General features: G+C 71.5%; 60 protein-coding genes and 1 tRNA gene (1 of these 61 cut by a window edge). 32 read left to right on the forward strand and 29 right to left on the reverse strand.

The genetic code is table 11. The features are described 5' to 3' along the window. Window positions 1-47: 47 nt before the first annotated feature. Window positions 48-344, forward strand: a complete 297-nt coding sequence (locus HF999_RS17745; RefSeq protein WP_246208027.1) for a DUF2516 family protein — start codon at window positions 48-50, stop codon at window positions 342-344. A 24-nt stretch (window positions 345-368) separates the two neighbouring features. Then, window positions 369-1,418 (forward strand): alpha/beta fold hydrolase, encoded by a 1,050-nt coding sequence (locus HF999_RS17750; protein ID WP_168547178.1) that lies wholly within the window; start codon window positions 369-371, stop codon window positions 1,416-1,418. Between the two features lie 30 nt (window positions 1,419-1,448). On the opposite strand, the gene purU is transcribed toward HF999_RS17750, so the two are convergent. Then, a complete protein-coding gene (gene purU, locus HF999_RS17755; protein WP_312854188.1) occupies window positions 1,449-2,324 on the reverse strand; it encodes a formyltetrahydrofolate deformylase in 876 nt (291 codons plus the stop codon). Window positions 2,325-2,331: 7 nt separating this feature from the next. On the opposite strand from purU, the gene deoC reads away from it, so the two are divergent. Beyond that, window positions 2,332-3,048 (forward strand): deoxyribose-phosphate aldolase, encoded by a 717-nt coding sequence (deoC, locus tag HF999_RS17760; RefSeq protein WP_168547232.1) that lies wholly within the window; start codon window positions 2,332-2,334, stop codon window positions 3,046-3,048. A gap of 16 nt (window positions 3,049-3,064) precedes the next feature. Here deoC and HF999_RS17765 read toward each other — a convergent pair whose 3' ends face one another. From HF999_RS17765 to HF999_RS17790, 6 genes are all read right to left on the reverse strand, one after another. Beyond that, window positions 3,065-4,372 (reverse strand): cytochrome P450, encoded by a 1,308-nt coding sequence (locus HF999_RS17765; RefSeq protein WP_312854189.1) that lies wholly within the window; start codon window positions 4,370-4,372, stop codon window positions 3,065-3,067. After that, window positions 4,369-5,340, reverse strand: a complete 972-nt coding sequence (locus HF999_RS17770; RefSeq protein ID WP_168547179.1) for an LmeA family phospholipid-binding protein — start codon at window positions 5,338-5,340, stop codon at window positions 4,369-4,371. The genes HF999_RS17765 and HF999_RS17770 overlap by 4 nt, the downstream gene beginning before the upstream one ends. Window positions 5,341-5,356: 16 nt before the next feature. Next, window positions 5,357-6,172, reverse strand: a complete 816-nt coding sequence (locus HF999_RS17775) for a carbon-nitrogen hydrolase family protein (protein WP_168547180.1) — start codon at window positions 6,170-6,172, stop codon at window positions 5,357-5,359. Window positions 6,173-6,275: 103 nt separating this feature from the next. Beyond that, window positions 6,276-7,094 carry a class I SAM-dependent methyltransferase gene (locus HF999_RS17780; protein ID WP_168547181.1) on the reverse strand — a complete coding sequence of 273 codons (819 nt, stop codon included), beginning with the start codon at window positions 7,092-7,094 and terminating at the stop codon, window positions 6,276-6,278. Window positions 7,095-7,097: 3 nt separating this feature from the next. Then, the gene (locus HF999_RS17785) at window positions 7,098-7,604 is read right to left on the reverse strand and encodes a DUF2505 domain-containing protein (RefSeq protein WP_168547182.1); all 507 of its coding nucleotides are present in this window, start codon (window positions 7,602-7,604) and stop codon (window positions 7,098-7,100) included. A 22-nt stretch (window positions 7,605-7,626) separates the two neighbouring features. Then, complete coding sequence (locus HF999_RS17790; protein ID WP_168547183.1) at window positions 7,627-8,148, reverse strand: DUF2505 domain-containing protein; 522 nt, start codon at window positions 8,146-8,148, stop codon at window positions 7,627-7,629. Between the two features lie 24 nt (window positions 8,149-8,172). Between HF999_RS17790 and HF999_RS17795 the strand changes: the two genes are divergently transcribed. Genes HF999_RS17795 through HF999_RS17805 form a run of 3 tightly spaced genes read left to right on the forward strand, consistent with a single transcriptional unit; the run spans window position 8,173 to window position 11,229 of the window. Then, window positions 8,173-9,225, forward strand: a complete 1,053-nt coding sequence (locus HF999_RS17795; RefSeq protein WP_168547184.1) for a UDP-N-acetylmuramate dehydrogenase — start codon at window positions 8,173-8,175, stop codon at window positions 9,223-9,225. Between the two features lie 19 nt (window positions 9,226-9,244). Beyond that, a complete protein-coding gene (locus HF999_RS17800) occupies window positions 9,245-10,420 on the forward strand; it encodes a L,D-transpeptidase (RefSeq protein ID WP_168547236.1) in 1,176 nt (391 codons plus the stop codon). After that, on the forward strand, window positions 10,387-11,229 hold the full coding sequence (locus HF999_RS17805; RefSeq protein ID WP_312854191.1) for a transglutaminase-like domain-containing protein: 843 nt from the start codon (window positions 10,387-10,389) through the stop codon (window positions 11,227-11,229). Before HF999_RS17800 ends, HF999_RS17805 begins: the two co-directional genes overlap by 34 nt. Before the next feature lies 1 nt (window position 11,230). Here HF999_RS17805 and otsB read toward each other — a convergent pair whose 3' ends face one another. From otsB to HF999_RS17835, 6 genes are all read right to left on the reverse strand, one after another. Further along, complete coding sequence (gene otsB / locus HF999_RS17810; protein WP_168547185.1) at window positions 11,231-12,010, reverse strand: trehalose-phosphatase; 780 nt, start codon at window positions 12,008-12,010, stop codon at window positions 11,231-11,233. Next, window positions 12,007-13,452 carry an alpha,alpha-trehalose-phosphate synthase (UDP-forming) gene (locus tag HF999_RS17815; protein WP_168547186.1) on the reverse strand — a complete coding sequence of 482 codons (1,446 nt, stop codon included), beginning with the start codon at window positions 13,450-13,452 and terminating at the stop codon, window positions 12,007-12,009. Before HF999_RS17815 ends, otsB begins: the two co-directional genes overlap by 4 nt. Before the next feature lie 6 nt (window positions 13,453-13,458). After that, window positions 13,459-13,620, reverse strand: a complete 162-nt coding sequence (locus tag HF999_RS17820; RefSeq protein WP_168547187.1) for a hypothetical protein — start codon at window positions 13,618-13,620, stop codon at window positions 13,459-13,461. A 64-nt stretch (window positions 13,621-13,684) separates the two neighbouring features. Further along, window positions 13,685-15,097, reverse strand: a complete 1,413-nt coding sequence (locus tag HF999_RS17825; protein WP_168547188.1) for a threonine/serine exporter family protein — start codon at window positions 15,095-15,097, stop codon at window positions 13,685-13,687. A 22-nt stretch (window positions 15,098-15,119) separates the two neighbouring features. Further along, window positions 15,120-16,496 carry a flavin monoamine oxidase family protein gene (locus HF999_RS17830; protein ID WP_082777959.1) on the reverse strand — a complete coding sequence of 459 codons (1,377 nt, stop codon included), beginning with the start codon at window positions 16,494-16,496 and terminating at the stop codon, window positions 15,120-15,122. Window positions 16,497-16,616: 120 nt separating this feature from the next. Next, window positions 16,617-17,804: a PucR family transcriptional regulator gene (locus HF999_RS17835; RefSeq protein WP_168547189.1), complete on the reverse strand. Its 1,188-nt coding sequence runs from the start codon at window positions 17,802-17,804 to the stop codon at window positions 16,617-16,619. 165 nt (window positions 17,805-17,969) lie between these two features. Here HF999_RS17835 and HF999_RS17840 point away from each other — a divergent pair, with 165 nt between their 5' ends. Then, on the forward strand, window positions 17,970-19,676 hold the full coding sequence (locus HF999_RS17840) for an aldehyde dehydrogenase family protein (RefSeq protein WP_168547190.1): 1,707 nt from the start codon (window positions 17,970-17,972) through the stop codon (window positions 19,674-19,676). Between the two features lie 10 nt (window positions 19,677-19,686). Here the strand turns inward: HF999_RS17840 and HF999_RS17845 are convergent, their stop codons facing one another. Beyond that, complete coding sequence (locus HF999_RS17845; RefSeq protein ID WP_168547191.1) at window positions 19,687-21,258, reverse strand: DUF4132 domain-containing protein; 1,572 nt, start codon at window positions 21,256-21,258, stop codon at window positions 19,687-19,689. Window positions 21,259-21,327: 69 nt separating this feature from the next. On the opposite strand from HF999_RS17845, the gene HF999_RS17850 reads away from it, so the two are divergent. After that, complete coding sequence (locus HF999_RS17850) at window positions 21,328-21,834, forward strand: SMI1/KNR4 family protein (RefSeq protein ID WP_168547192.1); 507 nt, start codon at window positions 21,328-21,330, stop codon at window positions 21,832-21,834. Window positions 21,835-21,837: 3 nt separating this feature from the next. On the opposite strand, the gene HF999_RS17855 is transcribed toward HF999_RS17850, so the two are convergent. Next, window positions 21,838-22,005 carry a hypothetical protein gene (locus tag HF999_RS17855; protein ID WP_168547193.1) on the reverse strand — a complete coding sequence of 56 codons (168 nt, stop codon included), beginning with the start codon at window positions 22,003-22,005 and terminating at the stop codon, window positions 21,838-21,840. Between the two features lie 13 nt (window positions 22,006-22,018). Further along, window positions 22,019-22,093, reverse strand: a tRNA-Thr gene (locus tag HF999_RS17860). A gap of 41 nt (window positions 22,094-22,134) precedes the next feature. Here HF999_RS17860 and HF999_RS17865 point away from each other — a divergent pair. Further along, a complete protein-coding gene (locus HF999_RS17865; protein ID WP_168547194.1) occupies window positions 22,135-23,019 on the forward strand; it encodes a crotonase/enoyl-CoA hydratase family protein in 885 nt (294 codons plus the stop codon). A 9-nt stretch (window positions 23,020-23,028) separates the two neighbouring features. Continuing rightward, the gene (locus tag HF999_RS17870; protein ID WP_168547195.1) at window positions 23,029-23,517 is read left to right on the forward strand and encodes a GNAT family N-acetyltransferase; all 489 of its coding nucleotides are present in this window, start codon (window positions 23,029-23,031) and stop codon (window positions 23,515-23,517) included. Here the strand turns inward: HF999_RS17870 and HF999_RS17875 are convergent. From HF999_RS17875 to HF999_RS17895, 5 genes are read right to left on the reverse strand one after another with little or no spacing between them, the layout of a single operon-like run. Then, window positions 23,498-23,971 carry a hypothetical protein gene (locus HF999_RS17875; protein WP_168547196.1) on the reverse strand — a complete coding sequence of 158 codons (474 nt, stop codon included), beginning with the start codon at window positions 23,969-23,971 and terminating at the stop codon, window positions 23,498-23,500. The genes HF999_RS17870 and HF999_RS17875 overlap by 20 nt on opposite strands. Continuing rightward, window positions 23,968-25,071, reverse strand: coding sequence for a molybdopterin-dependent oxidoreductase (locus HF999_RS17880; protein WP_168547197.1), 1,104 nt, complete (start codon window positions 25,069-25,071; stop codon window positions 23,968-23,970). Before HF999_RS17880 ends, HF999_RS17875 begins: the two co-directional genes overlap by 4 nt. Further along, the gene (locus tag HF999_RS17885) at window positions 25,068-25,694 is read right to left on the reverse strand and encodes a methyltransferase domain-containing protein (protein WP_168547198.1); all 627 of its coding nucleotides are present in this window, start codon (window positions 25,692-25,694) and stop codon (window positions 25,068-25,070) included. Before HF999_RS17885 ends, HF999_RS17880 begins: the two co-directional genes overlap by 4 nt. Then, entirely contained in the window at window positions 25,691-26,368 is a 678-nt protein-coding gene (locus tag HF999_RS17890; RefSeq protein WP_168547199.1) for a TIGR04282 family arsenosugar biosynthesis glycosyltransferase, read from the reverse strand. Before HF999_RS17890 ends, HF999_RS17885 begins: the two co-directional genes overlap by 4 nt. Next, window positions 26,365-27,030, reverse strand: a complete 666-nt coding sequence (locus tag HF999_RS17895; protein WP_168547200.1) for a glycosyltransferase family 2 protein — start codon at window positions 27,028-27,030, stop codon at window positions 26,365-26,367. The genes HF999_RS17890 and HF999_RS17895 overlap by 4 nt, the downstream gene beginning before the upstream one ends. A gap of 124 nt (window positions 27,031-27,154) precedes the next feature. On the opposite strand from HF999_RS17895, the gene HF999_RS17900 reads away from it, so the two are divergent. From HF999_RS17900 to HF999_RS17910, 3 genes are read left to right on the forward strand one after another with little or no spacing between them, the layout of a single operon-like run. Continuing rightward, the gene (locus tag HF999_RS17900; RefSeq protein WP_246208028.1) at window positions 27,155-28,549 is read left to right on the forward strand and encodes a hypothetical protein; all 1,395 of its coding nucleotides are present in this window, start codon (window positions 27,155-27,157) and stop codon (window positions 28,547-28,549) included. Window positions 28,550-28,568: 19 nt separating this feature from the next. Continuing rightward, window positions 28,569-29,270: a response regulator transcription factor gene (locus HF999_RS17905; RefSeq protein WP_312854192.1), complete on the forward strand. Its 702-nt coding sequence runs from the start codon at window positions 28,569-28,571 to the stop codon at window positions 29,268-29,270. Continuing rightward, on the forward strand, window positions 29,263-30,294 hold the full coding sequence (locus HF999_RS17910) for a sensor histidine kinase (RefSeq protein WP_168547201.1): 1,032 nt from the start codon (window positions 29,263-29,265) through the stop codon (window positions 30,292-30,294). Before HF999_RS17905 ends, HF999_RS17910 begins: the two co-directional genes overlap by 8 nt. Here the strand turns inward: HF999_RS17910 and HF999_RS17915 are convergent. Both HF999_RS17915 and HF999_RS17920 read right to left on the reverse strand, forming a co-directional pair. Further along, window positions 30,275-31,306, reverse strand: coding sequence for an NAD-dependent epimerase/dehydratase family protein (locus HF999_RS17915; RefSeq protein ID WP_168547202.1), 1,032 nt, complete (start codon window positions 31,304-31,306; stop codon window positions 30,275-30,277). The genes HF999_RS17910 and HF999_RS17915 overlap by 20 nt on opposite strands. Before the next feature lie 63 nt (window positions 31,307-31,369). Beyond that, window positions 31,370-32,209: an alpha/beta fold hydrolase gene (locus tag HF999_RS17920; RefSeq protein WP_168547203.1), complete on the reverse strand. Its 840-nt coding sequence runs from the start codon at window positions 32,207-32,209 to the stop codon at window positions 31,370-31,372. Window positions 32,210-32,664: 455 nt separating this feature from the next. On the opposite strand from HF999_RS17920, the gene HF999_RS17925 reads away from it, so the two are divergent. Next, complete coding sequence (locus tag HF999_RS17925) at window positions 32,665-32,838, forward strand: hypothetical protein (RefSeq protein WP_168547204.1); 174 nt, start codon at window positions 32,665-32,667, stop codon at window positions 32,836-32,838. Between the two features lie 168 nt (window positions 32,839-33,006). Beyond that, entirely contained in the window at window positions 33,007-33,366 is a 360-nt protein-coding gene (locus HF999_RS17930) for a hypothetical protein (protein WP_168547205.1), read from the forward strand. A 62-nt stretch (window positions 33,367-33,428) separates the two neighbouring features. Here the strand turns inward: HF999_RS17930 and HF999_RS17935 are convergent, their stop codons facing one another. Next, window positions 33,429-33,893: a carboxymuconolactone decarboxylase family protein gene (locus HF999_RS17935; protein WP_168547206.1), complete on the reverse strand. Its 465-nt coding sequence runs from the start codon at window positions 33,891-33,893 to the stop codon at window positions 33,429-33,431. An 18-nt stretch (window positions 33,894-33,911) separates the two neighbouring features. Between HF999_RS17935 and HF999_RS17940 the strand changes: the two genes are divergently transcribed. From HF999_RS17940 to HF999_RS17955, 4 genes are all read left to right on the forward strand, one after another. Continuing rightward, window positions 33,912-34,904 carry a pirin family protein gene (locus tag HF999_RS17940; RefSeq protein ID WP_168547207.1) on the forward strand — a complete coding sequence of 331 codons (993 nt, stop codon included), beginning with the start codon at window positions 33,912-33,914 and terminating at the stop codon, window positions 34,902-34,904. Then, complete coding sequence (locus HF999_RS17945; RefSeq protein WP_168547208.1) at window positions 34,901-35,239, forward strand: GNAT family N-acetyltransferase; 339 nt, start codon at window positions 34,901-34,903, stop codon at window positions 35,237-35,239. The genes HF999_RS17940 and HF999_RS17945 overlap by 4 nt, the downstream gene beginning before the upstream one ends. Before the next feature lie 106 nt (window positions 35,240-35,345). Next, entirely contained in the window at window positions 35,346-36,029 is a 684-nt protein-coding gene (locus tag HF999_RS17950; RefSeq protein ID WP_168547239.1) for a response regulator transcription factor, read from the forward strand. A gap of 7 nt (window positions 36,030-36,036) precedes the next feature. Then, the gene (locus tag HF999_RS17955) at window positions 36,037-37,476 is read left to right on the forward strand and encodes a sensor histidine kinase (RefSeq protein ID WP_312854193.1); all 1,440 of its coding nucleotides are present in this window, start codon (window positions 36,037-36,039) and stop codon (window positions 37,474-37,476) included. A gap of 3 nt (window positions 37,477-37,479) precedes the next feature. Here HF999_RS17955 and HF999_RS17960 read toward each other — a convergent pair whose 3' ends face one another. Next, window positions 37,480-37,881: an HIT family protein gene (locus HF999_RS17960; RefSeq protein ID WP_168547209.1), complete on the reverse strand. Its 402-nt coding sequence runs from the start codon at window positions 37,879-37,881 to the stop codon at window positions 37,480-37,482. Window positions 37,882-37,999: 118 nt separating this feature from the next. On the opposite strand from HF999_RS17960, the gene purD reads away from it, so the two are divergent. From purD to HF999_RS17990, 6 genes are all read left to right on the forward strand, one after another. Next, entirely contained in the window at window positions 38,000-39,238 is a 1,239-nt protein-coding gene (purD, locus tag HF999_RS17965; protein ID WP_312854194.1) for a phosphoribosylamine--glycine ligase, read from the forward strand. Window positions 39,239-39,325: 87 nt separating this feature from the next. Beyond that, window positions 39,326-39,928: a TetR/AcrR family transcriptional regulator gene (locus tag HF999_RS17970; RefSeq protein WP_246208032.1), complete on the forward strand. Its 603-nt coding sequence runs from the start codon at window positions 39,326-39,328 to the stop codon at window positions 39,926-39,928. A 49-nt stretch (window positions 39,929-39,977) separates the two neighbouring features. Next, window positions 39,978-41,405 (forward strand): adenylosuccinate lyase, encoded by a 1,428-nt coding sequence (gene purB, locus HF999_RS17975; protein ID WP_168547211.1) that lies wholly within the window; start codon window positions 39,978-39,980, stop codon window positions 41,403-41,405. A 15-nt stretch (window positions 41,406-41,420) separates the two neighbouring features. Next, complete coding sequence (locus tag HF999_RS17980; RefSeq protein WP_168547212.1) at window positions 41,421-42,311, forward strand: phosphoribosylaminoimidazolesuccinocarboxamide synthase; 891 nt, start codon at window positions 41,421-41,423, stop codon at window positions 42,309-42,311. Beyond that, on the forward strand, window positions 42,308-44,413 hold the full coding sequence (locus tag HF999_RS17985) for a S9 family peptidase (RefSeq protein WP_168547213.1): 2,106 nt from the start codon (window positions 42,308-42,310) through the stop codon (window positions 44,411-44,413). The genes HF999_RS17980 and HF999_RS17985 overlap by 4 nt, the downstream gene beginning before the upstream one ends. 9 nt (window positions 44,414-44,422) lie before the next feature. Next, window positions 44,423-44,917, forward strand: a complete 495-nt coding sequence (locus HF999_RS17990; RefSeq protein WP_168547214.1) for a hypothetical protein — start codon at window positions 44,423-44,425, stop codon at window positions 44,915-44,917. A 72-nt stretch (window positions 44,918-44,989) separates the two neighbouring features. Here the strand turns inward: HF999_RS17990 and HF999_RS17995 are convergent, their stop codons facing one another. Next, on the reverse strand, window positions 44,990-46,603 hold the full coding sequence (locus tag HF999_RS17995) for a DHA2 family efflux MFS transporter permease subunit (protein ID WP_168547215.1): 1,614 nt from the start codon (window positions 46,601-46,603) through the stop codon (window positions 44,990-44,992). Next, window positions 46,600-47,094: a MarR family winged helix-turn-helix transcriptional regulator gene (locus HF999_RS18000; RefSeq protein ID WP_168547216.1), complete on the reverse strand. Its 495-nt coding sequence runs from the start codon at window positions 47,092-47,094 to the stop codon at window positions 46,600-46,602. Before HF999_RS18000 ends, HF999_RS17995 begins: the two co-directional genes overlap by 4 nt. A gap of 81 nt (window positions 47,095-47,175) precedes the next feature. Between HF999_RS18000 and HF999_RS18005 the strand changes: the two genes are divergently transcribed. Continuing rightward, window positions 47,176-47,664: a glutathione peroxidase gene (locus tag HF999_RS18005; RefSeq protein ID WP_168547217.1), complete on the forward strand. Its 489-nt coding sequence runs from the start codon at window positions 47,176-47,178 to the stop codon at window positions 47,662-47,664. Window positions 47,665-47,753: 89 nt separating this feature from the next. Continuing rightward, window positions 47,754-48,452, forward strand: a complete 699-nt coding sequence (locus HF999_RS18010) for a DUF2334 domain-containing protein (RefSeq protein ID WP_168547218.1) — start codon at window positions 47,754-47,756, stop codon at window positions 48,450-48,452. A gap of 11 nt (window positions 48,453-48,463) precedes the next feature. On the opposite strand, the gene HF999_RS18015 is transcribed toward HF999_RS18010, so the two are convergent. Then, complete coding sequence (locus tag HF999_RS18015) at window positions 48,464-49,108, reverse strand: MBL fold metallo-hydrolase (protein ID WP_168547219.1); 645 nt, start codon at window positions 49,106-49,108, stop codon at window positions 48,464-48,466. Between the two features lie 82 nt (window positions 49,109-49,190). On the opposite strand from HF999_RS18015, the gene purS reads away from it, so the two are divergent. The 5 genes from purS (at window position 49,191) to HF999_RS18040 (ending at window position 53,870) form a co-directional block, all read left to right on the forward strand. Then, window positions 49,191-49,430 carry a phosphoribosylformylglycinamidine synthase subunit PurS gene (gene purS, locus HF999_RS18020; protein ID WP_168547220.1) on the forward strand — a complete coding sequence of 80 codons (240 nt, stop codon included), beginning with the start codon at window positions 49,191-49,193 and terminating at the stop codon, window positions 49,428-49,430. Next, complete coding sequence (purQ, locus tag HF999_RS18025) at window positions 49,427-50,101, forward strand: phosphoribosylformylglycinamidine synthase subunit PurQ (protein ID WP_168547221.1); 675 nt, start codon at window positions 49,427-49,429, stop codon at window positions 50,099-50,101. Before purS ends, purQ begins: the two co-directional genes overlap by 4 nt. Further along, window positions 50,101-51,381: a M18 family aminopeptidase gene (locus HF999_RS18030; protein WP_168547222.1), complete on the forward strand. Its 1,281-nt coding sequence runs from the start codon at window positions 50,101-50,103 to the stop codon at window positions 51,379-51,381. Before purQ ends, HF999_RS18030 begins: the two co-directional genes overlap by 1 nt. A gap of 77 nt (window positions 51,382-51,458) precedes the next feature. Next, window positions 51,459-52,361, forward strand: coding sequence for an NAD(P)-dependent oxidoreductase (locus tag HF999_RS18035; protein WP_168547223.1), 903 nt, complete (start codon window positions 51,459-51,461; stop codon window positions 52,359-52,361). Between the two features lie 36 nt (window positions 52,362-52,397). After that, the gene (locus HF999_RS18040) at window positions 52,398-53,870 is read left to right on the forward strand and encodes an amino acid permease (RefSeq protein WP_168547224.1); all 1,473 of its coding nucleotides are present in this window, start codon (window positions 52,398-52,400) and stop codon (window positions 53,868-53,870) included. On the opposite strand, the gene dinB is transcribed toward HF999_RS18040, so the two are convergent. Next, a protein-coding gene (gene dinB, locus HF999_RS18045; protein ID WP_168547225.1) for a DNA polymerase IV crosses the window boundary here: on the reverse strand, window positions 53,871-54,808 show its 3' portion. Its footprint extends 280 nt past the window's final position; only the last 938 of its 1,218 coding nucleotides appear in the window; the start codon falls outside the window, past its right edge; the stop codon is at window positions 53,871-53,873. It lies immediately after the preceding gene.

Raw genomic sequence — 54,808 nt, forward strand, 5'->3', positions numbered from 1 at the left:
CCCCCCCCCCCCCCCCCCCCCCCCCCCCCGACCTCTAGGCTGGTGGCATGGAACTCCTCCTCATGGGCTACGGCACCGTCACGTTCTTCGCGACCCTCGCCCTCACGCTGGCCTTGCTGGGAGCGGCGATCTTCGCGATCATCCACGCCGCCCGCACCCCGGAAGACGCATTCCGGGCCACGGGGAAGTGGCAGAAGAACTACTGGCTCATCACCCTCGTGGTCTGCGCGCTCGTGATCTTCCTGCCCGGGTACTTCGGCATGGTGATCGCCGCGGTGGGCGTTCTCGTCTACCTGCTGGACGTCAAGCCGAAGCTCGACGAGGTCCGCCGCCCGCGCTATTGAGTACTAGTTAGTAAGGTTGGTCGCATGAAGATCTCCAGCAAGCTCGTCGTCGGTGCGCTCGGCGCCCTCGGAGCCGGTGTGGCGGCCGCCGCCGCCGGTGCCACCGCGTACGCGCTGTCGTCGCCGACGGAGCCGGCCAACGCCAAGCTGATCGAGGACTACGACGGCCCGTCCGAGGACGGCACCGTCGTCTCCGGCGACGGGACCCGGCTGCACACCCGGACCTGGGGCCCCGTCGACGGACCGCTCGCGGTGCTGGTCCACGGCTGGACGTGCAACGTGACCAACTTCCCGCGCCAGGTCGAGCACCTCGTCGCGCGCGGCTACCGCGTGATCGGCTACGACCAGCGCGGCCACGGCGCGTCGGAGGCGGGTGCGTTCGCGTTCTCCACCGGCGTTCTCGCCGACGACCTGCACGCCGTCCTCGATGCCCACGTGCCGGACGGTCGCCAGGCGCTGCTCGTCGGCCACAGCATGGGCGCCATCACCATCATGGCGTGGGCCGGCAAGTACACCGACGAGGTCGCGGCGAAGGCGCACCACGTGGCCCTCATCTCCACCTACGCCCGCGACGCGGTACCCGGCTTCGTCGGCGCCACGCCCCTGGCCGCGCTGTCGCGCATCGCCCCGCGGTTCACCGAGAAGGTGGGCGATGCCGTGCTCGGCGCATCCGTGAAGTTCCGCCGCAACCGGCTGCACACGGCCGCGATCCGCTACACCGCGCTGTGCGGCTACGCCTCGTACGGCGCGGTGACCTACACCGAGGACATGGTCGCCACCTGCCCGCCCGATGTCCGGGGCGAATGGGGCCACGTCCTGGCCGGTCTGGACGTGACCGACGGCCTGCGCAAGCTGAACGTCCCCACCTCCGTGGTCGTCGGCCAGTACGACCACCTGACCCCGCCGTCGGACGCCGATGTCATCGCCGGCGAGCTGCGCGTCTCGGGCCACCTCGACCGGTTCGCGGTGATCCGCGACTCCGGCCACATGCTCCCGCTGGAGCAGCCGGACAAGCTCAACGCCCTCCTCGACTCCATCCTCGACGGCCGGCCCGTCACCTCCGGCGCCCCGTAATAGCGCACCGTCGGACCGCGGAGCGAGGCGTCAGGAGAAGACGACGGTCTTGCGGCCGTGCACGAGCACCCGGTTCTCGAGGTGCCAGCGCAGGCCGCGGGCCAGCACGACCTTCTCGATGTCGCGGCCGCGGAGCACCATGTCCGCGGCGGCGTCGGCGTGGTCCACGCGCGCCACGTCCTGCTCGATGATCGGGCCGGCGTCGAGGTCCGCGGTCACGTAGTGGCAGGTCGCGCCGATCAGCTTCACGCCGCGCGCGAAGGCCTGGTGGTAGGGCCGCGCACCGACGAAGCTCGGCAGGAAGCTGTGGTGGATGTTGATCGCCCGCCCCGCCCACGCCGCGCACAGGTCCGCCGGCAGCACCTGCATGAACCGCGCCAGGACCACCGCGTCGGGGGCCAGCGCATCGGTGAGTTCCGCGACGCGAGCGAAGGCCGCCGACTTGTCCTCGCCCGGGCCGGGGAAGGGCACGTGGTGGAAGGGGATGTCGAGGCGCTCGGTGAAGTCGCGCAGATCCTCGTGATTGCCGATGACGGCGGCGATACGCGCGTTCAGCTCACCCGTCGCGACCCGGCCGACGATGTCGTGCAGGCAGTGCCCCTCCTTGCTGACCAGCAGGACGATGTCCTTCGGCTCGGCGCTCGAGGTCAGCCGCCACTCGGTCTCGGGGCCGAGTTCCGCGGCGACCTCCGCCGCGAATCGCGCGCGCAGCTCGTCGAGTGAGAGGGCGATGCTGTCCGCCCGGACCGCCTGGCGGGTGAAGAACCAGCCGGAGTCCGCGTCGGAGTGGTACGCGGCCTCGACGATCCATCCGCCGACATCGGCGAGGAAGGTCGAGATGCGGGCGACGATGCCGGTGGTGTCGGGGCAGCCCAGGGTCAGGACATAGCGGGTATCGCGGGTCACGGACGGTATCGTCTCAGACGTGCTCACACGCTCCGAAGTCGCCGCCCTCGTCGATCACACCCTGCTGAAGCCGGAGGCGACCGAGGCCGCCGCCGCCGCGGCCTATCAGGAGGGGCTGGACCTGGGGGTCTACGCCGTCTGCCTGTCGCCGTCGATGCTGCCGCTGCGCGTCGCGATCGACGCCCAGGAGGCCGCTGCCGGCGACGGTCGGTGGGCGCCCAGGACCTGCGTCGTCGCCGGATTCCCGTCCGGTAAGCACCACACGCTCATCAAGGCCGCCGAGGCGCGGATGGCGATCGAGGAGGGCGCGCACGAGGTCGACATGGTGATCGACGTCGGGCTCGCCCTCGCCGGCGAGCTGGACCGCGTCTTCGCCGACGTGCTCACCGTCCGCGAGGCGATCGGCGCCGATCCGGTGCTCAAGGTCATCGTCGAGTCCGCCGCGCTGCTCGAGTTCGGCGACGCCGACCTGCTCACCGAGGTCTGCCAGCGCTCCGTCAAGGGCGGCGCGACCTTCGTCAAGACCTCCACCGGCTTCCACCCCAGCGGCGGCGCATCCGCCGAGGCGGTGCGCATCATGCGCGCCGCAGTGGGGCCCGAGGTCGGCGTGAAGGCATCCGGTGGCATCCGCACGGCCGAGGCCGCGCAGGAGATGCTCGACGCGGGTGCGAATCGGCTCGGGCTTTCCGGCTCGCGCGCCGTGCTGGCCGGCTTCCCGGAGTAGGCCCGGCCCCGTCGGGCTAGGCGAGCTTCGCGGGCAGCGAGGCCCAGCCGTACAGCGTCGAGAGCCCGCGGTGCGTGCCGGGCCCGTCGAGCGCGAGGCCGGGATACCGCTCGAACAGCGCGGACAGCGCGACGGCACCCTCCATCCGGGCCAGCGCCGCGCCGATGCAGGCGTGGATGCCGTAGCCGAAGGCGACGTTCTTCTTCGCCTCGGGGCGCGCGATGTCGAACTCGTGCGGCCGATCGAAGACGGCCGGATCGCGGTTCGCGCCCGCCAACAACAGGGAGACGACGGTGCCCTCGGCGAACGCGAAGCCCTCGATCTCGCCCGCCTCCCGGGCGACGCGGGCGGTGCGCTGGACGGGGCTGGAATACCGCAGGATCTCCTCGACCGCGTTCGGCCACAGCCCGGGCTCGGCGCGCAGCCGCTCCAGCTGCGCGGGGTGCTCCAGCAGCGCGACGATGCCGTTGCCGATCAGGTTCACGGTGGTCTCGAAGCCCGCGCCGATGAGCAGCGCCGCGTTCGTGACCAGCTCGTGGTCGGTGAGCTCGCCCGACGCCGCGAGGAGTGCGAAGGGATCGTCCGCGGCGGGATTCGCGCGAACTCGCGCGAAGTGCGCGGTGAGGTACTCGTCGAGGCCGCGCAGCGCGGCCTGTGCGCGCCGGTAGACGGGCCAGTCGAGGCCGGGGTCCAGCAGCGGCGCGGCGGCCTCGCCCCACTCGAGCATGTACTCGTCGTCCGCCTCCGGCAGGCCCAGTAGCCGGCCGATCATCGCGACGGGCAGCTTGGCGGCGTAGCCGGTCACGAGATCGGGGCGGGGCGCGTCGGCCAGCTCGTCGAGGAGCTCCGCGCTGACGGTCCGTGCGCGATCGGTGAGCGTCGCGATCGCCTTCGGCGTGAAGGTCCGGGCGATCGGGTGCCGGTAGGCGGTGTGCGCGGGGGGCTCGGTGACCAGCATCGACGGCGGTTCGACGGGGTTGGGCAGCCGCGGGTCGGTCCGCTCGAGGACGGGGATCAGCGGCCGCGGGAAGCCGAAGTCCCGCGGTTGGATGGTCGCGAACCGGGGGTCGCGCAGCACGGCCCGGCACATCGCGTGGTCGGCCGTCGCCGCGCCCGCCTCGGTGCCGATGATCCGGCCCTGCGCGCGGATGCGGTCGAGCTGCTCGTACTGGCCGCCGGGTGCTCCGCGGTAGCCGAGCAGCAGCTCGGCCATGGTGTCGCCGCGGGCCGCGCGTCGGGGCAGCGCGTACCGCGGCAGCCCGTGCAGCACCGCCCAGCGGACCCGCAGTCGCAGGTCCGCGCGGGCGGCGCGCAGCGGGTTCACAGGATCGAGCAGTCCTTCATCCCGGACTCGGCGCCGGTGCCGAGGTCGTTGAGCGGGACGTTCTGTCCCACGTACTCCAGCGTGATCCCGCTGTCCGTCATCTTCAGGTTCTGCACCGTCATCCCCTTCGGGGTGGGAAGGTCCGCGACCGCGGCGACGAGCTGCTTGACGAGTTCGTCGGGGATCCCGACGCCGAAGATCGTGGTCTTGCTGGCCGTGACCTCGACCTTGTTGTCCTTGATGGACGGACTCAGGTTCACCGTCACGGGCAGGATGACCGCGGTACCGGTCACCTCGATCTTGTTCTCGGAGGGCTTCAGGGTCACCGTCGGATCGGACAGGCCGGGAACCGACAGCACCTGGTTCTTGATGCCGTCGAGGGTGAGGCTGCCCACGATGACGGCGTCGTCCGCCTTGTTGTCCCCGCTCGGGGTGACGCCCTTGAGGACCGCGTGCGCGGACATCCCGGAGACGCCGTTGAACCCGTCGATCTGGATGTCGACCGACGGGATCTTGCCGCGCGCGTTCTGGATGAGCATCGGCGTCTTCTCGAAGCTGACCTTCACATCATTGGCCTTGGTGCCGGTCTTGATGTTGTCGGCGATGCAACTCTGGTAGTGGTTGCGGATGTACAGCTCGGAGCCGACGAGCACGATCACCAGCAGCGCGACGATTCCCGCTGCCACCAGGCCGATCAGCTTGCCGGTGGACCGCTGCTTGGCGGGCTTCGCCGGCTCGGCCGGGCCGCCCCGGCCCGACGGTCCGCCGGGCGGGATCTGCGCCGGGGGCACCGGCGGGATCTGTGCCGGGGGCACCGGCGGCTGCTGGCCGGGCTCAGGACGCGCGTGCGCGCCGGACGGCCGCGCCGCGGACTCGATCGGCCGGGTCAGGCCGTCCTGCGGGCCGACGTTCTGCGGGGCCGGTTGCTGCGGGCCCGGGGTCTGCGGGTGGTTCGGGTTCGTATCCATCGCCTGCGATTGTTCCTCATCCCTGGGGGGAGACGGTGAAGTCCCTACGGTTGGTCAGCACGGGCAGCACGGCCCGCACCTCGTCGACCCGGTCCAGCGACAGGTCGACGACGATCTGCTCCGGGGCGGCGCCCGCGGAGGCGAGCACGGCACCGTCGGGCGCGACGGCGAGCGAGCCGCCCACTCCGCGCGGGGCGCTGCCGGGCTCGGCGTCGGAGGGCCGCGCCTGGTCGACGGCGACGATGAAGGTGGTCGAGTCGAGTGCGCGGGCGCGGGCCAGTGTGGTGAAGGCGTCGAGCTTGCCGGGGCCGTCGCCCCACGACGCGGGCGCGACGATCACCTGCGCGCCGGCATCGGCGAGCGCCTGGTAGAGGGCGGGGAAGCGCAGGTCGTAACAGGTGCTCAGTCCGACGGGGACCTCCCCGACGTGCACGACGACGGCGCGGTCACCCGGCTCGACGGTGCGCGACTCGGCGAAGCCGAAGGCGTCGTAGAGGTGCACCTTGTCGTAGTGCGCGATCGTGCCGTCCGGCGCGGCGGACAGGAGCGTGTTGCGGACGCGGCCGTCGGAGCCGGGAGTGAACATGCCCGCGACGGCGTGCACTCCGGTCTCCCGCGCGGCCGCGGCGATGCGCGCGACCCAGGGGCCGTCGAGGGGCTCGGCGACGGGGCCGAGCGGGACGCCGAACCGGCACATCGTGGCCTCGGGGAACACGGCGAGCGCGGCGCCCGCGTCCGCGGCGTGGTGCAGACCGTCCTCGACCAGCGCGGCGTTGGCGGCAGGATCGGCGGTGGCCTCGATCTGTGCCAGCGCGACGGTGAGCGATGTCATGCGCACCACAGTACTGGCGACCACCGGGCCGCTCCGCGACGAGCGCGGGGGTAGGTAGTGATTCCGGGGAGTTATGCGTCCCGTGCATATCCTCTCGGAGCGACTACCTCCCCTCGGGACTCCGGGGTGATAGGGGCGCGACCAGGTCCCAGTCGACGGTGAGCAGGTTGTCGCGGACCCGGCGACGCGGCGGGCGGGCGGCACCGTCGGTCCGCTGGGCCAGCGATGCCCCGGCGGCGCGCCACCGCACCCGGTTGCCGTACGGCGCGTAGCCGGCGGACTCGTCCCAGCAGCGGTCGGCGAGCGCGAGCAGGTCGTGGATCCGCTCGCCCGGGACGTTGTGGTGGATGAGTGCCTTCGGCAGCCGCTCGGCCAGGTCCGACGGATGATCGGTGAAGCCGGGGTGCCAGGCCAGCGTCAGGGTGCGTGGCCCGGAGGAGTCCAGGGTGAGCCAGCAGCACCGTCGGCCCAATTCGTCGCACGTGCCCTCGATGAAGACCCCGCCCGGTGCCAGGCGCGAGGTGACCATCGCCCAGGCGTCGGCGACCTCGGTCTCGTCGTACTGCCGCAGCACGTTGAAGGCCCGCACCAGATTCGGGCGCAGGCCGGCCAGCTCGAAACCGCCCCGGGCGAACTCCACACCGTCGCGCCCGGGTACCACCCGCGCGGGATCGATCTCCAGGCCGGTCACCTGCACGCCGGGCGCCACGCGGCGCAGCCAGGACGCCCATTCGAGGGTCGTGTCCGGGCGGGCGCCGTAGCCCACGTCGACGGCCAGCGGCGACGGCCCGGCGAGCGCGGCCGTGACCGCGGGCGAGTGCGCCGACCAGCGGTCACTGCGCCGCAGGCGGTTCAGGCCGGTGGTGCCCCGGGTGATGCGCCCTTCGGGCCGGTGCGTGCTGCGGCCCTCGGGACCCGGCACGCGTCAGTGCTTGTCGACCCAGTACTTGAGGTACTCGGCCTCGGCGCGGAACAGGTCCACGAGGTTGATGAGGATCAACTGCTCGAGCTTGGTGCCGACGAAGGGCACGAACACCTTCACCACGCTGGTGTAGCGCATGGTGCAGCCGGTCTCGGTGTTGAACAGGTCGGCCTCGCCCTTCAGCGAGCCGGGACCCGCGGGGATCGACGCCTTGTAGTCGCCGATCGAATGCTCGCCGTCCCACGCGCCGTAGAACTCCTGGCGCGTGATGATCATGTCCTTCTTCACGACGCCCTGGGCGATCGGCGGCAGGTACTCGTGCGGCAGGTTCTGCTTCTGGACGACCGTGATGCCCTCGTCGTCGACGTCGAACTCGGTGAGCTCCGACAGCGGGGTGAGGTTGCGGAAGTCGGTCATCTTCTCGGCCCAGTACTCCTTCGTGGAGTACGCGTCGTAGAAGACCTGCGCGGGGAACGGGAAGCGCGCCGAATAGCTGAGACGTCGTGCCATGAGGGGAGACCTTACTCGGGGATCAGTGCGCGGCGATCCACTGCAGCGTGAAATCGCGTTCGCTCTCCATGAGCTCCTGCAGGTTCTCCACCACCAGCGACTCGACCTTCTTCGCGACGAACGGGATCGACACGCTGGCCTCGCCGTCGGCCGTGATGCGGGCGGTGCCGTCCGCGCCGGGCGCGCCCTCGAGCACCGTCGTGCCCGACAGTTGGGCGGGGACGCCCTGGATCTCGGCGGAGAACCGGCCCTCGCAGCGGGTGCCGTCGAACGGGCCCCACTCCTCGACGCGATGGATCTCCAGGCCACCGGGCCGGATCGCGGTCACGACGGACGGCAGCTTGTCCTCGCCGATCACGTGGACCACGACCACGCGCACGGACGCGCCGGGGCCCTCGCCGGTGACGGTCAGCTCCGCGATCCGCGCGCCCTCGCCGCCGACCTCGGCCACGCGGGCGGGCCAGTACGCGGCGTCGGTGAACGCGGCGTGCAGGGCGGCCGGACCGGTGGCGTAGTCGAGCGAGCGTTCGAGACGGGTAGTCATGGGGGGACACGTTACCGTTGCGGGGTGCCTGAACTGCTATCGGAGTTGACCACGCTGCGCCTGGGCGGCCCTGCACGCGCGTACGTGCGGTGCGAGAGCGCCGTCGAGACGGCGCGGGAGGTCGCGCGGTGCGACGCCGCCGGCGAGCCCGTGCTGCTGGTCGGCGGCGGCTCCAACCTGGTGGTCGCCGACGCGGGCTTCGACGGCACCGTCGTCCACCTGCGCGGCGAGCGGATCGAGATCGAGGGCACGACGCTCACCGCGGAGGCGGGCGCGGTCTGGGACGAGGTCGTCGCGGCGTCCGTCGCCGCGGGCCTCGGGGGCCTCGAGTGCCTCTCCGGCATCCCGGGCTCCGCGGGCGCGACGCCCGTGCAGAACGTGGGGGCCTACGGCGTCGAGGTCGCCTCCTGGCTCGACGCGGTGGAGCTCTACCACCGCGCCACCGGGGAGACGGCGTGGGTCGCGCCCGAGACGCTGGGCCTGGGCTACCGCACGTCCCGGCTCAAGCAGCACGACGCGGCCGCCGGCCCCGCGGACGTCGTCCTCCGCGTCCGGTTCGCCCTGTCCGACGGTGTCTCCGCCCCCGTCCGGTACGGGGAGCTCGCGCGGGCCCTCGGGGCCGAGGCGGGCGGCACCGTCGAGCCCGCCCGGGCGCGCGCCGAGGTGCTGGCGCTGCGCCGGAGCAAGGGCATGGTCCTCGACCCCGCCGACCACGACACGTGGAGCGTCGGGTCCTTCTTCACCAACCCGGTGGTGTCCGACGACGCCGCGGTCGCGCGGGTCGAGGAGGCCGCGGGGGAGAGCACTCCGCGGTATCCCGCCCCGGCGGGGATCAAGCTCTCCGCGGGCTGGCTGATCGAGCGGGCGGGCTTCCACAGGGGCTTCGCGGGGGGCCGGACGGGCGTCTCGCTGTCGACGAAGCACACTCTCGCGCTCACCAATCGGGGGACGGGCACGACCGCGGAGTTGCTCGCCCTGGCGGCCGAGGTCCGAGATGGGGTATTCGCCCGGTTCGGGGTCGAGCTGCACCCCGAGCCCGTCCTCGTGGGTGCGGAACTGCCCTCTTTGCGCCGGTAGAATCCATACGGTGTTCGACATGTTTCGCGCGTCCTTCGGCCGGCGCGCTTTCCTCGGTGGTGCGGCGGCGACGGTGGCCGTCGTCGCGACCGCGTGCAGCAAGGCGGGCGGTACCGCCGAGACCAGGGCCGATGCGCCCACCTTCAGCTACACGCCGTCCGGCGACAAGCAGATCGGTCCCCGCGACCCCGTCTCCGTGCGGGTGCAGGGCGGAACCTTCCGCGCGGGCGTGGCGCTGACCAACACCGCGACGGGGAAACAGGTCAAACTGACCCCCTCGCCCGACGGTGTGACCTACACCTCGGCGGAGCCGCTCGGCTACGGCGCGACCTACGCCTGGTCCGGCGCCGCGGACGGGGTCGGCGGCACGTGGTCGAGCCTGAGCGGCAAGGTCTCCGTCGTCTCGCCGGACGCGACGATGTCCGTCCAGATCAACATCGCCGACAACGCCGAGGTGGGCATCGCGGCGCCGCTGATCCTCAAGTTCGCGGGCACCGTCAAGGACAAGGCCGCGGTCGAGAAGGCGCTCGAGGTGACCACCGTCCCCCAGACGGAGGGCTCGTGGGCGTGGCTGCCCGAGGACAACGGCTCCCGCGCGCACTGGCGGCCCCGCGAGTACTACCGGCCGGGCACCAGGGTGTCGATGACGGGCAAGCTGTACGGCCTCGACCACGGCGGCGGGAAGTACGGCGCCGACGATGTGACCAGCAGCTTCGTGATCGGCCGGTCGCAGATCGTCAAGGCCTCGGCACCGTCGCACCGGATCCGGGTGATGCGGGGCGACCAGGTCTTCCTCGACCTGCCGTGCTCCTACGGCGAGGCGGACCTGCCGCGCAACATCACGCGCTCCGGCGTCCACGTGGTCAGCGAGAAGCACGAGGACTTCTACATGTCGAACCCGGCGGCCGGGTACTTCAACGTGCACGAGCGCTGGGCCGTGCGGATCTCCAACAACGGCGAGTTCATCCACGCCAACCCCGGCACCGTCGGGAACCAGGGCACCTCGAACGTGACCAACGGCTGCATCAACCTGTCCCTGGAGAACGCGCAGACCTACTTCCAGAGCGCGATCTTCGGTGACCCGGTCGAGGTCACGGGCACGTCGATCGAGTTGTCGGAGGCCGACGGGGACATCTACGACTGGACCCTAGACTGGCCGACGTGGCAATCGATGTCGGCGCTCCACCCGAAGTAGTCGTCCCCGGCGCGCGGACGATGTCGGCGAGCCTCGCGTGCACCGTCGTCGCACCCACGGCCCTGGAGTACCAGACCACCGTCGCGCGCGTGCCGGGTCTCGCCCTCCAGGAGTCCCTCGTCGTCACGCTCGACGGTGCGCCGCTCCCGATCCGGGAGATCGTCGGGCCGCACGGCAGCCGGATCCATCGCGTCGAGGCCGGCCCCGGCCGGGTGCTGCTCGAGTACCACGCGCAGGTCGCGGGGTTCGCGCTGCCGGAGCCCGTCGACGAGTACCTGCGCTCGCTGTACCTGCGGCCGTCCCGGTACTGCGAGGTCGACCGGTTCTTCGGATTCGCCGCCAAGCAGTTCGCGGGGGTGACCGGGGACGCGGAGCGTGCCCTGGCGGTGCGGGAGTTCGTGGCGGGGCGGCTCGACTACCTCCCGGTCAGCAGGCCCGTCGACGGTGCCTCCGACACCCTGCTGGCGTCCGCGGGCGTGTGCCGGGACTACGCGCACCTGACCATCGCGTTGCTCCGCGCACTGCGGCTGCCGGCCCGGATGTCCGCCGTCTTCGCGCCGGGGTGCGTCCCGATGGACCTGCACGCGGTCGCCGAGGTGATGGTCGACGGCCGCTGGTGGGTGCTCGACGCGACGGGGCTCGCCCCGCGTGCCGCGATGGTCCGGATCGCCACCGGCCGCGATGCCGCCGACATCGCCTTCCTCGACAACCACGGCGGTTCCATCTGGTTCGAGCGCCTGACGGTGACCGCCGACAGCGTCGCGCCCCTGCCCGCCGACGACCCGTACGCGCTGATCCCGATCGCCTGACTCAGGAGCCCTGGGACCGACCGCGGCGCAGTGCCGCCAGCTCTTCGAACACCGCCCGGGCCGCAGCCGGCCCGTCCACGCGGAACCGGGCGGCGGTGGCACCGTCGCCCACCTTCACGGAGACGTCCTCGGCCCCGGTGAGCACGGCGAAGGCCTTCTCGTCGGTCACGTCGTCGCCGAGGTAGAGGACCGCGTCGGCGTGCACCCGCTCGCGGAGCACCGTCAGGGCGCGGCCCTTCGAGGCGTCGAGGACCGTCAGCTCCAGCACGGCCTTGCCGTCGGTGGCGTGCACGCCGGGGCGGGCGGCGGGTCCCCGTCGAGCCTCCTGCAGGGCCTGCGCGCCGGCGGCCGGGTCGGCCACGTTCCGGACGTGCAGCGCGCCGCCCAGCGGCTTTGGCTCGACGGCCGCGCCAGGGAACCGTTCGGCGATCGCCGCGAGGTCCGCGAGCACCGTCGAGCGCAGTTCGACGAGGTCGGCGGTGAGGGCGCCCTCGAAGCCCCCGTCCCATTCCGCTCCGTGGCTGCCCACGGTGATGAGCGCCGGGGACGCGCCGGACAGCCGCGCCAGCGTCGCGCGGTCACGCCCCGAGACGAGCGCCACCGTCACTCCGGGCGCCGCGGCGAGCGCCTCCAGCGCGTCCACGGTGCCGGGCAGGGGGAACGCCGCGGCGGGGTCGGAGACGATCGGCGCGACCACTCCGTCGTAGTCGGTGGCGACGAGCACCGTCGACAGCCCGGCGAACCGCGTCAGGGCGGAGCGGACCGAGTCGGGCAGGCTCATGCCCGCGTCTCGTCGACGGTGCCGGCGAGGGTCTGCAGGAACGAGCGCGCCCAGCGGTCGACGTCGAACTGCAGGACCTGGCGGCGCATGGCGCGGATGCGGCGCCTGCCGTCCTCGGGATCCTGGTGCACGGCCTCGTCGATGGCGTTCTTGACGCCCTCGAGGTCGTGCGGATTGCACTGGTACGCCTGGCGCAGCTCGGCGGCAGCGCCGGTGAACTCGCTGAGCACGAGCGCACCGGACGAATCCGTGCGGCACGCGATGTACTCCTTGGCCACGAGGTTCATGCCATCGCGCAGCGGCGTCACCAGCATGACATCGGAGGCGGCGAAGAAGGCCAGCAGCTCGCGGCGCGGAACGGGGCGGTGGATGTAGTGGATGGCGGGCCGGCCGATGCGCCCGAAGTTCCCGTTGATCCGGCCGACCTGCAGCTCGATGTCGTCCCGCATCGCCCGGTACGACTCGACGCGCTCGCGCGACGGCGTCGCCAGCTGGACGAAGATGTGCCGCTCGGGGTCGAGTCGGCCCTCCTGATACAGCTCGCCGATGGCGCGCAGGCGTACGTCGATGCCCTTGGTGTAGTCGAGCCGGTCCACGCCGAGCATGATCTTCTCGGGGTCGCCGAGCTCCTTGCGCAGGGTCCGGGCGCGCTTGCGCGTCTCCGGGAGCCGGGCGGTCGCGGCGAGCTCCGCGGAGTCGATGGAGATGGGGAAGGCGCCCACCCGGACGGACCGGAATCCGACGGTGACCACGCCGAACTTCGAGCGCACCCCGATCGAGCTCTTGCTGGTGGAGTACCCGGCGAGCTTGTTGGCCAGGTAGAGGAAGTTCTGTGCACCCCCGGGCAGGTGGAAGCCGACGAGGTCGGCGCCGAGGATGCCCTCGATGATCTCGCGTCGCCACGGCATCTGCATGAACAGCTCGACCGGGGGGAACGGGATGTGCAGGAAGAACCCGATCTTGACGTCGGGCCGGAGCATCCGCAGCATCTTCGGCACCAGCTGCAGCTGGTAGTCCTGGACCCAGACGGTGGCGCCCTCCGCGGCGACGCGAGCCGTCTCCTCCGCGAAGCGGCGATTGACCTCGACGTAGGTGTTCCACCACTCGCGGTGGTACTCGGGCTTGACGATGACGTCGTGGTACAGCGGCCACAGGCTGCCGTTGGAGAAGCCCTCGTAGTGCTCCTCGACCTCCTGGGCGCTGAGCTTGACGGGCACGAGGAGCATGTCCTCGCCGTCGATGGGCCCGTCGCCCACATCGGGTGCGCCCGGCCAGCCCACCCACGCGCCGTTGCGCGCGCTGAGGATGGGCTTGAGGGCGGTGACCAGCCCGCCCGGGGATTCCTTCCAGATCAGCGTGCCGTCGGGCGCCTTCTCGACGTCGACGGGCAGCCGGTTCGCCACGACGATGAAATCAGATGTTCCGAACGCCGCAGCGGACATGGAGGACTACGCCTCCTTGACGCCGATGCCGAGCATCGACAGCAGCATGCGGCACTCGTCCGCGTCCTCCGCGTACGCCGCGACGACCTGCTGAGCCTGGCGCGCGGTCTCGTCCGCAACGGGCTCGAGATCGTCTTCGCTGATGTCCTGCGTGGTCTTCGGGGGCATGAACACACCTTCGTGTCGGTAAGGGACGAGCAGAGTTCAGCTTACCCGGGCGGCGAGGATCGGTTCACTCGCGCACTCGGCGGCGGCGGAGCACCCCGATCGGCGCGATGTGCGGGCGCCGGATCGTGCGGGCCACCCATTCGCCGAGCGTGACCCCCGCGGCCAGTGCGCAGCCGACGGTCAGCGCCGTCGCCATGTTCGTCAGCGCCGACGTGGTCTGCGCCTCCATCAGCTCCGAGAGCCCGCGGTAGACCGCGAGACCCGGCACCAGCGGGGTGATGCCCGCGACGGCGACGATGAGCGGGGGGACCACGGCCCGTCGGGCGAGGAGGCCGCCGGCCAGGCCGACGACGGTCGCGGCCACCACCGAGGAGACGATGGGCCCGAGCCCCAGGTTGAGGATCGATCCGGCGACGAGCGCACCGACGCACCCCGCCAGGAACGACGCGGTGAGCGCCCGGATCTGCGCATAGCCGGCCAGCGCGAACGCGGCCGCGGCCACACCACTGGTCACGACAAGGATCGGCAGTGGCGCGTAGTCGAAGGGCTGTTGCTGCAGCGGGGGCAGGGTGGCGCCCAGCTCGCTGGTGACCCGCAACGCCATGCCGACGCCCGCGACCACGCCGCCCGTGAACACCACCACCTCGAAGAACCGGGCCGCGCCGGTCACGGGCGCGCCGGTGATGGCGTCCTGCACCGAGCCCACGAGCGAGAGCCCCGCCATGAGCACGATGATGCCCGCGACGATCACCCGGTAGGGCTGCACGTCCCAGCCGAACTCGATGGACAGCCGGTAGATCAGCGCCGCCGGCAGAGTCGCCAGGAAACCGCCCACCACCTGCTGGAAGAAGTACGGCAGCCCCCAGTTGCTGAGCCGGACGTTCACGACGTAGATCACCGCGGTGGTCGCGAAGGCGACGGCCGCGAGCGCCGGCTTGCCGCCGAGCAGCAGGGTCAGCGCGCCCGCCATGAGTGCCCAGCCGAAGGTCGCGACGGCGCGCGGGTACGGGTGCCCGGCGGTCATGATCGATTCCAGCGCGGAGAGCGCCTGGTCCGGCCGGATCCGACCGCGCCCGATCCGCCGCACCAGCGTGTCGACCTGGGAGAGCCGGGTGTAGTCCAGCGACCGGTGGCTCACAGTCCGCGTGTAGGTCGACGGTGGCAGTCCCCGCCCGCGCTGCACGCTCACGGTGATCGCGTTGTAGGTGACGGTGACCGTGACATCGTCGATGCCGTAGGTCGCGGCGACGTAGCGGACCTGGGCCTCGGTGTCGACGGCGCCGGTCCCCGAGTCCAGCAGGACCTCGCCGACCTTCATGGCCACTTCGAGGACCTCGCCGACCGTCTCGTTGTCGCGCAGGTCGACCGGTTGCAGCGGCGTCAGCACCGGCATTCCCGCGGTGTCGACGGTCGCTGCGTTCCGGCCGGTCAGGGACTGGACGGCGTGCGCGAGGTGATCGCGGAACGCGGGCTTCATGTCGGGGCACCTCCTCGGTGCATCACCGTAGTGCCGACGCGACCTCCCCGGCCACCCGCTCGCCCGATTCGAGGGCGCCCTCGATGTATCCGGCGTGCTCCGCCGCCGTCTCGGTGCCGGCCCAGTGGACGACGCCCGCCGGGGCGTGCCCGAGTGGGAAGGTCATCGCTCCCGCCTTCGGGTCGGGGACGGCGAGGTAGCCGCCGCCGACGTACTCGTCGCGGTGCCAGGACTTCTCGTGCCAGCTCGCGGGGGTTTCGGCGCCCTCGCCCAGGTGCACGGCGAGCCGAGCGAGCATCGTCTCCCGACGGTCCGCCGGGCTCAGGTCGTCGAGGGAGCGCGCGTCGGCGCCGCCCACGAGCAGGCACAGGTGCCCGGGCCCGGTCCCGTCGGCCGACGGTGGCGTGGTGTCGAACACCCCGACGCCGGGGCCGTCGATGTCGATCATCTCGGCGTGCCCGTTCGCGCGCCAGAAGGGGCTCTCGTACACGGCCAGCGCCTTGTAGACCGAGCCCATGTACATGCCGCGCTCGGCGTGGGACCTCTCGGTGGGCAGGGCCGGACGGTGCTCGATGGCGGTGGCGATGGGCGGGGGCACGGTGACGATCACGCGCTGGGCGCGGACGGTGCCGGCGGTGGTGTGCACGGTGGCGCCGTCGTCGTCGCGGTGGACCGCGAGCACGGCGCGGTCGGTGTGCACGCGGTCGCCGAGGCGCTCCGCCATCCGGACCGCGAGGGTGCCGGCACCGTCGACGACCAGGGAGTCCTGCGCGCCGCCCCGGGTGGACATGGCGGTCAGCAGCCCCTCCTGCACGCGGACGGCGGCGGCGAAGTCGCGCAGCGCGAACCGGTCGGCGTCGGCGGTGGTCGCGATCGCGATGAGCACGTCGAGCAGCCGCCGGGCGCGCCCCGGCACCTTGCGCAGGAGGTCGGCCACCGTCGAACCGCCTCCCGCGAACGGACCGCCGAGCCGGACCACGCCCTCCCAGGCGACGAGCGCGGCGCCGGCGAGCAGGAGAGTGGGGCTCGCCATCCCGATGGTGCGCGCACCATCGACCAGCTTCGGCATCTTCGGCGTCTCCATCTCGAAGACCTGTGCGCCGAACTCGGCGGCGAGTGCCTCGAACCGGTGATGGCCCTTGCCGATCCACTGGCCGCCCAGGTCGACGTGCGTGCCGAGCGCGGTGGTCTCGGTGAGCACCCGACCCCCGACGCGGGGTGCGGCCTCGAGGACCAGCACGTCGACGCCGCGGGCGTGCAGGTCCAGCGCTGCGCGCAGTCCGGCGATCCCCGCACCCACGACGACGACGGTGGCCCGTTCGGTGCTCGGCTGCGCGGTCCCGGGGTCCGACGGTGCGGCCGCCGCGTCCGTGGGGCGGGTCTCGGGCGAGTCGGTCATGAGGGGCTCCTGTCCGCGGCGACACCGCATATACAGTCGGTCGTATGACTGAGTGTAGGGCGATGTGACGCGGGTCGCAATGATTTCTCGGGGATCCGTGACCGCGGACCGCGGACCGGGCTACTCCTCGGGCAGCGGGAAGAGCCGGTCGGCGAGGACCGCGGCGTACAGCTCGGCGGCGGCGCGCGGGTCGGACCGGTCGCGGCCCGTGAGCTGCTCCACGCGGCGCAGGCGGTGGTTGATCGTGTTGCGGTGGTAGTGCAGGCGCTCGGCCGTGGCGGCCAGGGAGCCGCCGCAGTCGAACCAGGCGCGGACCGTCGTGATGAGCGCGTCGCGGTCGGGGTCGGGGAGCGCCAGTACCGGCCCGAGCACGGCGTCGCGCAGTTCGCGGGCCGCGTCCGGGGTGTGTGCCAGCGCCAGTGGCAGTGCTGCCTGGCCGTACGCCGCGGCGGTCGTCTCGCCGGGCTCGATGCCGGTCATCGCGAGCTCGGCCTGCCGCACGGCGGCCCGTGCCCCGAGCGGCGCGGCGAAGCGCGCGCTGACGCCGACCCGCCCGCCCGCCTCGCGGCGCAGCAGGTCCAGCACCTGCGGCAGCACGTGCTCGGTGCTCAGGCTGAGCAGGCCGACGCGGGTGTGCACCTCGGACGTCCAGTACGAGACGACGTTCTTGTCGCGCAGCCGGCGCTCGATCCCCGCGAGGGGCTCGGTGGCGCCGCCGGACTCCGCGCAGACCACGAGGAAGACGCCCGTCGCCGGCAGCTGCAGCGTCTGCGCCGCGGCGTGCAGCCGGCCGGGCTCGAGCACCCCGTCGAGAAGGGCCCGCAGCTCGACGCGACGCAGTTCCGCGTCTCGGCCGGTGCGCTCGGCGACCGCGCGGCCGTACTCCTCGGTGGCGGCGGTCGAGTAGTCGTCGATGATCCGCCAGACGTCCGCGCCGATGTCCGGGAGCAGTTCCGGGTTCTCGGTGCAGGCGGCGCGCATGTGGTCCCAGACGAGCCGCCCCGCGAGGCGGTACGCGTGCAGCAGCGCTGCGAGGGGAAAGCCGTACTCCGCCTTGAGCCGGCCGGTGGCGCGCGCCGCGTGGAGGCCGTGGTCGAGCTCGCCGGCGAGCTGGCGCAGGACGGAATCGAGGTTGGTGTGCACAGCCTCGCGGAGCTCCTCGACGCTGAGCAGGGTGCTCTCGGCGTAGGCGTGCTCGCCCGTGAGGATGCGCCGCACCAGCTCATCCGTGAGCGGCTCCAGGTCCGCCATCAGCAGTCGGGCGAACTCCGCAGGGGAGGCGCCGGCCGGGGCCGTGATCGTCGACACCCCTCGATGCTAGCGCGCAGCCTCCGGCGCCGAGTGTGCTTGCGCACAACGCGACCGCAAGCGGGTCGTAGCTCCGGCACGATGCGCCCGCCCTCCGAGCGGACCACACTGGAGGGAGCGAGACGTGACTGGGCTCACAGGATCGATGACCCGCGAGGAGAAACAATGACCACCACCGAGAACATCTTGGACGCCGCCGTCGCGGACCTGCGGCAGGGGGAGCGGACCTGGGCCGCGACCTCGCTCGCCGATCGCCGCGCCCTGCTCGATGCCGTCCGCGAGGCCACCGCGGCCGTCGCCCAGCAGTGGGTGGACGTCGCGGCCGGGATCAAGGGCCTGCCCGCCGATTCGACGCTGCTGGGCGAGGAGTGGCTCAGCGGTCCGTACTCCGTGATCACGGCGTGCGAGGCGCTCGCCGCGTCACTGCAGGCGCTCGAAGAGGGGCGCAGCCCCGTCGACGGTTTCACCGTGACCGCTGCCCCCGGCGGCCGGTCCGCCGTCGAGGTGCTGCCGCACACCGTCTTCGACCAGCTGCTGATGAGCGGCTTCTCGGCGCAGGTCTGGACCGTGCCGGGCGTCGACGCCGCCGCGGTGCGTGAGCGCGCCGGCCTCGGCGAGCTCGATCCGACGATCACCCACGGCGTCGCGGGCGTCCTCGGCGCCGGCAACATCTTCTCGATCCCGCCGCTCGACACCCTCTACCAGCTCTACGCCGACAACCGCGTGGTGCTGCTCAAGCTCAACCCGGTGACGGACCCGCTGCTGGAGACCTTCCGCACCGCGTTCGCGCCGCTCATCGAGCGCGGCGTGGTCCGCATCGTGACCGGCGGTGCCGATGTCGGCGGCGCCCTCGTGAACCACCCGGGCGTCACCACGGTGCACATGACGGGCAGCGCCCGTACTCATGACGCCATCGTCTTCGGCACGGGAGCCGAAGGGGCGCAGCGCAAGGCGGCGAAGGCCCCGCTGCTCGACAAGACCATCACCAGCGAGCTCGGCGGCGTATCGCCCACCATCGTCGTGCCCGGCGAGTGGTCGAGCGCCGACCTGACGTTCCAGGCCGAGCACCTCGCCACGCAGCGTCTGCACAACAACGGATACAACTGCGTCGCCTCGCAGGTGGCCGTGATCAGCGCCGATTGGCCGCAGAAGGAACAGTTCCTCACCGAGCTGCGCGCCGCCTTCGACCGCGCCCCGCGGCGCCGCGACTACTACCCGGGCTCCGCCGACCGCGTGGCCGCCGCCCGGGCCGGCTACGGCGCGCAGGCCCAGCCCGCAGGTCCCGACGGTGCCCGCACCCTCGTCTTCGGCCTCAAGGCCGACAAGACCGAGGAGGCCCTGCACACCGAGTACTTCGCGCCGGTCTACGGCGTGCTCGAGCTGCCCGGCGACGCGGCGACCTTCCTCGCGAACGCCGTGCAGGCCGCGAACGAGGACTTCGAGGGCACCCTCGGCGTGAACATCGTGGCGGATCCGTCGACCATCAAGGCGCTCGGCGACCGCTTCGAGCAGGCCATCGCCGATCTGCGCTACGGCACGATCGCCGTGAACGCCTGGACCGGCGTCGGCTACCTCACCCCTCGCGCGTCGTGGGGCGCGTTCCCCGGCCACACCATCGACGACGTGCAGAGCGGCATCGGCGTCGTCCACAACGCGCTGCTCCTCGACGACGTCGAGCGCACCGTCGTGCGTGGCCCCTTCCGGCCGTCGCCCCGGTCGTTCGTCGGCGGCGAGCTCTCGATGTCGCCGAAGCCGCCGTGGTTCGTCACCAACCGCACCGGTGCGGTGACGGGCAAGCGCCTCACGGACTTCGTGTCGAAGCCCTCGTGGCTCAAGCTGCCCGGCATCTTCGCCTCCGCATTGCGGGGCTGACGGTCCGCCGTCAGGCGTCGTCGAGCAGCGCGACGACGGTGCCGACGATGGTCGTGAGCAGTCTGTCGGCGGCCGGCTGCCACAGTCCGTGGCGACGGCGCGGTGTCACCTCGACGGGGTCGCCGTCGTGCGTGACGCGACCGGTCGCGATGCTCACGCGGTGTCCGTTCACCTCCACGTGCCGGGCGGTGACGGTCGCCGCGCCGGGCGGCAGCTCGGCCAGGATGTGCTCGAGAACGATTCTGCGGGTGGCGAGTACACCCGCGGGTGACTGTGCGCTGTGCGTCCCGCGGTCGAACTCGTAGCCCTCTTCGTTCTCGTCGAGCGCGATCGTCGATGCGCTGAGGATCAGGTCGGCCGACCGCAGGATCTCCGACAGCGCCGCTGTATCGGGGTCACCGTCGAGTGTCCGGATGCCCTCCGCGGTGAACGACGGTGCGCCGATGTTCAATCCGAGCGGGTGGCACTGCTCGACGCCGGAACCCGGGTACATCGGGGCGTCGAACCACAATGAGACCACTGCGGCTTGATTGCCCCGGGAGATGGTGCCGTCGCCGTCGTGGTGCCAGCCTTCGGAGCGGTAGAGGCCGAGCACTTGTCGGACGTCGTGCACGCTGCCGCCGGCGACCAAACGGTCGGCGTCCGACGGCTCGTACCGCTCGCGGAAAACCTGGGGGAAGGGCTGTTCGCGCCTCGACTCCCTGATGTGTTCCCGCCAGGCGGCTCGTTCCGGCTCCAGCGATGCCGCCGGGTGCCAGAGCCGGATCCGCGCATCGTCGGAGACCTCGACCGGCGTGCCGGCCGGGTCGCGGAACGCGCCCGGTCGGCCCATGAACGAGGGCCCGTCGACGATCTGCCAGACCAGCGCTTCGCTGAACGGCGCGACGGGTGCCGCGAACGCGGCGTGAGCCCACCGTTGCGCCGGCCAGGTGGCGGCTACCGCCCACGAGCCCTCCAGCGACTTCAGCCAGGTGGTGAGCTGTGCTTTCGTCGGACGCTCCGTGTCCAGACGAAGGGCCACCTCGGGCCGGGTGGCCATGCGGCGCCGGGCGTCCCGGGTGTACCGCGTGAATTTCTTCTTGATGCCTCCATGTCGAGTGCTGCTGGTCGCGTCGGCGAGCGCCGACACGGACTCCGGCGTAGGGGCCGCCATGATGGCGCGTGCCATCGCGAAGGCTGCGGCCTGCGACGGGACCGCCTTCACGGCGGGATCCGGTGCGACCGACGCTCGCGCCAGTATCCGGGAGACGGCGCCTGCCCATTCGGCATCGAGGGTGAGCGCGACGAGGGCTGCCCGTTCCAGTGCCCGTGCGTCCTCGGGGGTGAACGCCTTGTCCGCGACGAAGGGCTCCGAGCCGTCGTGGATGCGTGCGAGGTGGCCATCCGCGAGCTCGAGGATCCTCGCCGCGAAGTTCCGGTAGGGCTCGCTCGCAGCCAATTGCGCGGTGAGTTCCCCGCGGAGTTCGTCGTCGTCACCGACGAAGATCCATGTGGACCGCATGGTGCTCAGCGCGTTCGCTGCCGCAAGACCGAGGCGTACCTCTGTGTGGGCCTCCAATTCCTCGTAGAGTCCACCATCCATGATGTGCACCATAACGGATTTATTATTGTCGTGCTTGAACCCTCGGGTCGATGACCTTACGCTGACCGCATGGAGCCGGAGGAGGTGTGGTCGGAGGACCGCTACGAGCCCTACATCCAGGATCCGCTCACACCGGAAATCCTGGACGCCGCGGAGCGTGCGCTGGGAGTGCGGCTGCCCTCGTCGCTTGTGGCGCTTCTGGCCCATCGCAACGGTGGCCCCATCCGCATGACCCTGCCGCAGGATCGCGACTACGACATTGTGCACCGCGAGATCCGGGGCATCGGTGAGAAGTTCCCGCACCTCGCCAAAGAGGCGTGGTGGCAGTGGGAGGACGAGGACGCGGACATCCCGACCCCGACGGATCCGGACTGGCTGATCCCCTTCGACGGTGACGGTCACTGGGATCTGTGCCTGGACTACCGGCTCTCGCCGAACGACGCAGCCGGGCTGCGCGTCGACCCCGCGGTCACCGTCATCGACAACGACCGGATCGGGCCGGATATCGAGTTCCCCGTCGCAGAATCCTTCGATGCCTACCTCGCGGAACTCGTCGAGCCGCAGAACTACGAGTGAGCCTCAGCGGTCGAAGAACCGGTCGCTGAGCCTGTCGAAGAAGCCGTCGATCTTCTTCTCCCGATCGGTGCCCTCGACCTTCGAGTTCCAGAGGTACACCAGGCCGAAGACCACGGCGACGAGGCCGAGCACGAGCGCGGTGATCAGGATGACCTGGACCGTTGTGGACATCGCCATCCTTTCGTGGAGCCCCCCGTCGGGATTGAACCGACGACCTTCGCTTTACAAGAGCGGTGCTCTACCACTGAGCTAGGGAGGCGTGGCCCGGAGGCCGACGGCACACAGCATATCGTGACCAGCATGAGTGACTCCTTCGAGACCATCAGCTGGACCATCGACGACGACGGCATCGCCACGCTGCTGCTGGACCGTCCGGATCAGCTCAACGCGTTCAGTGTGACGATGGCCCGCGAGCTGACCGAGTTCTTCGAGGTGCACGCCCACAGCGACGACATCCGCGCCGTCGTCGTGACCGGCGCGGGCCGCGCCTTCTGCGCCGGGATGGACCTCACCGGAGAGGGCAATGTCTTCGGTCTCGACGAGTCGGTGCTGCCCACGCCGGAGGAGTTCGCCGCGCACTACGACGAGGCGCCCTACCAGGACGGCGTCCGCGATACCGGCGGCAAACTGACCCTGGCGATCCACGCGCTGCCCAAGCCCGTGATCGCCGCGATCAACGGGGCCGCGGTCGGCATCGGCGCGACCATGACGCTGGCGATGGACACCCGGCTCGCGTCGACCAAGGCCCGCATCGGCTTCGTCTTCGGCCGCCTCGGCATCGTCATGGAGGCGTGCTCCAGTTGGTTCCTGCCCCGCATCGTCGGGCCCGCGCAGGCCCTCGAGTGGGTCTACTCCGCCGACATCCTCACCGCCGAGGAGGCCCGCGAGGGTCGCCTGGTCCGCAGCCTCCACGAGCCCGACGATCTCGTCCCCGCCGCGCAGGAGCTCGCTCGTTCCTGGGTCAAGGGTCGCTCCGCCGCCGGGGTCGCCATCAACAAGCAGCTGATCTACCGCGGCCTGGGCGCCGCGAAGCCGCTGGATCAGCACCTGATGGACTCGCTCGGCATGTACTACACGTCGATCGGCGACGGCAAGGAGGGCGTGGCCGCGTTCCTCGGCAAGCGCGATCCGGAGTTCACCGCGCGGGCATCCGAGCTGCCCCGCATCGTCCCCGCGGAGCAATAAGCTGAACCCATGGAGATCCGCGACGCGCAACCGTCCGACCTGCCGGCGATCCTCGTCATCCACAACGACGCGGTGGAGAACTCGACGGCGATCTGGAGCGAGGAGAAGGCCGACCTCGCCGAGCGCAAGGCGTGGCTGGCCGAGCGCCGGGGTGCCGGGTTCCCCGTCCTCGTCGCCATCGTCGACGGTGAGCTGGGCGGATACGCCTCGTACGGACCGTTCCGGCCGAAGACCGGGTACCGGCACACCGTCGAGAACTCGGTGTACGTGGCGGACGGCTACTACCGGCGTGGCATCGCCGAGGCGCTGATGCGCGCCCTCATCGAGCGCGCGGAGGCCGCCGATGTGCACGTGGTGGTCGCGGCGATCGAGGAGTCGAACCACGCCTCCGTGGCGCTGCACCGCAAGCTCGGCTTCCGGGTGACCGGGCAGATGCCGCAGGTGGGCTACAAGTTCGGTCGGTGGATGGACCTGGTTCTCATGCAGAAGATCCTCTGACGGCGCGCACCGTCCCGGACACCACGACGGCCAGCGCGATGGCGACCAGGAGCGCGATCGTCGCCACCCCGTAGGGCTGGTCCAGCACCGTCGGATTGAGCGCGCCCTTCCCGGGCGGGCGTGGCAGTGCCACCGCGGCGGCGAGAGCCAGCACCGTCACGGCGGCGAGTGCGCCGCACAGCGCACCCGGCCACCACGCGGGTGGCAGCATCCGCACGGCGACGTGTCCCGCCAGCAGGCACAGCGGCGCGAACACCCCGTCGTGCGCGACGAGGATCGCGACCGCCCACAGTGCCGCCGACAGCAGGTCGCGCGGCGGCAGATTCGTCGATTGCACTGCGCCGTAGGCGATCAGGCCCAGTCCCGCCATCACGAGCAGGACCCGCAGCACCGTCACCGCGGTCCCCGCGCGTTCGGTGCCCGACGATGCCGTGTCCGTGTCCGTGTCCGTCATGCCGCCTCGATCCTCGACACCCACTTGGTCTGATGCACGCCGGGCCGAGCCGCGGCGATCACGCGGCACGGATAGCCGTGGTCGAGATCCAGCTCCTCACCGTTGAGCCGCAGTGCCAGCAGTGAGGTCTCGTCGCGGACCTTCGCGGCCGCCATCGTCGACTGCGCGTACAGCCCGAGCTCCATCGACGCGAACCGCAGGTCGGCACCGTCGAGCCCGGCGAGCGCGGCCAGGTCTGCGATCCGCACGCCGGTCCACAGCGCGTACTGCGTCCAGCCCTCCACACAGGCGATCGGCAGGTGGACGGTGCGCTGCGGCAGGGCCTGCAGGTCGGCGAGCGTGAGCTCGACCCTGCGCGGACCGTCGAGTACGAGCCGGAAGTCCGGCGACCGAACGTGTTCCGTGACGCCGGCCGCCGCGGCGGTCCGGTTCACCGGCATGCGCTGCGGCCCGGCGCCGGATCGCGGCGCGAGTACGCCGAGCCGGTGCAGTCCGGGGACCGATTGGCTGCCGACCGCGACCACTGCCAGACCGGCCGCCGCGAGTCCCGCCGTGAGGACGGTGCGCCGGGACACCCCCGGCGCGTACGACTCCCGGGAGCCGCGCCGAAAGGCGGTGAGCACGATGGGCAGCTTGATCGCCAGGTGGATCGACGCCGCGCCGAGCACGACGAACGCGGTCGCGTAGTGGGCGGCCGGGAAGAAGAATTTCCACGCGTACCACTGCGCGATGTTGAGCAGTCCGGTGAACAACTGGAACAGCATCGCGGCCACCAGCGCGAAGGTGGCGGCGCGTTCGAGGAGCCGCGGTAAGGAGCCGATCACGGGGCGCTCGAACAACTTCGGGTACACGGCGGCCAGCTTCAGCAGCACCAGCGGGATCGCCGCCACGCCCGAGGCGATGTGCAGGCCCTGCGTCAGCTGATACAGCCAGACCGGCGAGCGCGGCTCGGCGAACCACGTGGGCGGGTGCTGCAGCCAGTGACTGAACAACCCCGTCGCGAAGCACACGACGATGCAGATGCCCAGCAGCGCACCGAGGCGGGCTGCGGTCGCCGGCTGCCGTAGGGCGGGCGGCCCGGTCGGGGACGGGCCGCTCACCGGACCAACTCCGCGCACCGTCGGCCCGAGTGATCGAGCCGGCGGGCGAGTCGGAGCCCGGCGGCGGCCGCGAGGTCGTCCAGCGCATCGGATCCCACATGCGCCCAGGGGAACCAGACGGACGTACCGCTCGCGGCCCGCACGCGGACCGCCTCCCGGTGCACGCCCCGGGCTGCGGGCTCGACCTCCACGACGACGGTGCCGCCGGGCTCGACGAGTGCCGCGGCGCGGCGCAGGAGGCGGGCGGGATCGCCGCCGATCCCGATGTTGCCGTCGAGGAGGATCGCGTGCGACCAGCGTCCTTCGCCGGGGAGCGGGGCGAACACGTCGCGCCGCAGCGCGGCGGCACCGCGCTCGCGGGTCAGGCGCACCGCGTGCGGCGAATCATCCACGCCCAGTGCGGGAATACCGCGTCGGAGCAGTACGTCGACGACGCGGCCGGGGCCGCAGCCCAGGTCCACCGTGGGGCCGTGGCACCAGTCGAGCACGGCATCGAGGAGTGACTCGTCGGCGTGCTCGTGCCCGAGCCAGCGCGCGACGGGCAGCCGCCGGACCTCGCCGCCGGCGGTCTGCAGCTCGCCGTCGTGGCCCGCCATGACGGCGTCCCAGTGCGCGGCGGTCATGCGCACCGCTCCCGCTCGGAGCGCACGGTGTCCGCGGTCCGGCGGAACCACGAATCGGCGGCGCACGCGGCGGCCACCGCTCGGACGTCGTCGGGATGGTCCACATCGCGCAGCTCCGGCAGTTCCCGAGGGTCGAGGCCGGCATCGGCCAGCGCCCGCCGAGTGCGGGCGCCCGTCGAGGCGGTCGACATCGGAACGGTGAGCAGGCACTCCAGGCGGTCCGCCGCTCCCTCCGGCACGCCGAGCGCCCACCACCCGCCGTCCTCGGCGGGCCCGAGCGCGGCGGACCGTCGGGAGGCTTCGAGGCCGAGCGCGAGCAGCTCGGGCCGGACCTGCGGGGTATCCATGCCGATCTGCAGGACGGGACCGCCGCCGAGCGCGGCGGCGCGGTGATGTGCTGCGACGAGCCGCTCGGCGAGGCCCCCCTCCGCCTGTCCGAAGACCGCGCAGTCGTCGAGCAGCTCGCGCAGGCCGGCACCGTCGACGGCGTCCTCGAGCCGCCCGCCGAGCGCCACCGCGCACCGCGCCCCGGGGACGGCGAGCGCCGCGGTCAGGGTGTCGCGCAGCGCGGCGGCGGCGAGCCGGGCCGCGTCATCAGGGCTGTAGGAGCGGGTCAGACGGGTCTTGACGAGGCCTGGGACGGGTGCCTTGGCGACCACCAGCACGGTGCTCATCGTGCCGCTCGCAGGAAGTCGACGGTGGCCCGCACGGTGCCGCGCAGCGACCCGGAGACCTTGGAGCGCCCACCGGTCCGGGGGCCGTAGTGGACCGGCCGCTCGACGACCCGCCAGCCGGCCGCGCCGGCGCGCGCGAGCAGCTCCACCGGGTAGCCCGACCGGCGATCCACGACGCCCAGCCCGAGCACCGCGTCGCGGCGCACGGCGCGCATCGGGCCGATGTCGTGCAGGGGCAGCCCGTACCGTCGGCGCAGACGCGCGGCGACGAGCGCGGATCCCATCCGCGCGTGCCACGGCCACACGCCGGGGGCGGCGGGGCGGCGCCGCCCGACCGCCAGGTCCGCGCCGTCGCGCACCGCGGCGACCAGGGACGGGAGCTCGCGCGGGTCCATCGAGCCGTCACCGTCGACGGTGCAGACGAGCGTCGAGCGCGCCGCGCTGACCCCGGCGTGAACGGCGCTGCCGTACCCAGGCCGCGGCTCGACGATCACCTCGGCGCCCGCGCGGCGCGCGACCTCGGCGGTGCCGTCGGTGGAGCCGTTGTCGACCACGAGGGCGGTGAAACCCGTGGGGAGGGAGGCGATCACGGGGCCGATCGACGCGGCCTCGTCGCGGCACGGGATCACGACGGTGACCGTGTCCGGCTCGATGTCTGTCATGTCTTTCACGCTAGGAAGGACGCGCCGTCCGGACCAGGAGTTCGCGATGACGAAAGTGTGACGGTGGGCCGTCACGTGCCCTTCGGGGTGTCGGTGCCGCTGCCGCGTCGTTACGGTCGATGCCATGCCGAGTGAACCGGCCGCGTCCCGCGGCGCCGTGCCCCGCACGCCCCGTGGTCCTGCGCGCAGCGACCTGGCGTGGGCCGTGGGTGCGGTGGTGCTGGTCGTGGCGGCGGTGATCGTCCCGCACCTGTTCGACGTCGGGTTCCGCATGCGCCTGGTCGCGGAGTCCGCGCCGCTGTTCGGGAAGTTCCGCCTGCACGCCGGCCCCGGTACCGCTCCCGCCCTGGTCATTGCGGCCGCGGTCGTGCTGTGGGGCCCCGCGCTGGCCCGACGCCTGCCGTTCGGGCGGCTCGTCGCGCTCTCCTCCGCGGTGCTGTTCGCCTGGGCGCTGAGCCTGGGCACCGTCGCCGGATGGCAGCGCTTCGCCACCAAGCTCAGCGGCTACGACCAGTACCTGCACGAGGTTCCGGGGGCCCGCGCGGACGTGGGCGCGGCCGTGCGGGACTTCGCCCGACGCATCCCGGACTACCAGCCCGACTCGTGGACCGTGCACGTGTCGGGCCACCCGCCCGGCGCGCTGCTGACCTTCGTCGGGCTCGACCGGATCGGCCTGGGCGGTGGCACCTGGGCTGCGGTGTTCTGCACGGCCGTGGGCGCCTCGGCCGCGGCGGCGGTCCTGCTGACGGTCCGCACGCTCGGCACGGAGGAGATCGCCCGGTGCAGCGCGCCCTTCCTGGCGCTGTTCCCGGGCGCGCTGTGGCTGGCACCGTCGGGCGACGCCTACTTCGCCGGAACGGCTGCCTGGGGCATCGCCGCCCTCGCGGTCGCAGCCGTGTCCCGCGGCCGGCGCGCGGTGGGGTTCGGTGTGCTCGCGGGCCTGATCCTCGGGTGGGCGATCTTCCTCAACTACGGTCTGATCCTCATCGGCGTCCTGGCGGTGACGGTGCTGCTCATCGCCCGGAACCCACGCCCCCTGCTCAGCGCGGTCCTGGCCGCGCTGGCGGTGGTCGGGCTGTTCGCACTCGCCGGATTCTGGTGGCTCGACGGTTACCACGGCGTGGTGCTGCGCTACTACCAGGGCATCGCCTCCTTCCGGCCCTTCGCCTACTGGGGCTGGGCCAACTGCGCGGCCGCGGCATGCGCGTTCGGCGTGGCGGGCGCCGCCGCGATCGGCCGGGTCCCCGGCGTGCTCCGGTCCTTCCGCCGCCCGCTGCTGGGGACACCCGCCGCGCTCATCGGCCTCGTCACGGGCGCCGTGCTGATGCTGGTCGCCGCGGACCTGTCGGCGCTGAGCAAGGCGGAGGTCGAGCGGATCTGGTTGCCGTTCACGGTGTGGATCGCCGCCGGAGGGGGAATGCTCTGGTACGGAAGGGGCATCGTGACCGCGAGAGCCTGGCTCGCGGCCCAGGCCGCGGGCGCGCTGCTCGTGGCCCACACGGTGCTGATCTACCAGTGAACGACGCAGGGAGCAGGGCGTGAACGAAGAACGGTACGTGCTCATCGCCGACGACGACCCGCTGGTCAGCGACGTCGTGCGCCGCTACCTCGAGCGGGACGGCCTGCCCACGTCCGTCGTCGCGGACGGTGCCGCGGCCGCCGAGCACCTCGCCGCCGGACGGGTGCGCCTCGCCGTGCTCGACGTGATGATGCCCGGCCCGGACGGCGTCGAGCTGTGCAAACGGGTACGCGCCGGCGCCGCCGGAGCGCGAAAGGACCTGCCCCTGATCCTGCTCACCGCCCTCGGCGAGGAGGACGACCGCGTGACGGGCCTCGCCGCGGGCGCCGACGACTACGTCACCAAGCCCTTCAGTCCCCGTGAGCTGGCGTTGCGTGTCGCATCCGTGCTGCGTCGCGCGCACCAGGAACCGGTGGCCGCGGTCAGCGAGGGCGCGGTCACCGTCGACACCCTGGCGTGCGTCGTCACGGTGCAGGGGCACGCGGTCTCGACGACGCGCCGCGAGTTCGACCTGCTGGCCCATTTCCTCGCCCACCCGGGCGAGGTGTTCAGCCGCGAGGACCTGTTGGAGCAGGTCTGGGGGTGGCAGTTCGGCGACCTGTCGACGGTGACCGTCCACGTCAAGCGCCTGCGCGCCAAGCTCGGCGAGGAGCACCGGATCGAGACGGTGTGGGGCCGCGGCTACCGCTGGGGCGCCGGAGAGGAGGCCGACGATGCCTGACGTGGTGAAGATCGCGCTGTTGGCGTTGCTGTGGTCGGCGCCCGTGGTGCTGGCCGGAGCGCTCGTGCTGTGGCGCGCGCGCCGCATGTCACTGCAGATGTCGATGGTGATCCTCGTGCTGATCCCGGTTCTGGCGGTGCTGTCCGGCGTGATCGGGGTGAGCGGCTTCATGTTCACCGCGGACTTCACACGGACGGTGACGGTGCTCGGCGCGGTCCTCGTGGTCGCGGTGCCCGCGGCGGTGGCGCTCGGCCGGTTCCAGGCCCGGCGCACGGTGTGGGAGCGCCAGATCCGCGAGCAGGAGCGGGTCGCCGAGGCCGCGCGGCGCGAGCTCGTGGCCTGGGTGAGTCACGATCTGCGGACGCCGCTGGCCGGTATCCGCGCCATGTCCGAGGCGCTCCGCGACGCGGTGGTCACCGAACCCGAGGACGTGACCGAGTTCGCGGACCGGATCGATCGGGAGACCGTGCGGCTCTCGGCGATGGTGGACGACCTGTTCGAGATGTCCCGGATCCATTCCGGTGCGCTCACTCTGGACCTCGAGACGATCGATGTGCGGGAAGTGGCGGACGAGGTCCGCGCGGGCCTGGCGCAGGTCGCGGCGCGGGCGCAGGTGGTGCTGGAACTCGATGCGCCCGAGCCGGTCCCGGCGCCCGTCGGGGTATCGGCGCTCGCCCGCATCCTGCGCAACCTGGTGCTCAACGCGCTCGCCCACACGCCGGCCGGTGGCACGGTGACGATCGCCGTTCGCCGTGACCGCGACGAGGTGGTGCTCCGCGTGGACGACACGGGTACCGGCATCGCCGATGTCGACCTCGAGCGGATCTTCGACCTCGCCTACCGCGGCACCGCCCACCGCTCGCCCGTGAACACCGACGGCCTGCCGGCGGGCACCGGGATGGGCCTGGCGATCGCGCGGGGCCTCGTGGACGTGCACGGGGGCACCGTCGTCGCCGCGAATCTGCGACGGGGTGCCCGGTTCGAGGTACGGCTGCCGGACGGGCTCAGCGCAGGGGAGCGGTAGCGAACTCGGCCAGGCCTCGCTCGGGCCCGATCGCCGCCGTGAATCCGAGTTCCGCTGCGGCGCGGGCGGGGTCGGCCACGATGTGCCGCACGTCGGGAGCGCGGAACTCGCCGGTCACCACGGGCTCCGGGGCACCGGCGGTATCGCGGGCGAGGATCCGCGCGACCTCCCCGATCATGACCGGGACGCCGGAGCACACGTTGTAGGTGCGGAAGGACGCTCGCGGATCAGCCTGCAGCGCCAGGAGGTTCGCCCGGGCCACATCACGGACGTGAACGAAGTCCCGGGTCTGCCGGCCGTCCTCGAAGACGCGCGGAGCGCGCCCGGCGGCCAGCGCGGAGCGGAAGATCGACGCCACCCCCGCGTAGGGGGTGTCGCGCGGCATCCGCGGACCGTACACGTTGTGATAGCGCAGCGCGATCACCGAACCGCCCGTCGCCCGCGCCCACCCCGCGGCGTAGAACTCCTGCGCCGCTTTGGAAGCCGCGTACAGACCGTTCGGGGATATCGGCGCATCCTCGTCCGTCAGGGTCCACCGTGCGACGGTGCCGTCGGGCAGGATCCGCTCGAACCGCCCGGCCCGCAGGTCGTCGACGGTGCGCGGCAGCGGCCTCGCCGGGCGGCCTGCGGAGTCGACGAAGGAACCGTCGCCGTAGACGACCATCGACGAGGCCAGGACCAGCCGACGGCAGTCCGCCCGGGCCATCGCCGCGAGCAGTTCCGCCGTGCCGAGGTCGTTGTTGGCGGCGAACAGGGGTGCGTCCGCGGCGTCCACGCCGGCGCCGACCGCGGCGGCCTGGTGGCAGACGACGTCCACCCCGCGCAGGACCTCGTCGAGGCCGCGCGCGTCGAGCAGATCCAGCCGCAGTACCCCGTCGGGCGTCTCATCGGTGTCATGCGCCTGGGGCAGCATCGTGTCGATGCCGATGACCTCGTGTCCGCCGCGTTCATGGAGCAGGTCGGAGATTTGCGAGCCGATGAAGCCGGCGGCGCCGGTGAGGAGTACACGCATGCGTCCATCGTGACCGGCGCCGGGCGGCGCGTCGAGGTCCGTGCGCCGCCCGTCACCGACTCGTCACACGTGCGCGGCGTTGGCCGCGATGAGCCCCGCGAGCTGCTCCGGCCGCTCGTCGGGGATCCAGTGGCTCACCCCGTCGAGCACGACGAACCGGTACGGCCCGTCCACGTACTCCCCGGCGAGCTCGGCCCCGGCGCGGGTGAGCGCGACGTCGTCGGTGCTCCAGACATAGGTCACGGGGCAGCCGATCCGCGTGCCCTCGCCCGGCTTCACCGCGGTGAAGGGCATGCCGCGGTAGTAGTTCAGGCCCCCGCCCAGGAGCCCGGGCGTCAGCACCTCGTCGACGACGGTGCCGATCGCCGGGCCCGGCATGCCGCTCGCACGGAGGAAGGCCTCGAACCGGGAGGGGAACCGTCGGGCCAGGAACTCCGGGACGAACGGGACCTGGAACAGGTACATGTAGTACGACTTCAGGGCCTGGTCCGAGCGGAGGAAGGCCCGCAGGAAGGCGAGCGGGTGCGGCACCGAGACCGCGGTCAGCGTGCGCACGAGGTGCGGGTACGACGCCGCGGTCAGCCAGGCCGTCGACGCGCCCCAGTCGTGCCCGACCAGGTGCGCCGGACCGGTGCGCTCCAGGAGCGCCGCGACGTCCGCCGCCAGCTCGGAGCTGCGGTATTGCCAGCGCCGAGGGGGTTTCGCCGTGCGTGCGTACCCGCGCTGCCACGGGACGACGGTGCGGTACCCCTGCGCGTGCAGGTGCTCCGACACGGCCGACCAGGAGGTGGGCGTCTGCGGGAAGCCGTGCAGCAGAACGACGATCTCCCCGTCGATCGGTCCGCTGTCGACGACCGGGAAGACCAGTCCCGACCTGGTGAACTCCGTGATCCGTTCCGTCATGCACCCACCCAACCACGCTCGATGGTGCGCGGCATCCGCCCTGGGGCGGAGGTGTACGGAACCGTTCGGCGTCCCCGCGCGTCCAATGGGTAGGGGGACGAATTCGTGAGGGGAGCGCGGAATGCTCAGTGGACCCTTGGTGACCTTGGTGGTCGGCCTGGCCGGTATCGCCGGCGTGCTCGCGACGCTTGGCCAGCGCACGTGGTCGGAGGCGAAGGACCGCGCCCACCGGACCAGGCACGACGAGCGAACCGAGTGGTGGCGCCGGTACCAATGGGCTGCGGAGCAGGTGAATCAGGAGGAGAGACCTCGGGCCGAGGAGTTCGGTCGGGCGGTCATGAGTGCCCTCGCCAGAGAGCCGTCTGTGACCTCGAGTGAGATCGCGATACTGGCGGCTGTAGCGACGAGGATGGATTCGGGTGACAATGGAATCGATCCGCCAGGAGGAGTGCGTAGTGAGTGAGTACAACAGCGCGGAAGAGCGCGCCAAGGCGAAGTTCAGTCTGCAGGGCAGCACGCCGCGTTCACGGCAACTGAGCGCAGAGCTCCTCGTCACTCTCGCGCGGCGCCAGGGTCACGAGCCCGAGCAATGGGTACTCGACGTCGCGGAGGGCCGCCTCCCGGCCTGACTCGTCAACCGGCGTCGGTCTTCGGGGCGCTCACCGGCCGATTCACCAGGCTGACGCTGGTGCTCCAGGCACGCACGCCGGCGACTGGTTCAGTGGATGTTGAGCGAGGCTTAAGGACCGGGGCGCATGGTGGAGGGGTCAGAACATCCGCAAGTCGGAGGAATCGTCATGATCACCAGGACCGTCACCATCACCGCAGCGGTCGCCGCAGCAGCCGGCCTCGCCCTCGTCGCACCCGGGGCTGCCAACGCCTCGCCGAACGGCTGCGACGTGCACCAATGGACCGTCGCTCACATCGAGACGCCCAGTTCCAGCGCCTCGATCTGCCGCTGGAAGGGCGACGGCCGCACCGAGTACCGCGGGTTCGGCAAGGGCAACGGCCTCGCCGTGACCGCGCCGGTCGTCTGGTCGAACGGCTCGTCCTACAGCGCCGTCAACAACGGCTACACCTACCGCCTCGACGTGGGCCGCGGCCTCGCCGTCGTCGCCCCGAACGGCTACCAGATCTCGTACGAGCCCGCGATCTGACGGAACTGCCCCCGGGCCTCCCGTTCCGGCCGCAGTGGGGCGGCGCACCGTCGGCCTGCGGATCAGCCCCGGTGCCGCACCTCGTAACCACTGACCACGGACACGCGGTTGAAGGCGTTGATCGTGACCGCGGCCCAGATGAGCACGGACGTCTGCCTCTCGTCGAGGACGTCCGTCGCGCGGTCGTAGGCGATGTCCGCGGCGTGATGGGGCGGCAGTGCGGTCACCAGCTCGGCGATCTCGAGCGCGGCGCGCTCCAGGTCGTCGAACAGGCCCGGGGCCTCGCGCCAGGCGGGCAGCACATCGAGCTGCTGGTCGCTGACGCCCGCGGCGCGCGCGGCCTGCGCGTGCAGGTTGAGGCAGAACGCGCAGCCGTTGAGCTGCGAGCACCGCAGGTTCACCAATTCGATGACCCCGCGGCTGATCCCGGCCTCCTCCGCGGCCGCGGCCACCTCGGCCGAGACCGCGATGAGCTGCTTGTAGATCCGGGGTGAGGCCTTATCGATCCGCACTCTCTGCGCTGGCATGGCACTAGGCTAGCGGCTATGAGCAACGTCGACCGGATGCCCGACGAGGTCGAGTGCGGGGCCACGGCTCCGAGCGCCGGGGTGGAGGTGATCGAGGCGCGGGAGGTGCCCCTCGGCGGTCCTCGAGCGATGACGGTGCGCCGCACCCTTCCCACGCATGAGCGCTCGATGATCGGCGCGTGGTGCTTCGCCGATCACTACGGCCCCGATGAGGTGGACCACTCCGGTGGGATGAACGTGCCGCCGCACCCGCACACCGGCCTGCAGACGGTGAGTTGGCTGTTCGAGGGCGAGATCGAGCACCGCGACAGCGCGGGCGTCGAGGCGCCCGTCCTGCCCGGCGAACTCAACCTGATGTCCGCCGGTTCCGGCATCAGCCACTCCGAGGTGTCCACGCCGCAGACCCGCCTGCTCCACGGCGTCCAGCTGTGGCTCGCGCTGCCGGACGGGGCGCGTAACGCCCACAACGGCTTCCAGCACTACGTGCCGCCCGTCGTGGATCTTCCCGATGTGCGCCCCGGCGGTCCGGGGGGCACCGTGAAGGTGTTCATCGGCGAACTCGCGGGCAGCTCCGCCCAGATCACCACCGCCACGCCCGTGCTCGGCGCCGAGATCCATCTCGCGCCCGGTGCGCGCGTCGCGATCGCGGTGAACGAGGACTTCGAGCACGGCGTCCTGCTGGACACGGAGCGTCTCCTGTTCGACGGGGTGGCCCTCACCCGCGGCGACCTCGGGTACGCCGGGCCGGGCCTCGGGGGCCTCCGGCTGCACAACCCCACGGACCGGACCGCCCGCGTGGTCCTGCTGGGCGGCGTGCCCTTCGACGAGGACATCGTGATGTGGTGGAACTTCGTCGGCCGCAGCCACGAGGAGATCGTCCGGTTCCGCGAGGAATGGGAGGCGCGGTCCGTGCGTTTCGGCGAAGTGAGCGGCTGGCGGGACGATCAGTACCTGCCCGCCCCGCCGTTGCCCACCACCCGCTTGAAGCCGCGAAAGAGGAGCACACGATGACCGACAACACCGCTGATACCCAGGCGGCAGTCACCGTCACCCGCAACGACGCCGAGGGCCGCTACGAGGTCGCCGTGGGCGGCGAGCTCGCCGGTTTCACCGTGTTCATCGATCACGGTGAGCGGCAGCGGATCTTCCCGCACACGGAGGTCTTCGAGCAGTTCGGCGGCCGCGGGCTCAGTTCCGTCCTGGTCCGCGACGCGCTGGCGGACACCCGCGCGGCGGGCCGGCACGTCGTCCCCGTGTGTCCGCTGGTCAAGAAGTACGTGACCAAGCATCCCGAGGCGGCCGACGTCGATCCGGTCACGCCGGAGATCCTCGCCGCACTGCGCTGACCGAGCCGCCTGCGGACGCGTTCACAGGAAACTGCCAGCGAGTCGTCAGAGTCCTGGGCGCGGCACGGTGCACGATGGCGTGGTGTCCAGCGTGAAAGAGGAACCCATGCCCCGCGTGCTCGTCGTCGACGACGAGCAGAGCATCCGCGAGCTGCTGCAGGTCAGCCTCAAGTTCCAGGGTTTCGACGTGGCCGTGGCCCAGGACGGGCCGGCGGCGCTCGACACGGTGCGCACCTTCCGCCCGGATGTCATGGTGCTCGACATCATGATGCCGGGGATGGACGGGCTCGGGCTGCTCAAGCGGCTGCGCCAGGACGGCGTCGAGGCGCCCGCGCTGTTCCTCACGGCGCGGGACTCGATCGAGGACAAGGTCGCGGGGCTGACCCTGGGCGGCGACGACTACGTCACCAAGCCCTTCAGTCTCGAGGAGGTGGTGGCCCGGATCAACGTGCTGCTGCGCCGCAGTGGCTTCGGTGAGGGCGACGCGTCCACGCGGCTGGTTTTCGCCGATCTGGAGCTCGACGACGAGACCCACGAGGTGTGGAAGGCGGGGGAGCTGGTGTCCCTCTCGCCGACCGAGTTCACCCTGCTGCGGTACTTCATGGTCAACGCCGGCGTCGTGCTGTCGAAGCCACGGATCCTCGATCACGTGTGGCACTACGACTTCGGCGGTGACGTCAACGTCGTCGAGTCCTATGTCTCGTACCTGCGCCGCAAGGTCGACACCGGCGAGACCCGACTGATCCACACGCTGCGCGGCGTGGGCTACGTGCTGCGCGAACCCAGGTAGGCGCGCGGTGGGCTCACGCACCGGCCTCGCGTCCCGGGTCCCGCTGCGCTTCTCCCTCGTCGCGCTGGTGGTGGGGCTCGTCTTCCTCGGCCTGCTCGCGTCGGGCGCGGCGCTGACCGCGGCGATGCAGGATCGCCTGCTGTCCCGGGAGGACCAGACGCTGCGGCAGGCCGCCGACACCTGGGCCCGGCCGAAGCCGAACCTGCCCGAGCCGGTCCGCAGTGGGAAGTCCCCGCCCACCCGCTTCTACCAGGCCGTCTTCCTTCCCGACGGGACGCAGCTGCAGATCAGCAATCCCGACTTCACGGAGCGGCCCGACCTGTCGGGCCTCGACGATCTGCACGGCGACGCCGTCACGGTGCGATCGGTGGGCGGTAAGGACCCGCAGTGGCGGGTGGTGCAGTCGAGCTCGCAGTACGGCGTCGCCTACGTGGCGGTGACCCTCTCGGACGTCGAATCGACGCTGCGCGCGATGGTCGCGCTGGAGTTGCTGATCGGCGGCGGCGTCCTCATCGTCGCGGGCGGGCTCGGCTACCTCGTGGTGCGGCGTTCCCTGCGACCCCTGGAGGAGGTCGAGGCGACGGCGGAGGCGATCGCCGCGGGTGATCTCACCCGACGCGTGCCCGAGGCGCCCCCGCACACCGAGGTGGGCCGCCTCTCGACGTCGATCAACACGATGCTGCACCAGGTCCAGGACTCGTTCGACCGCGTCGCGGCCTCGGAGGAGCACGCCCGCGCCGACGAGGAGCGGATGCGCCGGTTCGTCGGCGACGCCTCGCACGAGCTGCGCACTCCGCTCACGTCGATCCGCGGCTTCGCCGAGCTGTACCGGCAGGGCGCGACCGACGACACCGAGTTCGTCATGTCGCGCATCGAGTCCGAGGCGCAGCGGATGGGCCTGCTCGTCGAGGACCTGCTGATGCTGGCCCGGCTCGACGCGCGGCGGCCCTTGGCCGAGGACACCGTCGACCTGGTGGCGGTGGCCGACGACGTGGTCCACGCCGCGCAGGCCCGTGAGCCGGGCCGCGACATCGAGCTCGTCGTCGCTCCCGGCCCGGGTCCGGCGCTCTCGGGCCCCGACAGCCCGGGTCCCGGCACCGTCGAACTCACGGGCGACCGGGACCGGCTGCACCAGGTGATCACCAACCTGGTCTCGAACGCGTTGCGACACACGCCCGACGACGCCTCGGTGCGGGTGCGGGTGGCCGCGGAACCCGGCGCGGTGGTGCTGTCGGTCGCGGACACGGGGGCGGGCATGGATCCCGCCGAGGCCGCGCGCGTCTTCGAGCGCTTCTACCGGACCGACTCCTCGCGCAGTCGCGGCAGCGGCGGCGCGGGCCTCGGCCTGTCGATCGTGCAGAGCATCGTCGTGCGGCACGGGGGCACCGTCACCGTCGAGACCGCCCCCGGGCAGGGCGCGACCTTCACGGTGCGCCTGCCGCGCTGATCCCTACTCCGCCGCGAGCGCCTCGACGATCTTGGTCTGCGCCTCGTCCAGCGACTCGGCGGACGGGTTCTGGTCGACTCGTCCGAAGTCGAAATCGGTGAGGCCGTACGCGGGGAAGACATGCAGGTGCACGTGCGGGACCTCGAAACCGGCGACGATCAGGCCCGCGCGCGGAGCGTCGAAGGCGCGTTTGACGGCCCGGCCCAGCTTGCGCGCGACACTGTTGAGATGCGCCGAGAGCTCGTCGTCGAGGGACTCCCAGTTGTCCACCTCCGCGCGGGGCACCACCAGCACGTGGCCCTGCGTGAGCGGCCCGATGGTCAGGAACGCCACCACGGAATCGTCCTGGTACACGAACCGCCCGGGGAGCTCGCCGGCGATGATCTTCGAGAACACGGTTGCCATGGGGTCAGGCTATCGGAGCGGCCCACCGCTGTCCGCGGACGCCGACGGGGCCGCGGGGATCGGTACGCGGCCCGGCGCGGTTGCGGTGTCCAGCGCGGTCGCCGGTAAGGTCATCGACGTGCGAGTACTCGTCATCGGCACCGGCGGCCGCGAACACGCCCTCCTCGACGCGCTGACCCGTGACCCGCAGGTCACCGAGCTGCATGCGGCCCCCGGGAATCCGGGCACCGCGGCGATCGCGACCAATCACCAGGTCGACGCGTCATCGGGTGACGAGGTGGCCGCGCTCGCCGAGCGCCTCGCCGCCGACCTCGTCGTGATCGGGCCGGAGGTTCCGCTCGTCCTCGGCGTCGCGGACGCGGTCCGCGCACGCGGCATCGCGGTCTTCGGCCCGTCGGCCGCCGCCGCGGCCATCGAGGGCTCGAAGGCCTTCGCCAAGGACGTCATGGAGGTCGCCGGCGTCCGCACCGCGCGCAGTGAGATCGTCGACAGCCCGGCGTTGATCGATGCGGCCCTGGACCGGTTCGGTCCCACCTGGGTGGTCAAGGACGACGGTCTCGCCGCGGGCAAGGGCGTGGTCGTCACCACCGACCGCGCCGCCGCCCGAGCCCACGCCGCCGACCTCATCGAGTCCGGCCGGCCCGCCCTTCTCGAGTCCTTCCTCGACGGTCCCGAGGTCTCCCTGTTCTGCCTCGTCGACGGCGAGGACGTGGTGCCGCTGTTGCCCGCGCAGGACCACAAGCGCGTCGGCGACGGCGACACCGGCCCCAACACGGGCGGCATGGGCGCCTACGCCCCGCTGCCGTGGCTCGCCGAGGGGGCGGTCGACGAGATCGTCGAGACCGTCGTGCGCCCCGTCGCCCGCGAGATGGTGCGCCGTGGCGTGCCCTTCTCCGGCCTGCTGTACGCCGGCCTGGCGATGGGGGCGGAGGGGCCCGCCGTCGTCGAATTCAACTGCCGTTTCGGCGACCCCGAGACGCAGGCCGTGTTGAGCCTGCTCACCTCGCCCCTGGGCGAGGCGCTGAACGCGACCGCCACGGGCGCGTTGGGCGCGCTGCCCCCGCTCCGGTGGCGCGACGGTGCCGCCATCACCGTCGTGCTCGCCGCCGAGAACTACCCGGCAGCGCCGCGCAAGGGTGATGTCATCACCGGCGCCGACGGCGCCGGGATCTACCACGCGGGCACGGCGGTGGACGCCGAGGGCCGACTGGTCTCCAACGGCGGCCGCGTCCTCAACGTGGTCGGCGTCGGCGACGACCTCGCGGCGGCGCGCGCGGACGCGTACGGGAAACTCGATCGGATCAAGCTGCCGGGCAGTCATTTCCGGACGGATATCGGATACCAGGCGTTGCAGTAGCGCATTTGTGCTCGTTCCCGGCGATCACGTCGGACGATTTGATCGAAAAGGTCTGGCCGGGCGGGGTGTGCTGGCACCATGTCTCAGATGACAGCCGCGACCACGCCCAAGGGTGAGCGCCGGCGCGCGGCCCTCGTGGCGGCGGCCGGAGAGCTCCTCGTCGAGGGGGGCTTCGAGTCGGTCCGGCACCGCGCGGTGGCGCACCGGGCGCACATCCCCCTCGCGGCCACCACCTATTACTTCGAGTCCCTGGGGGACCTGCTCTCCAACGCCGTCGCCTACGCGGGCGAGCTCGACATCGCCGCGATCCGCGGGCGGGTCGAAGCGGTGAGCAGGCGTCGCCGCGGCGATGCGGCTCTGGCGAAACTGTTGGCGGCGGTGTTCTTCGCGGCGGACACGGAGGCCGAGCGCGGCGCCCTGATCTCCCGGTACGAGCGGTTGGTGCTGTGTACGCGCGACCCCGAACTCACCCGGCTGCAGGCCCAGACGCGGAACGTGCTGGCGGACCTGCACGCCGAGGTGCTCGACCGCTCCGGGCGGCGGGCCGACAGGCCCTGTGTGGATCGACTGATGGCCATCGAGGACGGTGCCGCGCTCGCGGCCTTCACGACGCCGGGCGCGGACGTCAACCGTGCGATCCGGGACGCGCTCGCCGCCGCCGTCGACGATCTGGCCCCCGTACTGCCGTAGGGCTTCCTTCCCGGAAGGCGGGGCGGATGGTGCATGAGATAATCGCTCGGTGAGCACTCCCCGCATCCCCGATGTCCTCGCCAACCGCTACGCCAGCCCGCGCATGCGCGAGCTGTGGTCGCCCGAGTACAAGATCGTGCTGGAGCGCCAGCTGTGGATCGCGGTGCTCAAGGCACAGCGCGACCTCGGGATCGACGTCCCCGACGGTGCCGTCGAGGCCTACGAGAAGGTCGTGGACCAGGTCGACCTCGCGTCGATCGCCGAGCGGGAGCGCATCACCCGGCACGACGTGAAGGCGCGGATCGAGGAGTTCAGCGACCTCGCCGGGTTCGAGCAGATCCACAAGGGCATGACCAGCCGCGATCTCACGGAGAACGTCGAGCAGCTGCAGGTGCTCCGTTCGCTGGAGTACGTGCGCGATCACGCCGTCGCCGTCGCCGCCCGGCTCGCCGAGCGCGCCGCGCAGTACTCGTCGGTCGTGATGGCCGGCCGCTCGCACAACGTGGCGGCGCAGGCCACCACGCTCGGCAAGCGCTTCGCCTCCGCCGCCAACGAGCTGCTGGTGGCGATCGCCCGCCTCGAGGACCTCATCGGCCGGTATCCGCTGCGCGGCATCAAGGGGCCGATGGGCACCTCGCAGGACATGCTCGACCTGCTCGGAGGCGACGCGTCCAAGCTGGCATCGCTGGAGGATCGGGTCGCCGCGCATCTCGGCTTCTCGCAGTCCTTCGTGTCGGTCGGCCAGGTGTACCCGCGCTCGCTCGACCACGACGTGGTGAGCGCGCTGGTCCAGGTGGCGGCGGCACCGTCGTCCCTCGCGACGACGATCCGGCTCATGGCCGGGCACGAGCTGGTCACCGAGGGCTTCCAGCCCGGGCAGGTGGGCAGCTCCGCGATGCCGCACAAGATGAACACCCGCTCCTGCGAGCGCGTCAACGGCCTCGCGGTGATCCTGCGCGGCTTCGGCTCGATGGCGGCGGAGATGGCCGGCGCGCAGTGGAACGAGGGGGACGTCTTCTGCTCCGTGATCCGCCGTGTGGCACTGCCCGATTCGTTCTTCGCGATCGACGGCCTCTTCGAGACCTTCCTGACGGTGCTCGAGGAGTTCGGCGCCTACCCCGCCGTGATCTCCAACGAGCTCGATCGGTACCTGCCCTTCCTCGCGACCACCCGCGTACTGATGGCAGCGGTGCGGGCGGGCGTCGGCCGCGAGACGGCGCACGAGGTCATCAAGGAGCACGCCGTCGCGGTCGCACTCGCGATGCGTGAGGAGGGCCGGGAGCCGGACCTGCTCGACCGCCTCGCCGGCGATTCCCGGCTCGGCCTCACCCGCGCGCAGCTCGATGTCGCGCTCGCGGACCGCGCCGCCTTCACGGGGGCCGCGGAGGCCCAGGTCGCCCAGGTGGTCGCCGACGTCGAGGCACTCGTCGCGAAGCACCCCGCCGCGGCCGGCTACACCCCGGCGCCCATCCTCTAACGATAGGGTGGCGGTGTGCGTCCTGAACTGAGTGAGTACACGCCGATCTACTCGGGCAAGGTCCGTGAGCTGTACGAGATCGACGCCGAGCACCTACTGCTCGTCGCGAGCGACCGGATCAGCGCCTACGACTACATCCTGGACACGACGATCCCCGACAAAGGGCGCGTGCTCACGGCGATGTCCGTGTTCTTCTTCGACGCGCTCGGCGTCCCGAACCACCTGGCCGGCCCGGCCGACGATCCCCGGATCCCGGAGGCGGTGCTCGGGCGCGCGCTGGTCACCCGCCGCCTCGACATGGTGCCGGTGGAGTGCGTGGCCCGCGGCTATCTCACGGGCTCCGGGCTCAAGGAGTACCGCGCGAACGGCGAGGTGTGCGGTGTGCCGCTGCCGGCCGGACTGGTCGACGGCAGCCGCATCGACCCGCCGATCTTCACCCCCGCCACCAAGGCCGCCGTGGGTGATCACGACGAGAACGTCTCGTTCGAGCGGGTGGCGCAGGACGTCGGGCTCGAGCTGGCGACGCAGCTGCGAGAGCTCACCCTCGACGTGTACGCGCGCGGTGCCGACATCGCCCGCGAGCGCGGGATCATCCTCGCGGACACCAAGTTCGAGTTCGGCCGCAGCTCCGACGGTGACCTCCTCCTCGGCGACGAGGTGCTCACGCCCGATTCCTCGCGCTATTGGGACGGTGAGCTGTACTCGCCCGGATCCGCCCTGCCGAGCTTCGACAAGCAGATCGTCCGGGACTGGCTCACCGAGGAATCCGGCTGGTCCACCGCCGCGGGCACCCCGCCGCCGCCGCTCCCCGCCGACGTGGTGGAGCGCACCCGTGCCCGCTACATCGAGGCCTACGAGCGCATCTCGGGCCTGAGCTTCGCCGATTGGCCGGGTGCGGCCGCATGACCGATGCCGTCCAGCCGGTCGCCAAGAAGGTTCCGTCGGCACGGATCTTCCACGCCGACACCGTGATCGACGACTACGCGTGGCTCGCGGACACCACCGACGAGGAGGTGCTCGACTACCTCCGCGCGCACAACGCGTACACCGAGGCGGCCACCGCCGCGCAGGAACCGCTCCGCGAGGCGGTGTTCGCCGAGATCAAGGCGCACACGAAGGAGACCGACATGTCGGTCCCGCAGCGCCGCGGCGGGTTCTGGTACTTCGCCCGCACCGTCGAGGGGAAGCAGTACGGCATCCATTGCCGCGCACCGATCGCCGGGCCGGACGACTGGACCCCGCCGGTGCTCTCCGACGGATCGCTGCCGGGCGAGCAGGTCCTGATCGACCTCAACATCGAGGCGGAGGGGCACGAGTACATCGCGATCGGTGCGGCCTCGGTATCGCCCGACGGTGCCCTGCTCGCGTACTCCCTCGACACCTCCGGGGACGAACGGTTCACGCTGCGGGTGCGCGACATCGACACCGGAGAGCTCTTGCCCGATACGGTCGAGAACGTCTTCTACGGCGCGACGTGGGCGCCGATCACCCCCTCGGGGGAGCGGTACCTGTTCTACACCACCGTCGACGACGCCTGGCGCGCCGACCGGATCTGGCGGCACGAGATCGGTTCGAACGGAACCGATGTCACCGTGTTCCACGAGACCGACCAGCGCTTCGGCGTCGGCATCGGGCTGAGCCGCAGCGAGAAGTACCTCATGCTCGCGGCATCGTCGACCCTGAGCTCCGAGACGCACGTGCTCGACGCGACCGATCCGACGGGCGAGTTCCGGGTGCTGCGGCCCCGCGAGGAGGACGTCGAGTACTCCGTGGAGCACGCCGTGCTGGACGGCGAGGACCGGTTCCTCTTCTTGCACAACCGCACCGGCATCAACTTCGAACTGGCCTCGGCCCCCGTCGACGCCCCGACGGACTGGACGGTGCTGGTCCCGCACCGTGACGATGTGCGCCTGGAGTACGTCGACGCCTACGCCCGGCGGCTCGCCCTCGGGTACCGCCGGGGCGGCCTGCCCCGCCTCGCGCTCGCCGCGGCCGCGGCGGCCGTACCGGAGTTCACCGAGTGGAACCCGGGCGAGGAACTCGTGAACCTGGGCCCCGCCGCGAACCCCGAGTGGGACGCGCCGCGGATCCGCTTGGCCTACGAGTCCTTCGTGACCCCGGGCACCGTCCTCGAGCTCGACCCGGCGACGGGGGAGCAGACGGTGCTCAAGCGGGCCGACGTCCCGGGCTACGACGCCGCGCTGTACACGGCGGAGCGGCTCTGGGTGACCGCCCGCGACGGCGCGCAGGTGCCCGTATCGGTGGTCCACCGCAGAGACCTCCCCGCGGGGCCGGCGCCCACCCTGCTGTACGGCTACGGCTCCTACGAGGCCACGCTCGACCCCTGGTTCTCGGTGGCCCGGCTCTCGCTCATGGATCGCGGCGTCGCCTTCGTCGTGGCGCACATCCGCGGCGGCGGGGAGATGGGCCGCGCCTGGTACGACCACGGCAAGCAGCTGGAGAAGAACAACACCTTCACCGATTTCGTCGATGTCGCACGGCATCTCGTGGACGCCGGGCGCGCGGAGCCGCGGCGCCTCGTCGCGATGGGCGGCAGCGCCGGCGGGCTGCTCGTGGGTGCCGTGGCGAACCTCGCACCGGAGCTGTTCTCGGGCATCGTGGCCGACGTTCCGTTCGTGGACCCGCTCACCTCGATCCTCGACCCGAGCCTGCCGCTCACCGTGGGCGAGTGGGACGAGTGGGGCAACCCGCTGGAGAGCGCCGAGGTGTACCGGTACATGCGGGACTACTCGCCGTACGAGAACGTCGCCGCGAAGCCCTACCCCGCGATCCTCGCCACGACCTCGCTCAACGACACCCGCGTGCTCCCGACGGAGCCCGCGAAGTGGGTGGCGAAGCTCCTCGACCACACCACCTCGGGCGAGCAGATCCTGCTCAAGACCGAGATGGTCGCCGGCCACGCGGGGGTCAGCGGGCGGTACGCGAAGTGGCGCGAGACCGCGTTCGAGTACGCCTGGGTCCTCGACAGGCTGGGCGCCGCGCAGTAGCTTGCTGTCATGAAGAAGCTCCTGGTGGCCACAGCCTGCGCCGCGCTGCTCCCGTTCGCCGCGCCGGTGGCCGCGGACCCCGGTACCTCCGGCCCGACGGTGACCTACTCGTACGTCGGGCCGTCGACCGCGCCGCAGTACCACGTCGAGTACGTCATCACGGTGCGCGGCGGCGTCGCCACGGCGAAGGTCGGCGGGTACGGCACCGTCGACGGGACGGAGAAGCCCGCGAAGACGGAGACGAAGCGGCTCGACCGCGCGACGCAGCGCGCGCTGGTGCAGGCAGCGCCGTCGATCCCCGCCCCGGCCACGGGCGCACCCTGCCCGGGAGCCGCGACGAGTCGCCTGACCTACGAGATCGGCCGCGCCGCCCCGCGGATGACCGTCGCCTACACCTGCGCGAGCGGCGATCCCGGCCGCCTCGCCGCGATCAGGGCCTACATCGCCCCCGTCGAGAAAGAGCTCAGCGTCCTGCCGAGCGTGACCTTCACCGTCACCCGGTAGGAGGCGCTGCAGAAAGCACACGTGCCCGGTCCCCCAGGGGGACCGGGCACGTGACCTATCAGGCGGGGATGCTCAGTGCGGCATGACCATCTGCCGCTCGGCGGCCTCGGTGTCCGCCGCATGGGTGCGGGGCAGGAAGAACGCCGGGATGATGCACAGCGCGACCAGGATGGCGGCCACGGAGTAAGTGTTCCCGAAGGCATCCGCCGCGAAGGGCAGGTTCTTCTCGAGGAAGGCGTGGAAGGCCTCCACGCCACCGGGGCCGTGCGCCGCGGCTTCACGGGTGGCCGGGCTCGAGTTCATGCCGAAGGCGAGCTTGCCGCCGGCGATCTCGCCGCCACCCATCGGATTCGGCATCTTCTCGCCGGCGTTGGTGAGCCAGTTGGTGAACAGCACGGAGAAGATCGCGGTGCCCATCGACGCGGCGATCTGCTGCACGATGTTCGTGAGCGTGGAACCGCGCGAGATGGATTCCGGTGCCAGCGTGCGGATCGCCGCCGACATGGTCGGCATCATCGTCATACCCATACCGAGGCCCTGGATGAACAGTGAGCCGAGCAGGATCCAGTACGGCGTGTCCGCCGTGAGCTGGGTGAAGGCGATCATGCCGCCGGTGATCAGCGCGAGGCCGGTCATGACGAACTTGCCCGGGCCCATCTTGTCGGTGAGCACGCCGGCGATCGGCATCGTCAGCATGGCGCCCAGGCCCTGCGGCGCGAGCAGCAGGCCGGCCATGAGGGTGGACTCGCCGCGGATGCCGATGAAGTACTGCGCGTACAGGATCGAACTGCCGAAGAAGGCCATCGCGAACATGGCGAAGGTGATCATGGCCACCGTCATGTTCCGGTTCTTGAACAGCCGCAGGTCCAGCAGCGGCAGCTTGGCGCGCAGGGCCCAGAAGACGAAGCCGACGATCAGCACGAGGCCGACGGCCGTCGCGGGGATGACCCGGCCGGCGTACATCGACGAATCCGACTGAGCCTCGGGGATCGAGGAGATGCCGAACAGGAACAGCGCGAGGCCGGGCGAGAGCAGGATGAAGCCGACGAGGTCGAACTTCTGCCCCTCGACGGGCTCGTCCTTGTCCAGCACGAACCAGGCGTAGACGATCGCGATCGCGCCGATCGGCACGTTGATCAGGAAGATCCAGTGCCACGAGAAGGACTCGATCAGCCATCCGCCGAGGATCGGGCCGCCGATGGGGCCCAGCAGCATCGGGATACCGAGCACGGCCATGACGCGGCCGATGCGCTCCGGGCCGGCGGCCCGGGTCAGGATCATCATGCCCAGGGGCATGAGCATGCCGCCGCCGAGGCCCTGCAGCACCCGGTAGAGGATCAGCAGGTCGATCGACGTCGCCGTGGCGCAGAGCGCCGAGCCGGCCACGAACATCGCGGTGGCGGCCATGTACAGCCGCTTGGTGCCGAAACGATCAGCGGCCCAGCCGGTCACGGGGATCACCGCGGCCAGTGCCAGGGTGTAGCCGGTCATCGTCCAGGCGACGGTGGCGGGCGATGCGCCCCACTGCGCCTGGAAGGTGTTCTGCGCGACCGCCACGATCGTCATGTCCAGGATGGCCATGATCGATCCGAGGACGACCACACCGGCCACCATCAGGACGCGCCGGTCGAGGCTCTCACCCGCGTGCGGGATCCCGCTCTCTTCGAGCGTGTTCTCGGTACTCATGCGTTCTCTTTCATTGCGGTGAAGAAGGGGTTCGGAGGGATCAGCCCCGTGTCGAGGATCTCGACCATCACGTCGTGCAGCCGGTTGCGGAGCTCGACCGGCAGCCGTTCCGCGAAGCTCAGCACCTCACGATGCTTGTCGCTGACCGCGGAGGCAACTGTTTTACGCCCGAGGTCCGTGATGGTGAGGTTCTTGATCCGACGGTCGGAGGAATCCTCGCGACGATCGACCATGTCGAGCTGAACAAGCTTCTCCACGTTCCGTCCCGTGGCGGCGACGGACAGCCCGAGATAATCGGCGAGCCGGTTGATCGGGAGCGGAGCCTCGCTGGCGGCGAGCTGCAGCAGGATGTGGAACTGGTGCGCCGTGATGTCGGACGACAGCATGGTGCCCAGACTCTCCTGCGTGACATTGCACATGAGACGGCCCATGAACTCGCTGAAGACCTCGGTGAGAGCGTCGGCTGTGACGTCTACGGGTGTTGCTTGCACCCCAAAACGATAACTCTGGCGCAACCATTGCGCAATCGAGATAGATGTGTCCTGCGTTACATCCCGCGTAGGCTCGGGAGCATGACTGCTCTGGACTCCATCGCCCTCACCACGCTCGACGGTGCTGCCACCTCCCTCGCCGACTACGCCGGGCGCGCCGTGCTCGTCGTCAACGTCGCCAGCAAGTGCGGCCTGACCCCGCAGTACGCGGGCCTGGAGGCCCTCGCGACGAGGTACGCGGATCGGGGCCTGACGGTGCTCGGCGTGCCCTGCAACCAGTTCGCCGGCCAGGAGCCGGGGACCGCCGAGGAGATCGCGACCTTCTGCTCGACGAGCTACGGCGTGACCTTCCCGCTTCTGGAGAAGACCGAGGTCAACGGCGAGAATCGGAACCCGCTCTATGTCGAGCTGACCAAGACCGCCGACGCCGAGGGCGAGGCGGGCGATGTCCAGTGGAACTTCGAGAAGTTCCTCGTCGCGCCCGATCACGTCACGGTGCAGCGCTTCCGCCCCCGCACCGAGCCCGAGTCCGCCGAGGTGGTCGGTGCGATCGAGGCCGCCCTCGCGTGAGTGCCGCGTCCGCCGGCGCGGCGGCGAGTTGGGCGCCACGTAACCTTCCATCCCCGAATCGGTAAGGAACGCGGCGCACACTCATCGGCATGAGCTCGCCGCTGTACGTCTCCGTCTCCGCCCTGTCCGACTCCACCCGTGGACACGCGGAACGGTTCGCGGCACAGATGGATGAGCGCGGCGTGCCCGTCTCACTGCTGGTGGCGCCCCGCCTGAAGGGCAAGTACAAGCTGCTCGACGACCCGTCGACCCAGGCCTTCCTGCGCGAGCGCCGCGCCGGGGGCGATGCGATCGTGCTCAGCGGCTACGACCAGGCCCCCACCAAGCGGCGCCGCGCGGAGTTCTCGACGCTGGGAGCGCACGAGGCGAAGCTGCGCCTGGCGGCCGCCGACCGGGTGCTCGAGACGGTGGGGCTGCGCACGAGGGTGTTCGCCGCGCCGCGGTGGAACGCCTCCACCGGCGCGGTGCTGGCCCTGCCCGACGCGGGGTTCCGGCTCAACCTCGGGTACACCGCGATCACCGACCTCGTGACCGGCGAGGAGGAGAGGGCCCGGGTGCTGGGTATCGGCGACGGTTTCCTCAGCGAGCCCTGGTGGTGCCGTGCGCTGCTCGCGCAGGCCAACCGGATCGCGCGCCGGGGCGGAGTCCTCCGCCTCGCCGTCGACGCCCGGCGGCTCGACTCCTCGACGGTGAGCCGCACGATGCTCGACGCCGTCGATCTCGCACTGCACCACGGCGCGGAACCGGCCGTGTACGAGCACCGGGCGCGGGTGCTCGTCGCGGCCTGACCGCGGCGGGACTACACCTGCACCGAATCCTCCGCGCCCCAGCGGAGGAGGTCGGCACCGTCGGGCCGCATGTCCGCGAGCCGGGCGAGGTAGATCCCCGAGCCCTCCGGCGAGAGCAGTGCGTCGTGGATCGGTACCGCGACGGCGGGGGCGATCGCCCGGAAGAAGTCGATCGTCTCGCTGATCCGGCACCACGGCGCGTTCACCGGCAGGCCGAGCACGCCGACGGGGACGTCGGGCACGAACAGTGCGTCGCCGGGGTGGTAGAAGCGGCCGATCCGCTCCTCGTCGCCGAGGAGGATCGAGGTGTTGTCGATCGTCGGCATGTCCGGATGGATCACGGCGTGCACGCCGCCGACGGCCCGCGCGATGAGGTTGCCGATGCCGTAGTCGTGCCCCGGGAGGGCGGAGATCCAACGGTCGCCGCGGGCGGCGGCCGTGGTGGGGTCGGCGAAGAGCTGCGCATCGGGATTCGCGTCGACCAGCGCGTCGATGCGGGCCGGATCGATGTGGTCCGGGTGCTGGTGGGTGACGATGATCGCGTCGAGCCCGGTCAGCCCCTCGAAGCCGTGCGAGAAGGTGCCGGGATCGAAGAGCACCCGCGTGTCGGACATCTCCACGAGGACGCAGGAATGGCGGAAGTGGGTGAGTCGCATGCGCCCAGTATGCGCCGGTAAACTCACCTGTACAGCGCGATCGACACCCGAGAGCGCGAAGGGCGAAAGAGGGAGCCGCGACGTGGCACGGATTGTGGTGGACGTGATGCCGAAGGCCGAGATCCTGGACCCGCAGGGCAAGGCGATCGTGGGCGCGCTCGACCGCCTCGGTTTCGCCGGTGTCGCGGATGTGCGGCAGGGCAAGCGGTTCGAGCTCGAGGTCGACGGGGACATCAGCGACGAACAGCTCGAGAAGATCGCGGCCGACGTGCTGACGAACACCGTCATCGAGGACTTCACCATCACCCGGGTGAACGCATGACGCGCGTCGGAGTCATCACCTTCCCCGGCACGCTCGACGACGTGGACGCGTCGCGCGCCGTGGAGCGCGCGGGCGGCGAGGCCGTCTCGCTCTGGCACAAGGACCACGATCTCAAGGGGGTCGACGCGGTCGTCGTCCCCGGCGGTTTCTCCTACGGCGACTACCTGCGCGCCGGCGCCATCGCCTCCCTCGCTCCCGTGATGACCGAGGTCGTCGCGGCCGCGGGCAAGGGCATGCCGGTGCTCGGCATCTGCAACGGCTTCCAGATCCTCTGCGAGGCGGGCCTGCTCCCCGGCGCGCTCACCCGCAACGAGGGCCTGCACTTCGTCTGCCGCGACCAGTGGCTGCGGGTCGAGGCCACGAACACCGCCTGGACCTCCCGCTACGAGGCGGGCGCCGAGATCCTCGTCCCCGTGAAGAACGCCGAGGGCCGTTACCAAGCCTCGGAGGCCGTGCTCGACGAGCTCGAGGGCGAGGGCCGCGTGGCCTTCCGCTACGTCGGCGGCAACCCGAACGGGTCGCAGCGCGACATCGCGGGTGTGGCCTCGGCCAACGGCCGCGTCGTCGGCCTGATGCCCCACCCGGAGCACGCCACCGAGGCGCTCACCGGTCCGTCGGACGACGGCCTGGGCATCTTCTACTCCGCGCTGGACGCGGTGCTGTCGGCCTGATGGCGGGCTCAGCGGCAGCCGCCACCGCGTCCCCGGAAGGCCTCTGCGCCTTCGTCGACGCCTCACCCTCGCCCTTCCACGTGGTGGAGACCGCCGCGGCGCGGTTGCGCTCCGCGGGCTACTCCGCGCTCGCCGAGGGCGACCGGTGGCCGGCGGCGGGCCGGCACTACGTGGTCCGGGGCGGGTCGATCGTCGCGTTCGACTCGTCCGGTTTCGGGGTCGACGGTGCCTTCCGCATCGTCGGCGGCCACACCGACAGCCCGAACCTGCGGGTCAAGCAGCATCCCGACCTCGAATCGGCCGGCCTGTCGATGGTGGGCCTCGAGCCCTACGGCGGTGCCTGGCTCAACTCGTGGCTCGATCGGGACCTCGGGATCTCCGGTCGACTCGCGTTCGCCGGGCCCGACGGTGCCGGGACGGCCCTCGTCCGGATCGACGAGCCGGTGCTGCGCGTGCCGCAGCTCGCCATCCACCTGTCGGAGAACCGCAAGGGCGTCGAGCTGGACCCGCAGCGGCACGTCAACGCGATCCGCGGAGTGGGCGCGAAGGGGCCCTTCGTGGACCTGCTGGCCGATGCTGCCGGGATCGACCCGGAGACGGTGCTCGGGTGGGAGCTGATGACGCACGATCTGGCGCCGAGCCGGGTCGTGGGCGCCGACGGCGACCTGCTCTCCGCGCCGAGACTGGACAACCAGGGGACCTGTTACGCGGGTGTCGAGGCGCTGGTCGCGGCACCGTCGACCAGCGGGGTGACGCCCGTGCTCGCGCTGTTCGACCACGAGGAGGTCGGATCGGGCTCCGACCGCGGCGCTGCGTCCGACCTGCTGCTCACGGTGCTGGAGCGGATCGCGCTCGCCGCGGGCGGCGACCGCGAGGACTTCCTGCGGGTGATGAGTCGTTCGGTCTGCGCCTCGGGCGATATGGCGCACGCCACGCACCCGAACTACCCGGACCGGCACGAGCCTGCGCACCGCATCGCCGTGAACGGCGGGCCGGTGCTCAAGGTGAACCAGAACCTGCGCTACGCCTCGGACGCGACGGGCGAGGCGGTCTTCGCGCTGGCCGCTGAGCAGGCGGGCGTGCCGCTGCAACGGTACGTGCACCGTGCCGACCTGCCCTGCGGCTCCACGATCGGCCCGATCACCGCCGCTCGCACGGGGCTGACCACCGTCGACGTGGGTGCGCCGCAGCTCGCGATGCACAGCGCCCGGGAACTGATGGGCGCCGCAGACATCGGTTACTACTCGGCGGCGCTCGCGGCGTTCCTCGCCCCGGCCTGAGGGCTCGCGGCGTCGTCGACAGGCGTGCAGGTGCCGACCACCTCCGGGCCGGGCTCGCCGTTCGCTACGGTGGGCCGATGGGTGAGCTACAGCGTCCCGCCGTCGGAGTGATCGGCCTCGGAGCAATGGGGGCGCCCATGGCCGGGCACCTCGCCCGCGCGCACGGCACCGTCCACATCACCGCCCGGCGGCCCCGTCCGGACCTCGTGGCCGACGGTGCCGCCTGGCACGACGACGCGGCCGCGGTGGCGGCGGCGGCCGATGTCGTGCTGCTCATGCTGCCCGACCTCCCGGAGATCGAGGAGGTGCTCGCGGGCGAGCGCGGACTGCTCGCGGGTGAGCGTCCCCTGCTCCTGCTGATCGGCTCGACGTCCTCGGCTCCGGGAGTACGAGCCCTCGCGGACCGTCTGGACCGGGAGACCGCCGGTCGGGTCCGGGTCGTCGATGCGCCGGTCTCCGGTGGTGAGGACGGCGCGATCGCCGGGACGCTGTCGATCATGATGGGCGGCACCGAAGACGACTGTGCCCGCGCGGCCGAGGTCCTCGCGCCCTGCGGCACCCCGGTCCGGTTGGGCCCGTTGGGCGCCGGCGAGGTCGCGAAGGCGTGCAACCAACTGGTCGTCGCGGCGACCATCGCCGCGCTGGGGGAGGCGACGGTGCTGGCGGACCGTTCCGGCATCGACCTCGCGGCGATGTGGGATCTGCTCGGCGGCGGCTACGCCTCGTCCCGTCTGCTGGCGACCCGCAAGGACAAGCTCGTCACGGGGGACGACGCACCGTCGGGCATGGCGAAGTACCTCGCGAAGGACCTCCGCTCCGCCACCGAGGTCGCGCACGCGACGGGCACCGAGGCGATGCTGCTGCCCGCGCTGCTCGCCGAGTTCGAGGAGATCGTCGAGACGGGGCTGGGGGACCGGGACATGGCGGTCACGCGCAGGTTCATCGCCGAGCGCGGGCGCCCACCGATCACTCCCGAGTGAACCGGGACTCACTCGGGTCCGTTAGTGTCCCAGGGCATGACCACTTCGCCCGAATCATCCCCGCCCGTGCAGGAGGGTGAGGAGCTCACCCGAGCGCTGAGCAACCGCCACATCCAGCTCATCGCGATCGGCGGCGCGATCGGCACCGGCCTGTTCATGGGCTCGGGCAAGACGATCTCCGTCGCCGGACCGTCAGTGATCCTCGTGTACATGGTGATCGGCTTCATGCTGTACTTCGTCATGCGCGCCATGGGCGAGCTGCTGCTCAGCCGCACCGGCTACCGCAACTTCTCCGACTTCGCGGGTGACCTGCTCGGACCGTGGGCCGCGCACTTCACCGGGTGGACCTATTGGTTCTGCTGGGTGGTGACCGCCGTCGCCGACGTGGTGGTGATCGCCTCGGTGTACATCACGTTCTGGGCCAAGGACATTCCGCCGTGGATTCCCGCGGTCGTCGTGATCGTGCTGCTCATCGGCCTCAACCTGCCCACGGTTCGGGCCTTCGGCGAGACCGAGTTCTGGTTCGCCATGATCAAGATCGTGGCGATCGTCGCGCTGATCATCGCGGGCGCGGTGCTCATCCTCACCGGGTTCGAGCACGACGGCGCCCGTGCCTCGCTGGCCAACCTGTGGGAGCACGGCGGGGTGTTCCCGCAGGGCTTCATGGGCTTCGTCGCCGGATTCCAGATCGCCGTGTTCGCCTTCGTGGGCATCGAACTCGTCGGCACCGCCGCCGCCGAGACCAAGAACCCCGAGAAGAACCTGCCGCGGGCGATCAACGCGATCCCCATCCGCATCCTGCTGTTCTACGTGGGCTCGCTCATCGTGCTCATGTCCGTGGTGCCGTGGGACCGGTTCAGCAAGGATGAATCGCCGTTCGTCATGCTCTTCTCGCTCGCCGGCCTCGGCGCCGCCGCGCACCTCGTGAACGCGGTCGTGCTGACCTCGGCGATGTCGTCGGCGAACTCGGGCATCTACTCCACCTCGCGCATGGTCTACGGACTCGCCACGGAGGGGGACGCGCCGAAGCTGTTCGCCACCCTGTCCAGCCGCAAGGTGCCGGCGAACGCGCTGTTCCTCACCGGCGTGATGCTCCTGTCCTCGGTGGTGCTGCTGGCCTTCGGCCTGGACAAGTCCGCGGGCTTCACCGTGGTCACCACGGTCTCCTCGCTGTGCTTCATGTTCGTCTGGACGATCATCCTCATCAGCTACCTGGTGTATCGCTCGCGGCGTCCGCAGTTGCACGCGGAGAGCGCGTTCAAGATGCCGCTCGGCACCGTGATGCCGTGGATCGTGTTCGCGTTCTTCGTGTTCCTGCTCTGGGCCTTCACCCGCGAGACCGACACCCTGCAGGCGATGCTGGTCACGCCGATCTGGTTCGTCATCGTCGGCGTCGCGTACCTGGCGATCCGGCGGACGCCGGAGCACCGTCGGGCACGGGAGGCGTTCGCCGAGCGCCGGGCGGAGGAGAAGGCGCGGGCCGCGCAGTGGCGGGCCGCGCAGCGCTGATCAGTCCTGCTCGGCGAGCATCGGCGCATCGGGCCCCAGCGGCCGGTGCAGCAGCTTGCCGCGCGTGACGGAGTCCCGCCCGTAGCGGGTGCGGAGCGAGTCGAGCGCGAGGTCGAGCGCGCTGTCGTGCTCGCCGCCGTCGAAGGGGAGCGCGAGCTGCACCGCGCCGTGGTTCTCGAGGTTCGCGAGCGAGAGCCCGATCAGCGTGCAGCCGCGCTCCCGGACGAGCGGCATCGCCTCGTCGAGCAGCCCGCGCGCGGCGGCGAGCACGACGGCCGTCTGATCCGTGGGCTCACGCAGCGAGCGGGACCGGGTGACGGAGGCGAAATCGTCGAACCGCAGGCGCAGTTCGACGGTGCGCGTGACCCGTCCGGCGGCGCGCAGCCGCTCGCCGAGCCGGTCCACGATCGCGAGCGCGGTGGCCTCGATCTCCGACTCGGATTTCGGCCGCCGCCCCAGGGCGCGCTGCGCGCCGATCGACTTGCGGCGCCGACCGGTGTCGATCCGCCGCGGATCGTGCGCCATCGACAGCGCGTAGAGGTGCCGGGCGGTGCCCCGGCCGAGGAGCGTGGCCAGGCGGGGCTCGCCCAGTTCCGCGATCTGCCCGACGGTGACGATGCCGATCTCGTGCAGGCGCGACTCGGTCTTGGGGCCGACGCCCCAGAGCCGCCGCACCGGCAACGGGTGCAGGAACTGCAGTTCCGTGCCGGGCGGGACGTGGAGCAGACCGTCGGGCTTGCCGACCGCGCTGGCCACCTTGGCGAGGAACTTGCTGCGCGCCACCCCGACCGTGATGGGGAGGCCGACCTCGGCCTTGACCCGCTCGCGGAGGCGCTGGGCGATCTGGACCGGCGTGCCGTCGATGCGGTGCAGGCCCGCCACGTCGAGGAAGGCCTCGTCGACGGAGAGGCCCTCGACCAGCGGCGTGATATCGCGGA

It is taken from the genome of Tsukamurella spumae (genome assembly GCF_012396015.1).
In the GTDB taxonomy this organism is placed as follows: Bacteria; Actinomycetota; Actinomycetes; order Mycobacteriales; family Mycobacteriaceae; genus Tsukamurella; species Tsukamurella spumae.

Bases quoted from the DNA above. Each gene is read 5' to 3' on its own strand.
- HF999_RS17940 (WP_168547207.1), top strand. From the start codon at position 33,912: ATGAGCAACGTCGACCGGATGCCCGACGAGGTCGAGTGCGGGGCCACG.
- HF999_RS17970 (WP_246208032.1), top strand. From the start codon at position 39,326: ATGACAGCCGCGACCACGCCCAAGGGTGAGCGCCGGCGCGCGGCCCTC.
- HF999_RS17985 (WP_168547213.1), top strand. From the start codon at position 42,308: ATGACCGATGCCGTCCAGCCGGTCGCCAAGAAGGTTCCGTCGGCACGG.
- HF999_RS17850 (WP_168547192.1), top strand. From the start codon at position 21,328: ATGGAGCCGGAGGAGGTGTGGTCGGAGGACCGCTACGAGCCCTACATC.
- HF999_RS17800 (WP_168547236.1), top strand. From the start codon at position 9,245: ATGTTTCGCGCGTCCTTCGGCCGGCGCGCTTTCCTCGGTGGTGCGGCG.
- HF999_RS17890 (WP_168547199.1), bottom strand. From the start codon at position 26,368: ATGAGCACCGTGCTGGTGGTCGCCAAGGCACCCGTCCCAGGCCTCGTC.
- HF999_RS17855 (WP_168547193.1), bottom strand. From the start codon at position 22,005: ATGTCCACAACGGTCCAGGTCATCCTGATCACCGCGCTCGTGCTCGGC.
- HF999_RS17820 (WP_168547187.1), bottom strand. From the start codon at position 13,620: ATGCCCCCGAAGACCACGCAGGACATCAGCGAAGACGATCTCGAGCCC.
- HF999_RS17920 (WP_168547203.1), bottom strand. From the start codon at position 32,209: ATGACGGAACGGATCACGGAGTTCACCAGGTCGGGACTGGTCTTCCCG.
- HF999_RS17990 (WP_168547214.1), top strand. From the start codon at position 44,423: ATGAAGAAGCTCCTGGTGGCCACAGCCTGCGCCGCGCTGCTCCCGTTC.
- HF999_RS18030 (WP_168547222.1), top strand. From the start codon at position 50,101: ATGGCGGGCTCAGCGGCAGCCGCCACCGCGTCCCCGGAAGGCCTCTGC.
- HF999_RS17995 (WP_168547215.1), bottom strand. From the start codon at position 46,603: ATGAGTACCGAGAACACGCTCGAAGAGAGCGGGATCCCGCACGCGGGT.
- HF999_RS17840 (WP_168547190.1), top strand. From the start codon at position 17,970: ATGACCACCACCGAGAACATCTTGGACGCCGCCGTCGCGGACCTGCGG.
- HF999_RS17960 (WP_168547209.1), bottom strand. From the start codon at position 37,881: ATGGCAACCGTGTTCTCGAAGATCATCGCCGGCGAGCTCCCCGGGCGG.
- HF999_RS18035 (WP_168547223.1), top strand. From the start codon at position 51,459: ATGGGTGAGCTACAGCGTCCCGCCGTCGGAGTGATCGGCCTCGGAGCA.
- HF999_RS17865 (WP_168547194.1), top strand. From the start codon at position 22,135: ATGAGTGACTCCTTCGAGACCATCAGCTGGACCATCGACGACGACGGC.
- HF999_RS17815 (WP_168547186.1), bottom strand. From the start codon at position 13,452: ATGTCCGCTGCGGCGTTCGGAACATCTGATTTCATCGTCGTGGCGAAC.
- HF999_RS17745 (WP_246208027.1), top strand. From the start codon at position 48: ATGGAACTCCTCCTCATGGGCTACGGCACCGTCACGTTCTTCGCGACC.
- HF999_RS17885 (WP_168547198.1), bottom strand. From the start codon at position 25,694: ATGACCGCCGCGCACTGGGACGCCGTCATGGCGGGCCACGACGGCGAG.
- HF999_RS17845 (WP_168547191.1), bottom strand. From the start codon at position 21,258: ATGGATGGTGGACTCTACGAGGAATTGGAGGCCCACACAGAGGTACGC.
- purQ (WP_168547221.1), top strand. From the start codon at position 49,427: ATGACGCGCGTCGGAGTCATCACCTTCCCCGGCACGCTCGACGACGTG.
- HF999_RS17945 (WP_168547208.1), top strand. From the start codon at position 34,901: ATGACCGACAACACCGCTGATACCCAGGCGGCAGTCACCGTCACCCGC.
- HF999_RS17825 (WP_168547188.1), bottom strand. From the start codon at position 15,097: ATGAAGCCCGCGTTCCGCGATCACCTCGCGCACGCCGTCCAGTCCCTG.
- HF999_RS17915 (WP_168547202.1), bottom strand. From the start codon at position 31,306: ATGCGTGTACTCCTCACCGGCGCCGCCGGCTTCATCGGCTCGCAAATC.
- HF999_RS17785 (WP_168547182.1), bottom strand. From the start codon at position 7,604: ATGGCACGACGTCTCAGCTATTCGGCGCGCTTCCCGTTCCCCGCGCAG.
- HF999_RS18005 (WP_168547217.1), top strand. From the start codon at position 47,176: ATGACTGCTCTGGACTCCATCGCCCTCACCACGCTCGACGGTGCTGCC.
- HF999_RS17790 (WP_168547183.1), bottom strand. From the start codon at position 8,148: ATGACTACCCGTCTCGAACGCTCGCTCGACTACGCCACCGGTCCGGCC.
- HF999_RS17830 (WP_082777959.1), bottom strand. From the start codon at position 16,496: ATGACCGACTCGCCCGAGACCCGCCCCACGGACGCGGCGGCCGCACCG.
- HF999_RS17910 (WP_168547201.1), top strand. From the start codon at position 29,263: ATGCCTGACGTGGTGAAGATCGCGCTGTTGGCGTTGCTGTGGTCGGCG.
- HF999_RS17900 (WP_246208028.1), top strand. From the start codon at position 27,155: ATGCCGAGTGAACCGGCCGCGTCCCGCGGCGCCGTGCCCCGCACGCCC.
- HF999_RS17875 (WP_168547196.1), bottom strand. From the start codon at position 23,971: ATGACGGACACGGACACGGACACGGCATCGTCGGGCACCGAACGCGCG.
- HF999_RS18040 (WP_168547224.1), top strand. From the start codon at position 52,398: ATGACCACTTCGCCCGAATCATCCCCGCCCGTGCAGGAGGGTGAGGAG.
- HF999_RS17930 (WP_168547205.1), top strand. From the start codon at position 33,007: ATGATCACCAGGACCGTCACCATCACCGCAGCGGTCGCCGCAGCAGCC.
- HF999_RS18015 (WP_168547219.1), bottom strand. From the start codon at position 49,108: ATGCGACTCACCCACTTCCGCCATTCCTGCGTCCTCGTGGAGATGTCC.
- HF999_RS17895 (WP_168547200.1), bottom strand. From the start codon at position 27,030: ATGACAGACATCGAGCCGGACACGGTCACCGTCGTGATCCCGTGCCGC.
- otsB (WP_168547185.1), bottom strand. From the start codon at position 12,010: ATGAGCCTGCCCGACTCGGTCCGCTCCGCCCTGACGCGGTTCGCCGGG.
- HF999_RS17750 (WP_168547178.1), top strand. From the start codon at position 369: ATGAAGATCTCCAGCAAGCTCGTCGTCGGTGCGCTCGGCGCCCTCGGA.
- HF999_RS17950 (WP_168547239.1), top strand. From the start codon at position 35,346: ATGCCCCGCGTGCTCGTCGTCGACGACGAGCAGAGCATCCGCGAGCTG.
- HF999_RS18010 (WP_168547218.1), top strand. From the start codon at position 47,754: ATGAGCTCGCCGCTGTACGTCTCCGTCTCCGCCCTGTCCGACTCCACC.
- HF999_RS17775 (WP_168547180.1), bottom strand. From the start codon at position 6,172: ATGACATCGCTCACCGTCGCGCTGGCACAGATCGAGGCCACCGCCGAT.
- HF999_RS17870 (WP_168547195.1), top strand. From the start codon at position 23,029: ATGGAGATCCGCGACGCGCAACCGTCCGACCTGCCGGCGATCCTCGTC.
- HF999_RS17935 (WP_168547206.1), bottom strand. From the start codon at position 33,893: ATGCCAGCGCAGAGAGTGCGGATCGATAAGGCCTCACCCCGGATCTAC.
- HF999_RS17770 (WP_168547179.1), bottom strand. From the start codon at position 5,340: ATGGATACGAACCCGAACCACCCGCAGACCCCGGGCCCGCAGCAACCG.